This is a genomic window from Rhodococcus sp. KRD175 (assembly GCF_017168275.1).
GTDB classification, from domain to species: Bacteria; Actinomycetota; Actinomycetes; order Mycobacteriales; family Mycobacteriaceae; genus Rhodococcoides; species Rhodococcoides fascians.
This window is the reverse complement of sequence record NZ_JABFAQ010000005.1, coordinates 384746-441615: the sequence shown is the minus strand read 5'-3', so window position 1 is coordinate 441615 and position 56870 is coordinate 384746. Positions and strand designations below refer to the sequence as shown.

The window sequence follows — 56870 nt, the reverse complement described above, 5'->3', positions numbered from 1 at the left end:
CGCACCGGATGGGGCGGGGCCGGACTGAGTGGGGGGAGTGCTCACTTCGCCTTGGCGGTGGTGATTCGGTTGGCGAGCATGGTCTGGAACGGTGCGCGAGCCGACGTCGCGTTCTCGTACTCGAGCAGGGTTTCCAGATCCTCGATGGACAGCGTGCGCAGCCGTGCGCGCAACTGAGCCAGGGCAAGAGTGTCGAAGTCGATCATCTCGACGATCTCGGGCTTCGTCGCAGCTGCTGCGGGCTTCGCCGACGTGTCCTGCACCGGTTCGTCCAGCGGAGGCGTCGAGTACAGGGCAAATCGTCCGTTCGCGGCGATGGGCTCGGCCACCGGTGCGTCGGGAACATCGACGTCATCGGTGACTGCTGCGGAGTCGAACCTCGACGTGGCCGGGAACGCGTCGTCGTCGTCCTCGTCGAAACTCGCCCACGACGGCTGCTCCTCGCGCGGAGTTCCGATCACCGGCAGAGCCGAAATGACCAGATCGCCCTTGATGGCGAGGGCTGTCACCTGCTGCTGAAGCCGCATGCCGCGCGCCAACGCCTCGCTGACGACGGTCATCGGCAACATCAACGCGGAACCGGGAAGCTTGCGGGCCTCTTCCACGACGGTCACGGCGACGCCTGCAGCCACCCGCGCCGCAAAGGGGAGTCGAGTCATGCACACCAGACTGCCCGAAGTCGTCGTCTTTGGGTAGCCGACAGGCCAGGGCCTGCGGAATGACCCGGTTGCTGCGATACACGTATCCTGGGAGGTATGTCTTCGGCCGTTCCTTTGAATCTTGGTATCGCACACTCCGCCGGCTCGCACACGACCGCGCATGCCGGGGGTAAGCGAGTGCTTCTCGCCGAGCCGCGCGGCTACTGCGCGGGCGTGGATCGCGCCGTCGAGACCGTCGAGAAGGCACTCGAACAGCACGGTGCGCCGGTGTACGTGCGCAAGGAGATCGTGCACAACAAGCACGTGGTCGAGACGCTGTCCGATCGCGGTGCGGTGTTCGTCGAGGAGACCGACGAGGTGCCCGAGGGTTCGCTGCTGGTGTTCTCGGCGCACGGTGTCTCGCCTGCGGTGCACACGTCTGCCGCCGAGCGGAACCTGCGGACGATCGACGCGACCTGCCCGCTGGTGACCAAGGTGCACCAGGAAGCCAAGCGGTTCGCCCGAGACGACTACGACATTCTGCTCATCGGCCACGAGGGCCACGAGGAGGTCGAGGGCACCGCAGGTGAGGCACCCGAGCACATCCAGCTCGTGGACGGCCCGGAGTCGGTGGACAGCGTCACGGTGCGCGACGAGAACAAGGTGATCTGGCTTTCGCAGACCACGCTGAGCGTCGACGAGACCATGTTGACGGTCGCGAAGCTGCGTGAACGGTTCCCGACCTTGCAGGATCCGCCGAGCGACGACATCTGCTACGCCACGCAGAACCGTCAGGTCGCGGTGAAGGCGATGGCACCGGAGTGCGATCTGGTGATCGTCGTCGGCTCGAGAAACTCGTCGAACTCGGTGCGCCTGGTCGAGGTCGCCCTCGGTGCCGGCGCACGGGCCAGCTACCTGGTGGACTACGCAAAAGAGATCGATCTGGCGTGGCTCGACGGCGTCGAGACCATCGGCATCACGTCGGGAGCGTCCGTGCCGGAGATCCTGGTTCAGGGCGTCATCGACCTGTTCGCCGAGCACGGATACGCGGACGTGCAGCCCGTCACCACCGCGAACGAGACCCTGGTCTTTTCCTTGCCCCGCGAGCTGCGCCCCGCACGCTGACCGGTCCATGACCGGCCGGTACCGGTGGGGTCAGTCGTCGGCGTGGCGGTCGCGGTACCGAACCTGCGGCACCGGATGCGGAGGAATGTCGTCACGGCGCACGTTCGGCGGCGCGTCGTTCACAACCGGTTCGACTGTGTGCCGAGCGCTGCTGGAGTACGGATCGACGGCGTCCCGCGGCGGCTGAACCCGAGGTGAACGCTCCCGGCGAGGTTCCGTCGAATACGGTGCCTCGGACGGCTGGGGCCGCGACGGGCGCGCTACGCCGGGTGGGGGCGTGCGATCCTGCGGGTACTGGGCGTGGGAGCGGGAGGGCCTCTGGTACTCGGGCTGCGGACTCGCCTGACGTGCGTATCCGGGCGTCGCCCCGGGGGTTGTTGCCGACCGTCGTGGCGCGGCACCGGAGTCGGTTGCGGCGCGAGAGGTTCCTCGGCGGCCCACGTACGGCTCGGGCACGATATCGGTGGCCTCGACCGCGGACACGTCGTCACGGTCCGCCGCAGCTCGACGGCTACGTGCGCGCGACGGACGGTCTTCCTGCGCTCGCCGCTGTGCCCGGGTGAGTGTGTCGTCCTCGGAGGTCGGGCTCCGGCGAGCGGAGTCGCCGGCCTTGGTGCTTCGACGAGGGGCGTCTTCCGACTTCGTGCGACGCCGAGCAGTGTCGGCGGTCTTCGTGCTGCGTCGAACTGCGGGCGCGTGCGTGTTCTGCCGCTTCAGCACGATGCGTACGGCACCGAGGCCGACGGCCACGAGGGTGCCGAGCAGCATTAACGGAAACCGGTTGACCAGCGGAATCGCCACGTTCAGGATGATGTCCTTGAGGCTGGTGCCCGCGTTGTCGGTGAAGTACTGGTACGACAGCGGCACTGCCACGAACAGAATCAACGGGGCTTGGACCATCGCGGTGAACAGTCCGCGGTAGCGGACCAGCAATACCGCCGCGATGCAGCCGAGGATGTAGAGGAACGCGAACGCACCGGTCAGCTCGGTTCCACGCGCGGCGTCGATGAGAAATCCGAGAAAGGTCAGCCCCGCGGCGATCGCAACGGCACCCCACGCTGGTACGCCGGGCAGGGTCGCGAGGATGGATCGGTGATCCAGCGGTACCCCGGATCGGGCACGTTGGGAGGTAGACACCCCTCGAGGTTAGCCGTAGTTCAGCCCACCGCATCGCTGACATGACCGAAGTCGTGCCGGTAGCGGGACGAATCGGACAGCTTGGGACGCTCGTCCACGCGCGCGATCTCCACCGGTTCGGCGTCGAACAGCTCGAGCTCGTGCAGCTTGCGTGCGGTGACACCCACCCTGCTGTCGACCGACCCGACCGTGGAGTTGAAGGACTCCACGGCCTTGCCGAGGTGGGCTCCGAGCTTGTCGAGATGTGTCGAGACGATTCCGATGCGGCCGTACAGTTCGCGGCCCAGCTGGTGGATCCGCGCCGCGTCCTCGGCGATCGACTCCTGCTTCCAGGTGTACGCGACGGTGCGCAGCAGAGCGACCAGAGTGGTCGGGGTGGCAAGAATCACGTTCCGGCCGAAGGCGTACTCCAGCAGGCTCGTATCGGACGTCAACGCGGCGTCGAGAAACGGGTCGCCGGGAACGAACAGGACGACGAACTCCGGCGTCGGCTCGAACGCCTCCCAGTAGGCCTTGTCGGCCAGTTGATCGATGTGGGTGCGCAACTGCTTGGCGTGGCGGCGCAGATGCTTGTCGCGAGCACCGGGTTCTTCGTCCTGCGCGGCGTCGAGGTAGGCCGCGAAGGGCACCTTGGCGTCGACGACGATCTGCCGATCGCCGGCGAGGCGAACGAGCATGTCGGGTCGAAAGCCGTCCTTGCTCACCTGAGTGTCGAAGTCGCAGTGCTTGACCATTCCGGCGAGTTCGACGACCCGTTCGAGCTGGATCTCGCCCCACCGACCTCGGATCTGCGGCGCGCGCAGTGCGGTGACCAGTTGTCCGGTCTGCATGGAGAGCTGCATCGACGCGCGATGCATTCCGGTGACCTGTTCCGACAGGCCCGCGTACGCCCTGATGCGGTGGTGCTCGACTTCTCGCACGTGCTCGGCCAGAGCATCGACGGCGTCGTGCAGTGGCTCCACCAGATGGGACACCTGCTGGCCGATGACCGTCGAATTGCGCCGCGCGGAATCCTCGTTCACCGCGCTCAGCGACTGGCGCAGCAGCGCCTCGTTCTGGCGTAGAGCCGCCAGCTGGGCCTCCGCTCGTACGGCCCGATCACCCACCCGAGAGGCATGCAACAGCCACCCCACCACGCCGCCGATGGCGAGGGCGACGAGCAGGCCGAGCGCGGTGAGAATGTTCATGGTGCCGATGATGCAGCACGCCACCGACAAGTTCGGGCGAGACGAGCTGTGGGTCGATGCTCACGCCCGACAGGCCGACGAGCCTCGAATAGTTTGTCGGTGGTTGCCGATAGCGTCGTCGACATGAGAATCCTGCACACCTCGGACTGGCACATAGGTCGCACCTTTCATGGTGTCGACCTGTTGGCCGATCAGGGCGCAGTGCTCGAGTCCATCGCGGAACTGGTTGCCGCACAGTCGATCGACGTGGTCGTCGTCCCGGGTGACATCTACGACCGCGCCGTGCCGAGCGCAGATGCCGTAGTGGTCTGCAATCGCGGACTCGAAGCGATCAGAGCCGCCGGAGCCGTCATCGTCGCGACGTCGGGTAACCACGATTCACCCGCTCGGTTGGGTGCCGGAGCTGCGTTCGCCTCGGCAGGCGGACTGCATCTGATGACCAAGGTCGGCAGCGTCGCGACCCCGGTGGTCGTCGACGACGAGCACGGATCGGTTGCGTTCTACGGCATTCCGTACCTCGAGCCCGAGACCACCCGAGTCGAACTCGACGTTCCGGCGGCACGGACGCATGCCGAGGTGCTCGATGCTGCCATGGACCTGGTGCGCGCCGACCTCGCAGCGAGAGGCGAAGCAGGGCAACATGTTCGGTCCGTCGTCCTCGCGCATGCGTTCATCGTCGGCGGCGAAGCGACAGGTTCGGAGCGATCGATTTCGTCCGGGGGAATCGAAACCGCACCGGCATCGGCATTCGACGGAGTCGACTACGTGGCCCTGGGTCATCTGCATTCTCCGCAGACACTCACCGAGCGGGTCCGGTACTCCGGCTCCCCGTTGCCGTACTCGTTCGGCGAACGCTCGCACCGTAAGGCCGTGTGGATTCTCGAACTCGACGCCGACGGGCTCGGCAGCGTCGATCGAGTGGACTTGCCGGTGGTTCGCGGTCTCGCCCGCATCGAGGGCACGGTCGAGGAATTGACCACTCACGCAGCCTTTTCCGAATACGAGGACCACTACGTCTCGGCAGTGCTGACCGACGAGGTACGTCCCGTTGATGCAATGCGGTTGCTGCAACAGCGTTTTCGGCACGCGATCCATCTCGAGTGGCGTCGACCCGAAGACGACGGGGGGCTTCGGTATCGCGATCGTGTCCGCGGCCGCAGCGACCTCGAGATCGCGACGTCGTTCCTGACGGACATGCGTAGCGCGCCCACCGCAGCCGAGTCCGCACTCTTCGAGCGCGCACTTGCTTCCGTGCAGCGCGAGGCCGAATCCACGCGCACACCGGCGAGCACCGTCGACCGCGGCGCTGCATGAGGCTGCACTCACTCGAGATCACCGCCTTCGGCCCCTTCGCGGGAACGGAGACGGTCGATTTCGACGCGCTGGGGGCCGACGGGTTGTTTCTGTTGCACGGCCAGACCGGAGCCGGGAAGACGACAGTGCTTGACGCCGTTGCCTTTGCGCTCTACGGCACCGTTCCCGGAGCACGGCGGGAGGGCAAGAGGCTGCTGTCCGACCACGCCGCGACAGGTGCCGTCCCGCAGGTGACCCTCGAAGCAACGCTCGGTGGGCGACGAATCAGGATCGTGCGCAGTCCGGAGTTTCTGCGCCCCAAGCTCAGGACTGCCGGCACCACCAAGCAGCATGCCAAGGCGAGTCTCACGTGGCTCGATGGGCGTGGGCAGAACTTGACGCGGCTCAACGAGATCGGCGACGCGGTCAACGGGTTGCTCGGAATGAGTGCCGATCAGTTCTTTCAAGTGGTGTTGTTGCCGCAGGGCGAGTTCGCGAAGTTTCTGCGAGCAGACAGCGACGAGCGAGGAAACCTACTCGAAAGACTCTTCGACACAGGCAGATTCGGCGACGTGGAGGAATGGTTCGCTGAGCGGCGTCGAGAATTGGCCGCCGGTCTTGCCGACGCCGACCAGGCCATCGACATCATGCTGGGCAGAGTGTCCCAGGCCGCGGGCGTACCCGAGCCGTCCACCGACGACGCCGCGCCCGGTGAGCAGGCCCAGGATCCCCTCGAATGGGCGGCACGGGTTCTGGACGGTGCACGGCAGAACAGAACTCTCGCCCAGGGTCGTGCGGTGCTGGTCGACGCGGCAGCCGGGCGTGCGTCCGCCGCGCTGGCCGAGGCCACCAGCGCCCTGGACCTGCAGCGCCGACGCGCCATCGCCGAAGAGCAACTCGCGCAGTACCGGGACGGCGAAGCCGCCCGAGCAGCGCGCCGCGCGGAACTGGCCGATTCTGCTGCTGCGGGTCCCATCGCCGACGCCGTCGCCGATCTGCGCCTTGCCGCCACCACCGCAGATGCGGCCACCACAGCGCTGACCGCCGGGGAACAGGCACTGCCGACGTCCGCGGAGGGCAGGCGCTTCCACGACGCACTGCAGTGGCCGCCGGTACAGAACGATCCGGCCGACGAGCGAGCAGTGGTTGCCGAGTTCGTGCGAGCATGGACCACCGATGTCGCACGGCTGCAGTCGCTGCTCGGGACAGCCCGTGAGGCCGACCGGCTGGACGCCGAGCTCGCAGAACAGCGCAGACAGCGTGCCGAGACCGTTGCTGCCATCGAACGCACGACGACGAAACAGGCGACACTTCCCGAGACCCTCGCCGCTGTGGAAGCGCGGGTGGCGCGCGCAGCTGCGGCCGCTGCCGAGCTTCCGGGACTGGACGAGCGGTGCGCCCGCGCTCAGGCGGCCGCTGAGTCGGCCCTCGAATTGGTGCGGACCCGAGCCGTTCTCGTCGAGGCAGAACGCGTCAGGGACCGTGCCGCAACCGCGCGCAACAGCGCCTGGGAACACTTGCTCGAGCTGCGAGAACGCCGCATCGACGGCATGGCCGCAGAGCTGGCGGCCCGCCTCGAGTCCGGTGCGCCCTGTGTCGTCTGCGGGTCGGCCGAACACCCGAATCCGGCGGCTGCCGCCACGTCGACGGTCACGAAAGCGCAGGAGGACAAGGCCGCTGCCGCGGAGCGAAAATGCGCTGCCGAGCTGGAACGGTCGATCGCGGCCGTCGCCGACGCCAGTCGTGCGGTCGATCTGCTGCACGACCGGACGGGCGGAGCCTCCGCCGCGGAGCTTGCTCACACCCTCGATGCGGCGACGACTGCCGTCCGAGACGCCCGAGCGAGGGCCGCCGACCTCGACCCGGCGACGACCGAGCTGCGCCGGCTGCGCGCCGAGTCGGATGCGCTGGCGGTCACGCTGCAGGATCTCGTCGCCAGGCGCAGCGCGCTCGACGAACGCATCGCAGCCACCGAGCGATCGGTGGCGCAGATGCGAGCGTCGGTAGCCGAGGAAATTGCCGAAGGCACATCGTTGACCGAGCGAATTGCCCAGTGCGAGAAGCTGATCGACGGCGCCCGCCGCCTGCAGGAAGCGCGAATCGCCTGGCTCGACGCCAGTGAGCAGCACGCCGCGCTGCGCGGCGAACTGGATCGACGGGTATCGGCATCGAACTTCGATTCCGCCGATGCAGCAGCAGATGCCGTTCTCACCGAAGACCGCGTCGAGCAGATCGAGACCGAGCTTCGTCTGGCAGAGGAGCGTCGGGCACACGCCGAACACGTGCTGCTCGAACCCGGCATCGTCGCCCAGAGCGGGCAACCGCCGATCGACCTGGATCCGCTGCGTGCCCGGTTCGCCGAACTGGACGGCGCGGCGAAGGTTGCCGCGGGGGAGGTGGCCGAGTGTCGCCGACGCGCGGACGAGCTCGAGCGGCTGATCGCCGAACTGTTCGTGGCGGCTGCGGCCATCGCGCCGCAACGCGCCGAGTTCGACGAGCTCGCCAACCTGGCGGATGTGGTCGCCGGGCGTGGGCAGAATGCACGCAAGATGTCGCTGCGGTCCTACGTGCTTGCGTCCCGTCTCGAGGACGTCGCCGAGTCGGCATCGGCGCGCTTGCGTCGGATGTCCTCCGGTCGTTACGAATTCGTGCACTCCGACGAGGCCGGCGTCCGCGGAAAGCGGGGTGGGCTCGGTCTCGACATCCGCGACGACTACACCGGTGTGGTGCGTTCGGCCAAGACGTTGTCGGGCGGCGAGGCGTTTCTGGCGTCGCTCTCGCTCGCGCTGGGTCTCGCCGATGTCGTGGCCGCCGAATCCGGCGGGGTCGTTCTCGACACCATGTTCATCGACGAGGGGTTCGGCACGCTGGATGCGGACACGCTGGAATCGGTGATGGCCGTGCTCGACGAATTACGTGCGGGCGGCCGCGTCGTCGGAGTCGTCAGTCACGTCGACGAAATGCGTCAGCGCATTCCGAGCCGCCTCTACGTCAAGCGTGGACGCGCGGGCTCGACATTGCAGGTCGTTGCGTCCTGATCGGGGCTACTTCTTCTCCGGCGCAGCCCTGTCGTCCTCGTCCTCGTCCTCGAGGCCGGCCTGTTCGTCGGTCAGTCCCTCGGGTGCGGGGATCTGATCCTCTAGCTCGTCCTGATCGGGCTCGTTCGATCGCTCGTCGATCTGTTCGGAGACGTAGCGAATCAGCACAGCCGCCACCGCCGCGGCGGGAACGGCGAGGAACGCGCCGATGATCCCGAACAGCGAGCTGCCTCCGGTGACGGCCAGCAGTACGATCGCTGGATGCAGATTCATGCTGCGGCTCTGCAGGATCGGCTGCAGTACGTTGCCTTCGAGTTGCTGCACCGCGAGGATGATCGCGAGCACGATCAACGCGGTCGTCAAGCCGTTGGCCACCAATGCGACGAGCACAGCGAGAGCGCCCGCAACGAACGCACCGACGATGGGGATGAAGCCACCGAGGAACGTCAGGGTGGCGAGCACCAATGCCAGCGGGACACCGAGGATCACCAATCCGAGCCCGATGAAGAACGCGTCGATGAAGCTGACGATGGCCTGGGTCCGGATGAAACCGCCCAGCGTCACCCACATGCGGGAGAGGACTTCGCCGAGATGGCGTCCCGCGCGGCCACCGGAGAATCCGTGCAGCCACGGCAGGAACTTCGGGCCGTCCTTGACGAAAAAGAACGACAGCACGAGCACCAGGGCAAGGGTCACGAGGATGGAACCGGCTGCCGAGACGCCGCTGAACACGCCGGTCGCGATGACGTCGCCGCTGTCTTGCAGCCGCGAGACGATGGCCGATACCGCATTGTCGATCTGGTCGTCGCCGATGTTGAGCGGAGGTCCCTTGAGCCAGTCCTGCACCTGACCGATGCCGCCCGACGCCTGATCGACCAACTCGGGAGCCTGTTCGGCCACCGACGGAATGATCAGAGTGATGACCCCGCCGATCACGACGAAGAACACCACGAGCGACACGGACGACGCCAGCGCAGGCGGAAAGCCAAGGCGCATCATCAATTTCGCCGGTGGCCACAGAACCGTGGCCACGATCACCGCGAGTAGAACCGGTAGCAGAATCACCCAGAGATGACCGATCAGCCAACCGAACACCCACGCGCCGGCCGCGATGGAAATCAGGATGAGCGACCATTTCGCCAGCCAGAGGCCACCGGTTCCGATGAGGTCCCCGCGATCTCGTCCGGACTTCGCGGGCTTCGCAGTACTGCCGGGAACTGCCGATTCGGTCACGGTGGGTCCTCACATTCGGCGGGTGGCGGTTCGTGAAGAACCTTAACGTCCCACTCCGACGCGGTGTCGGTCAGAGCGCCTCGTGGGCCAACAGCCACTTCTTCGTCGGCAGTCCCCAACGGAATCCACCGAGCGCACCGCCGATCCGAACCACTCGGTGGCACGGTACGAACAGGGCGGCGGCATTGCGCGCGCACGCCGACGCGGCACCGCGAATCGCCGTCGGCCGTCCGGACAGTTCCGCGAACGCGGAGTACGTCACCGGCGCTCCGGGTTCGACAGTGCGCAGCACGTCCCAGGCGTGCATCAGGAATTCGCCCGATCGTTGTGCGACGTCGATGTCGTCGATGCGGTCGACGTCGCCGCGGTGGTAGGAGTCGACAGCTGCGGTGACGGCACCGAGGTCGGTGGCCGAGCGGACATCGGTGGGTCGCAACGTCGGATGGATCAACACTCGGAGTTCCTCGACATTGGCGGTCCAGCCCGACGCCAGCACGCGCTGATCGGCGTCGACGATCGTGGTGAACGGACCGATAGGGGTGTCCTGCGTTGCGGAGGTGGCCATCATGCCTGCCTTCTTTCCAGTGCGGTGATCCACAGGTGCATCGAGACGTACGAACGCCACGGTGCCCAGCGTTGGGAGTTCTTCAAAGAAATGTCCAGCGCCTGCGCGCCTTGGCGGACAACGAGATCGGTGTCGAGCAGAACGTCGGGGTCGCCCAGCATTCGCATGACGACATAGCGGGCCGTCCACGGCCCGATTCCCTTCAGCGCGAGCAGTTCTCGTTCCAGATCGGGACCCTCCCGCGCGGGGTGCAATGTCACCGTTCCCGACGCGATGGCGTCGGCGACGCGGATGACGGTCTGGACCCGAGCCGCCGGGCCGGTGAGGACCTCGTGGCCGCGTTCGGCGATGACGGCAGCGTCGGGGAACAGCCGTCCGACGCCTCCGTCGCCGAAATCCAGTGGTGCCCCGAGCGCGTCGACGAGCCTGGCGGTGTGGGTCGCCGCAGCCTTCAGCGAGATCTGTTGCCCGATGACGGTGCGCAGCAACATCTCCGCCCCGTCGACGACCCCGAGTGCCCTGATACCCGGATGGGCGTCGACGCTCGGCGCGAGCTGGGGGTCGACGCGTAGGGCCTCGTCGACGGCAAGTGGATCGGCGTCGAGATCGAGCAGGTGTCGGATCCTGGCCACGGCGGGAGCGAGATCGCGCATGTCCTGCAAAGTCAGTGCGGCGCTGACGAATCCGTCCATGATGCGCAGTGCCACCAGTCCGGCAGCGTGCGGTAACTGCAGTGAACGCACGTATTCGCCGTCGTCGGAAAACGATTCGATGCCCTCGACCACATGGCCTCGCAGGAACCACTCGACCCAGCCGCGGTCCAGCGGCGCGCGGTAGGGCAGTTGCAACGTGACGGTGCCACCCGCAGTAGGTACGGCCGAGCGGTGCGCTTCTCGCCGCAGGGTCGTCGGATCGACGGCGAAGACCTCTTTGACGGTGTCGTTGAACTGGCGGACGCTCGAGAAGCCGGCGGCGAAGGCGATGTCGGCCATCGACATGTCCGTGGTCTGGATCAACGTGCGGGCGGTATGCGCGCGATGGGCGCGAGCCAACGCGAGCGGCCCGGCACCCACTTCTGCCGTCAGAACGCGAGTCAGTTGGCGGCTCGAGTAGCCGAGGGTGCTGGCGAGGCCGTCCACGCCCCCGCGCTCGACGGCTCCGTCGGAGATCAGCCGCATCGCACGAGAACTGAGATCCGAGTGGATGTTCCATCGTGGGGAACCGGGGGTGGCGTCGGGCTGGCAACGGCGGCAGGCGCGGTAGCCGGATTGTTGGGCCGCTGCTGCCGTGGCCAAAAACGAGACGTTGCCGGGCTTGGGGGTGCGCGCCGGGCAGGAGGGTCGGCAGTAGATGCCGGTGGTGGAGACGGCGGTGAAGAACTGGCCGTCGAACCGTGCGTCACGTGAGGAGACCGCGCGATAACACCGATCGAAGTCCAGTTCTTGCACCTGCCGTTCGCTGCTCATGCTCCTACTGTGTCAGCGCGATCCCGCCAGTGCTAGCGGAAATCGGACGCGGCTGCGGTCGTGCGCGTTTTGCGTACCTGGAGGGGCGCAAAACGCGCACGACGGCGAAGCCCTAACAGCAGCGAGCTCCCGGATTTCGGTCCGCCTCCGCGTGCCGGTCTTTCCAGTACTGCCGCACGGTCGGTGGCTCCTGGCCCGGGTGGTGCCGGGCCAGATGCGCGACGTAGCGGTCGTAATCGTGATCACCCATCACCGAGGTGATCCACCACCACAGCCCGCGCATCTAGTGCGCCGACCCGGGGCGTCGAACGGTGCCCGCATCGATCAGTTCGTCCCACTCGGCCTGAATCTGCTTCTCGGCGGGGGTGAGGACGAATCCGGCGGGACCGAAGATCTTCGACGGCACCTCCGGCTCCTCGTTGTCCGGCAGATCAGCACCGCGAACGGCTCTGACGCACACGATGACTCCGGCGATGACGACGACCAGGACGAGTACCGCGAAGATGATCGACAGCGTGCCCTGGATGAACGTATTGCGAATGACCGCGTCGATGGCCTCGGGGGTCTTCGCGCTGCCGAAGCTGCTCAGGCCCTGCTCCTTCGCGTCACGGAACTGAGAATGCTGCGTCCAGTAACCGATGGCCGGGGTGGAGGAGAAGATCTTCTGGTACGAGGCCGTCATCGTGACGATGAGGTCCCAGGCAAGTGGAATGCCAGGGATCCACGCCCATTTGTACAGACCTCGTTTGACGACGATCACCATGACCACCGTCAGGGCGATGGCGGCGAGCAACTGATTGGCGATACCGAACAGCGGGAACAGGGTGTTGATGCCGCCGAGCGGGTCGGTGACTCCCATGAGAAGGATTGCGCCCCAGGCTGCGACGACGATCAGCGAGCAGATCCATGCTCCGGGACGCCACGACGGGTCCTTGAACTTCTTGGCCGAGGCTCCGGGCAGGTTGCCGATGCTGTCGGAGAGCATGAAGCGTGCGACGCGGGTGCCGGCATCGACCGTGGTGAGGATGAACAGTGCCTCGAACATGATCGCGAAGTGGTACCAGAACGACTTGAGCGATTCGCCGCCGAACACCTGATGCAGAACCTCGGACATACCGAACGCCAGCGTCGGAGCGCCGCCGGTACGGGAGATGATCGACTCCTCGCCCACATCGGCTGCGGCCTGGCTCAATTCGCCGGCCGAGATGTCTCCGCCGCTCAATCCCAAACCGTTGACGTACTCCGCCGCGGTCTCGGGAGTACCGCCGGTCAGCGTCGCCGGTGCGTTCAGCGCGAAGTAGATGTGCTGATCGAGAACGCAGGCGGTGATGAGCGCCATGATGGCGACGAACGACTCGGTGAGCATGCCGCCGTAGCCGATCATGCGCATCTGCTTCTCCTTCTCGAGCAACTTCGGCGTGGTGCCGGAGGAGATCAGAGCGTGGAAACCCGAAAGCGCGCCGCAGGCGATGGTGATGAACAAGAACGGGAACAGCGATCCTGCGAATGCCGGTCCGTTGCCCTCGGTGGCGAAGGTGGTCATCGCGGGCATCTGAATCTCGGGGCGCGCGATGAGAATGCCGACGGCCAGCAGCGCGATGGTGCCGACCTTCATGAACGTCGAAAGATAGTCGCGCGGGGCGAGCAGCAGCCACACCGGCAGGATGCAGGCCAGCAGACCGTAGCCGATGAGCAGCCAGGCGACCGTCACTTTGGAGAGCGTGAACCAGTCTGTGCCCCATTCAGTTTCGGCGACCCAGCCGCCGGCCACGATAGCGAGCAGCAGCAGCACGACGCCGATGAGCGAGACCTCGGTGACGTTGCCCGGCCGCAGGTAGCGCAGATACACACCCATGAACAGGGCGATGGGGATTGTCAGCGCGATGGAGAACACGCCCCACGGACTTTCGGCGAGCGCGTTGACGACGACGAGAGCAAGAACCGCGATCAGGATGATCATGATGACGAACACCGCGATCAGCGCGGCGGTTCCGCCGATTACTCCGAGTTCGTCACGGGCCATCTGGCCGAGGCTGCGGCCGTTGCGGCGCGTCGAGATCCACAGCACCAGGAAATCCTGGACGGCCCCGGCGAACACGACGCCGATGATGATCCACATGGTGCCGGGCAGGTAGCCCATCTGGGCAGCCAGAACCGGTCCGACGAGGGGGCCCGCTCCCGCGATTGCGGCGAAGTGATGGCCGAACAGCACCCGACGGTCCGTCGGCATGTAGTCCTTGCCGTTCTCCAAGATCTCGGCGGGCGTGGCTCGGTCGTCGCGAGGAAAGACGATCTTGCGTTCGATCAGCCTGGCGTAGAAGCGAAACGCGAAGATGTAGGTACATACCGCGGCGATGACGAACCAGACTGCGTTGGGATTCTCGCCGCGGACGATGGCGATGATCGTCCAGGCGACGCCGCCGAGCATGCCGATCACGACGAGCATCAGACGCTTGATCGGCGTCATGGGATGGGAATCGACGACTCCGACAGGTGGTAGGTCGGGGTCTGTCTTCAGCAATTCGACGTGTGGATCGTCGGCCGCTTTCAGTGACATGTGTGGGGTCTCCATGGTCGCAGGTGTGACTGCGATCACCCTATGCGTGACGCACTTGCACGTCCTCGAATCGACACTTCGCGGTGCGCCCGGCGGTCACTCGTGTGCGCCGAGTGGCGGCAGCCTGGAACCGGATGGTCCTGGGCTGCGTCGTACCGGGTGTCATTACTTCATTCATTCGGGGGGAACACCACATGTCGGGACCGTACGAGCAAACTCATCAGCAGACCTTTCCCGCGGCGCAGCCCTTCGCGCCCGTGCTGCCCGCGTCGAACGCAGGGTGGGCAGTGGTGGCAGTCATCTTCTTCTGGCCACTGGCCATCCCCGCGTTCAATCACGCGTTGAAAGTCCATCCTCTGTGGTCGATGGGCGATGTCCAGGGCGCGCAGTACTCGTCGCAGCGCGCGGCGTTCTTCGGCAAGCTGTCCCTCATCATCTTCGGCGTCTTCATCGTTCTCTACCTGGCGTTCATCGGCTTGGTCGTCTCGAACATGTGACGGGTCGACGGCGGTGTGCTGATCACCCGCGGGTGACCGAAATACCGCCGTCGACGTAGAGCGTGGTTCCGTGGACCATTGCGGCATCGTCCGAGACCAGGAACAGCACACCGTCGGCAATGTTCTGCGGTGACAGCACCGTGCCTGCCGGGGTTCCGGCCGTCATGGCGTCGAGGACCTGGCGTGCATCCTCGTTGCCCGGAGTCAGAGTGGCTCCGGGCGCGAGGGCGTTCACTCGCACACCGCGTGGGCCGAACTCGGCGGCCCAACTGCGAGTGAGCTGCTCGTCGGCGGCTTTGGTGGCGGAGTACATCGCAGCGAACGGACTGCCCATCGTGGCCATCCACGACCCGATGTTCACGATGACTCCCCTGCCGCGCTCGGCCATGGCCGGTGCGAGCTCACCGACGAGCACGTGCGGTGCTCGGACGTTGACGGCGAGCATGGCGTCGAGCTGGTCGTCGGGAAGATCGGCTGTCGCGGTGGCCGGATAGATACCGGCGTTGTTGACGAGAATGTCGACGCGGCCGCCGAGGGCGTCGGTAGTGCGGGCGGCGAACTCACGAAGTTCGTCGTAGCTGCCCGAGAGATCGACGTCGACGAATGCCGCTGTGCCGCCGGCTTCCGAGATGCGGGCCGCCAGGGCTTTGCCGCGCTCGGCGTCGCGGCCGCTGACGACCACCGATGCCCCCTGGGCGGCGAGGGTGAGCGCGATGGCCGCACCGATTCCACTGGTCGATCCGGTGACGACGGCGGTGCGTCCATGGAGTTGTGTGGAACTGGAAGATGTCATGACGCCATGTCTACGGTCGCGGAATCGGGCGGACCAGGCGTCGTTCGACCTAGGTCTGTCATGACCAGGTTGGCGATCGCTCGCGTGGCTACTGTGGATTTCGTGAACAACGACAGGTCGGCGCTGAGCGCGTTTCTGCGTGATCGACGCGACCGCATCACTCCAGCCGAGGCGGGAGTACCGACCTATCCCGGTGCGCGACGGGTCCCGGGCCTGCGGCGAGAAGAGCTCGCAGCGCTGGCCGGAGTGAGTCCGGATTACTACAGCAAGCTCGAACAGGGTCGCCAGGCCAACGTCTCACCCGAGGTGCTGCGGGCAATTGCTCGGGCGTTGAAACTCGACCGGGTGGAGTCCGCGCATCTGCTCGATCTCGCATCTCCGGCTGTGCCGGTCGGCAGCGCCCCGGAGCGACCGGATCCGGGATTACTCCAGGTGATGCGGGCGCTCGATCACGTGCCGGTGTTACTGCTCGGGCGCTCGGGAACCATCCTGGCCAGCAATGCGCTGGTTCGTGCGGTGTTGAGTCTGCAGTCGTCCGCAGAGGATTCGCTGTTCCACTATTTGTTCCGCAATCCCATCGCGCGCGAGCGAATCGTCAATTGGTCGCAGTTCGCGGCGGCCTCGGTTGCGGCACTGCGCCGCGAGCTTGCCCGACGGTCAGGGGATTCGGAGTTGAATGCGCTGATCGACGAATTGCGTTCGTCCGAGCCGTGTTTCGAGCAATGGTGGAGCGATCACGAGGTCGCCGAATTCGCAGGTGCAACCAAGATCATTCAGCATCCGGCGGCGGGCACCCTGCAATTCGGAATCGAGTTTCTGACCTCGCCGAGCGCGCAGGATCAAAGTCTGATCGTCTACACGGTCGAGGAGGATTCCAGTACGGCACACGTCCTGCCGATCCTCGCGAGCTGGGACCCGAATTCGGCGATCACCACGTGACCGGCATGGCAGATCACGCCGTCGAGCAGACGCTGGCCGGGCACTGTCCGAGCTGGCCGTGTTGTCAAAGTAGACTCCATAGACCGTGAGCCTCACCCTCGGAATCGTCGGACTGCCCAACGTCGGCAAGTCCACCCTCTTCAATGCACTGACCAACAACGATGTGCTGGCCGCGAACTATCCGTTCGCGACTATCGAGCCCAACGTCGGCGTGGTCGCGCTGCCGGATCCCCGGCTCGAGAAGCTGGCCGAGGTGTTCGGTTCGGAGAAGCTCGTGCCCGCGCTGGTGTCGTTCGTCGACATCGCCGGCATCGTCAAGGGTGCGTCCGAGGGCGCAGGCCTGGGCAACAAGTTCCTCGCCAACATCCGTGAGGCCGACGCCATCTGTCAGGTCGTTCGCGTCTTCGCCGACGACGACGTGGTCCACGTCGATGGTCGCGTCGACCCGACCGCGGATATCGAGGTCATCGAGACCGAACTCGCGATCGCCGATCTGCAGACTCTCGAGAAGGCGATCCCGCGCCTCGAGAAAGAGGTGCGGATCAAGAAGGACCGCAAGCCGGCGCTCGATGCGGCTCTGGCCGCGCAGGCCGTTCTGAACGACGGCAAGACGCTGTTCTCGGCGAAGGCCAAGCTCGACTTCGAGCTGCTCGGTGAATTCCAGCTGCTCACCACCAAGCCGTTCCTGTACGTCTTCAACGCCGACGAGTCGGTGCTGACCGACGACGCCAAGATCGGTGAACTCGCTCGACTGGTCGCACCTGCCGATGCGGTGTTCCTCGATGCGAAGATCGAGTCGGAATTGCTCGAACTCGACAAGGAGTCGGCAGCCGAGTTGCTCGAATCCGTCGGTCAGACCGAGCCCGGTCTCGACGCGTTGGCGCGCGCCGGCTTCCACACTCTGGGCTTGCAGACCTACCTCACCGCAGGCCCGAAAGAGGCTCGCGCGTGGACAATTCACCAGGGCGACACCGCGCCCCAGGCCGCAGGCGTCATTCACACCGACTTCGAGCGCGGCTTCATCAAGGCCGAAATCGTCTCCTTCGACGACCTCGTCGCCGCAGGTTCGATGGCCTCGGCCAAGGCTGCTGGCAAGGTGCGCATCGAGGGCAAGGACTACGTGATGTCCGACGGCGACGTGGTGGAGTTCCGCTTCAACGTCTGACGGCCGTCGATCCGCAGATCGCCTACGGTCCGGGTGACCAATAGCCGCCACCGTTCGCGCCGTCGGAGACCCAGAACATGTCGAATCCGTCCGGCGAGACCGCAATCCCTCTCGCTGCGGGGTCGCATTCCGACCCTGGCTCCGCATTGCCGTCGACGATCGGTACCGACTGCACCCAATGCGCGCGAGTCGACCCTGCATAGGTGCACTTCAGGAACGTGCCATCGGCGGAGGTTCCGTGATTGTCGACGCCCGGATCGCATGGTCCGTCCACCTCGGGCAGTGAGGCCCAGGGGGCCTCGGTCGCGTCCGCAGTGGTCTCGACCGGAGTCGGTGGCTCCGTAGTGGGAGGAACCGTGAAGAGTGCGGTCGCCGGTAAGGAGTACGGAACAAGTGTTTCGACGGATGCTGGCGTGCTTTGGCGTGAGAGATCCGAAACCGTATACGACAGTAGCGACCGCGAGCAGTTCGATCACTCCGATTGCCAAGCCCGCGATGGCAATTCCACGAACGGAAAGTCATTTGGTGCGAACGCTACAGACATCGGTGTCGGCCAGGTGACAGTTGTCGTCTGCGCGCACGATCGACCGTCGGCTACGCTCCTAAGCAGTCGAACAGGAGGACATGGATGGGCCTGGAATACCTCGAGTCGTTGGTGCATCGAACCGCCACAGCGGGGGAGCCTTTCGAGCGTGGAGCCGACGAGTCGGAACTCGGATACCTGTCCGCATTGGCCGCGAGGCCCGGCACGAAGTCGATCTGCGAGGTCGGGTTCAATGCGGGCTTCTCGAGTTGGGCGTTCCTCGAGGCTTCTCCCGACGTGACCGTCGTATCCTTCGATCTGGCCGCATACGCGTACAGCGATGCCGCGAAAGCCCATGTCGACGAACACTTCCCGGGCCGACACACCCTGATCCAGGGAGATTCGCACACCAACATCAAGGCTTATGCCGAGCAACACCCGGACGCGCGCTTCGATGTAATCTTCATCGACGGTGACCATTCTGTGGAAGGTGCCCGCGCAGACCTCGACGATCTTCGTGCGCTCGCCACCCCGGAATCGGTCGTCATCATGGACGACATCACGCCGTGGCTCTGGTTCGGCGAAGGTCCGACGCAGGCCTGGCAAGAGGCAGTCGACGCGGGTCGAATCCTGCACACCAACTACTTTCGCGACGGCGAACCCGTCGACGCGGTCACTCCTCCCGCCGCGCGTGCCTGGGCCGAGGGTCGTTACCCCTTCTGAAAACGGACGGGGTGTCGACCACTGTTCATCGTCGACTGTCGGACACGGCCTGCCGAACCATGTCGGCGGCGGCGTCGGGTGTCGCTGCGAATTGAACGTTGTCGAACCGGTGTCGGTAGGCGTCGTAGATGCCGGATACTTTCCTGTTCGCGTTGTCCATCGCCACGACGCGCTTGCCCATCATCGCGGCCAATACGGCCGCATGCAGCCGATCGGTGAGCACGACGGGCGCGAGATTCAGAATGCGCTGCGCCACACGGAGGTTGAGCTTCGCTGTCTGCTCGTACGAGCGAACGAGAGCGGGGTACAGCAAACGATTTGCTTTGGGGAAGTTGTATGCGATTCGGGTCGGCAGCGTCACCACCGTCGAAATCGCCAGATCCCTTCCGTGCAGACCCCAGTCGTATTGGACGGACGACGCGTCGACGTTCACCGAAGCATGACCGAGGCTTTCGGAATCGTCGCGCACGAGTTTCACGACGTCCACTGCAGAGCCTTCGGCGCTGTGCGCGATCTCGGCACCGAACGCCATGTCCGGGCAGTATTCGACGCGGTTGTTCGGGAAATGGGCGAGCGCCAGCTCGTACGAACGCTGTTCACGCAGCATGAGGGTGGTCTGAATGTTGTGCGTAGAGGGCCGCGGTCCTGTGCATGGCGTCGGCGTCGGAGTAGTCGATGCTTTGGGGAAGGCACACGATCTTGTTGCGAGGAAACCGCGAAACGATTCCTTCACGAAATTTCTGGTCCATCGGCCAGCGGTCACCGAAATTTCCTCCGCCCTGCAGAAACAGGGTCCCATCACCGACTCGTTGTTCGAGCAGATCGTTGTTGTGGGTGAACGGATCGGACACGTAGTCGACGTGCACGTTCAACTGCTTCAGGTACTCGACCTCACCGGCGTAGATGAGCGAGTCACCGGCATTTGAAGTGATTCGGAAAGTCCAAGTGAGCCACCCGATCTCCGGGTTTGGCATGTTGCCGCAGGACGGCCATGGTCTCTTCGCGTATCGCGTCGACAATCTCGTATGTCATCGGGGACTCCGTCGCAGGCCGCGGCCGAGCGCGGCCACTCGAATCCGCAGTGCGCCGTAGTGGATTCCGATGTAGTGGGCCCACAGACCGCTGGGCATCGGTCGTAGTACCTTCGGCAACCACGGATTGCGAATTGTCGCGAGATACAAGATCGCCGCAGTGTGCGCGGGAATCCGGGCAAGGGACGACGGATGAGGGCAGCCCGCAGCACGGTGCTTGGTCGACAGTTGGTACGACGTGCGTCCGTACGCGCGGCCTTGCAAGAACGATCGACGAACCGTAGTTCTGATGCGGTAGGCGACCGACGCATCCGCGGCATGTCCGAGAGTGAATCCTGCTTGCTGAAGCCTCCACGAGTAGTCGACGTCTTCGGCACCGCCCACGAGGTCTTCGTCGAAGCCTCCGACCTCGTCGAAGACTCGCCTCCACAGCGCGAAATTGCTTCCCGGGGCATACGGCAGGTAGGCGGTGGGAAACAGGGTGCCGTTCGGCGGGTTGTCTCGCCACGCCGTCACCTCGGGCGGATTGAGGGAATCGTGTTCGATTGCGCCGCCCACGGCGTCGTAGCTGTCGAGTGCGCGCACCATGGCAGTCAGCCACGTCGGAGAAGCGACGTCGTCGTGGTCGACGAAGGCGATGATGTCGCCCCGCGCGGCTTCCACGCCGACGTTGCGGGCGTAGGAGACGCCACGCTTCGCGGAGGCGTCGACGATGCGCATCGACAGAGGTAGAGGCAATTCTTCGAGATGTGAGCGGAGGCCGTCGGTCGAGCCGTTGTCGCTGACGATGAGCTCGACATCGCCTGTGTAGTCCTGCGCAGCGAGCGCGTGGAGCTGCTCGTTCAGTTCGGGCAAACCGTTGTACACGGGGAGGACGATGGAAACCAGACTGATACGCACGTTGTGACCCTACAACGAAATCCGGGTGCTGTTTGGTTAGGCATCCCAACCGTAGGAGTGGGGATCACGCAACTCGAAGGGTTGTGTGGCACCGCCATTTACACACACAGTCCGACTGTCACCTCGGACCGATGTGGCTACGACTTTCCGCGCAGTCTCTTCTCCAACGGCGTCGGAAACGACGGGACCACCGCGGTACCGTCGAGCAGGGCGGTGATCCGACCGGCCTCTGCTGCAACCTCTTTCGATACCGCAGACCCGACGTCCTCGAGTAATTCCGTGACGACCGAACCGGTGGAATCCACGGCCCATCCGCCGACGATGCGTCCCTCCCACCAGATGGTCGGACCGATATTTCCGAAGGTATCGAACAGTGGGGCCTTGTGTTCGCCGAGATACCAATGTCGGTGCTTCCACCCCATCGGCGTGGGGTCCAGGGCGGGAAGCAGCATCGCCCGAGGCGGGGAATCCTGGAACACTGTGTCGGTCAACATGATTCCGTCACCCTCGGCCAGTTCGACGGCCACGGTGTCGAGTTCGGCGACCGCCCCACGGGTCTGCGTCTTGTTCCATCCTGTCCACCATTGCAGGTCGTCCAAGGTCGCCGGTCCGAACACGTCGAGCCAGCGCCGGGCCACGTCGGCTCGGGCGGAAGTCTCGTCCAACTCGGGAATCCCGTTGGGCCACCACTGATCGATCGGTGCCCAGGCATGTCGGCGCGACGTCCACGCGCCGCGCGGCTCGACCCGCACCAGCTTCCCCTCCGCGGCCATCATCACCAAGACTTCGGAGGTGACATAGCGTTTGACGTCGTACACCTTGTCCGTGGTCGGCAGCAGAGCGGTCTTGAGTCCGGGTACTGCTGCGGACAGCTCCGCCCCGGTCGCCGTGCCCATCGAGCGCAAGACGGAATCGGTCTCGGCTTCGGTTGCTGCGAGCCAGGATTCGACGTCGTCGATCACCGGTTCGGTCGGCAGCGTCGACACCTGCTTGATCAACCGGGTTCGCATCGTGCGGGCAACTCCGAGGCTGGCGGCAGCGTGGATCATCGGAACGTCGTCGTGCGCGACGACGAACATCGTGCGACGCATCGCCATCAAGCGAACCAAGCTACGGCGTTCGTACATCGCGTCACGAACGTCCGACAATCCCAGCGAGCGGGCGCGTGCCAGCACGGAAAGATACACCGTAGCCGGATCGGTGGCATGCAGCGCGAGCAACGACGACACCACGGATTCGGCGCTCGGGGCGTCGGACAAGTGCTGCGCGACGAGCCGCTGTCGCCGCTGGGCGTCGGTGATCTTCACGGGCTCAGTGTGACTGCTCGCGGGGAGCAGGACCGACGAAACCGGTGAGAAGCGCGTCGGCGATATCGGCCATTCCGTGCGCGCGGGCATCGTCGGCGGCTCCGACGTGGTCGTACTCGACGCGCTCGAACGACACCGTCCAGCTGCCTGTGCCGTGATCGTCGAGCACTGCGTATCGGGCGTGTGGAGACCCCGATTCCATGACGTGGGGGTAGGGCTGATCGTCGTCGTATGCGGGCGCGCCGACGCTGCCCGGATTGACTACGAGCGTGCCGCTGGGGAGAGTCCAGTGGCGTTGCAGGTGGGTGTGGCCGCAGGCGATGACAGATCGGTCCGTGAAACCTGCTGCCCTTTCGATGATTTCGACCTCGGTTGCCTCGCGAGAGCCGTGAGGGTACACCGAGTGCAGGAAGTACTGCTGATCATCGGTGGGTGTTCCGTGTACTGCGAGGATTCCGTTGCCCAGCTCCAGCGAGAACGGGAGCGAACCCAGCCAACGTCGATGCTCGTCGTCGAGTCGATCGTGGGCATGCCGATCCCAACTGCCCATGGAATCGGGCTCCTGCTCGAGGAGGTAGCGATCATGATTGCCGGCGATGGTGGGGAAACCCAGTGCCATCAATCGATCCGCAGTTCGGCGCGGATGCAGTCCGCCGGAGAGCAGATCGCCGAGGTTCACCACGGAGTCGACGCATTGCCGTTCGATGTCTTCGAGGACGGCGTCGAGCGCCGCGATGTTGCCGTGAATATCGGCAATGAGAGCTACTCGCACAAGCACAGGATCGCAGCGTGGGCATTCGACTGCAACACGGCAACCCTCGTCGAGCGTTGGAGACTTCGCCCTCGGATCTCCGTCTCCGATGGGTGATTTCTCCATAGACCCCTGCCTGATGGGTCCCTAGTGTGGTCCAAGTCACTTCCGTTCGATGGAAAGCCGAGCCCATGCCTGCAGTCACGACGAAGCCCGAGATCGAAACCAGGGTGGTCAAGAAGGTCGCTCGACGCATCATTCCGTTCCTCGGGGTGGCCTACTTCGTCAACTATCTCGATCGCACCAACATCGGTCTCGCCAAGCTGACCATGAGCGACGAGCTGGGGCTGACCGAGACGATGTTCGGATTGGCGTCCGGGCTGTTCTTCATCGGCTATTTGCTGTTCGAGGTGCCGAGCAACCTGGCCCTGCACAAGTTCGGCGCGCGCCGCTGGATTGCACGCATCATGGTCTCGTGGGGAATCGTGGCCGCCGCCATGGCATTCGTACCCACAGCGGGCTGGCTATACGGACTCCGCATCGTTCTCGGCATCGCCGAAGCGGGCTTCTTCCCCGGTGTTCTGCTGTACATGACGATGTGGTTCCCTCGCGCGTACCGAGTTCGACTGATGGGCCTGTTCATGCTGGCACTGCCGGTCTCCTCGGCACTGGGTGCGCCTCTGTCGAGTGCCATCATTCAGTACTGGGACGGACTGTTCGGACTCTCCGGTTGGCGCGTGATGTTCTTGTTCGAGGGCCTGCCCGCAATCGTTCTCGGTGTGATCACCTGGTTCTACCTGACCGATCGGCCGTCACAGGCCACATGGCTGGACGACGACGAGAAGAATTGGCTGACAGCGGAATTGGAGTCCGAGGGGTCGTCGAAGAGCGCGCACGTCACCGGCTCGGTCAAGCGGGCTCTCACCGACGCACGGGTATGGATGCTCGGACTGGTGTACTTCGGGATCACCTACGGCCTGTATTCGCTGAGCTTCTTCCTACCCAGCATCGTCGCCGGTTTCAAGAAGACGTTCGATACCAACTTCTCCCTCGTGACAACTGGGCTGATCGTCGCGGTTCCGTTCGCGGTGGGTGCCCTCGCCATGGTGTTGTGGAGCAGGCATTCGGACCGGACGGGTGAGCGCACCTGGCATGTCGCGATCCCCACGTTGATCGGCGCGGTCTCCATACCATTTGCGCTGTACATGGATTCGCCGTTCACCACGATGATCGCCGTGACGGTCAACGCAGTCGGAGTGTTCTGCGCGCTGCCGGTGTTCTGGTACCTGCCCAGTGCATTCCTCACCGGCGCAGGCGCGGCCGCGGGCATCGCGATCATCAATTCGGTGGGCAACCTGTCCGGCTTCGGCGCGCCGTACGTGACGGGCTGGCTACTCGACGCCACCGGGAACGCGAAGGCGGGTTTGTGGGTCGTAGGCGGCGTCATGATGGTGGCCGTCGGGTTGGTGCTGGCGCTGCACCGTCGCACGGTGGACGACAGCACCAGCAGTGATATGGGGGCACCGGTCTCGCACTGACGACCGAGGGGATCCGGGACGGCAACTCGTCTCGACGCCGAGCGAATCGGCTATCGATCCGCGACCCGTCGCCCGTCGACCCGGATCGTGGGGAGCCACGTCGCCAAGGTGCGCCCGAGGGTGGCGACCATGCGGGTTCCGAAGACACACAAGGTGCGTTCCCACGGGTGGCCGAAGGTCCCCTCGGTGAATTCGTCGCGGGCGAAGATGTAGTAGTCGCCGTCCGGATAGACGGGTACCCGCCACTCGCCGTTCTCGGCCGCATCGGCGTGCGCTTGGGCATCGAAGCTGTAGCAGGGGTGTTGCCAGTCCAGGACCACAAACGTGGGGTCATCCGCAAATTCGGTGACGAAGCAGCGCAGGGCTTCCGCATTGACTGCGTCGACTCTCGCAGACCATGAGGCCATCGTGCGTACGGTGTCTGCGTCGAGGTCGAATGTCATCGACGGGGCAGGCTCAGCAATGGCCGGCCACGAGTCAGGTGTGGTCCCGGGCCGAAACTCGAACTTTTTGTCGAACAGCGACCAATGCTCCGATGTCACGCTTCGGTCGAGTTCGGTCCACCCGATGGGCAACGCAGAGCGGAAGTCCATGGTCAGCTTGCTAGTCATAGGTCCATCGTCCCAGGGCTTGGGAGGCTGCGATCTCAGGGTGCGAATACCTTGCCCGGGTTCAGGATTCCGTGCGGATCGAGTGCTTTTTTCACTGCGCGGTGCATGTCCAGCACAACTGGGTCCAGCTCCTGTGCCAGTCCGTCCATCTTGAGCAGTCCCACGCCGTGTTCGCCGGTGACAGTGCCTCCGAGTTCCAGTGCAGCGTCGATGATCTCGGCGAAGGCAGCCTGCGCGCGCTCGCGCGCCGGGATGTCGTCGTGCGGGGTGATGAGCAACGGATGCAGGTTTCCGTCGCCCGCATGGGCGATGTTGGCGATCGTCGTCTCGTATCGCAGTCCGATCTGTTCGATACGCGACAGCATCTCGGGCACATGCTTCTTCGGCACACAGACGTCCTCGGTCAATACCGGTCCGAGTCGCTCCATCGCGGGATACGCCAACCGCCGAGCAGAGAACAGGGCGTCGGCCTCCTCCTGATCGGTCGATACCGCAGACCAGGTGGCTCCGGCCTCGTCGAAGCACGTCAGCATCTTCTCGGCCTGCTGGTCTCCGATGAGCCCCGGATCGTCGATCCGCCCGAGCAACACCACATTTGCCTCGACGGACAACCCCATGTTCTTCCAGGCGTCGACAGCGATGAGGCACTGCTTGTCGATCAGCTCGAGCGCGGACGGCGTCAATCCGGCGGCGGCCACTGCGGCCACGGCACGTCCGGCATCGACGATGCTGTCGAAGTAACCAGCAACGGTCCGCTGCGGGTCCTGCAGCGGTCGCAGCTTGAGGGTCACCTCGGTGATGATGCCGAGGGTGCCCTCCGATCCGACCATCAGACCCGCAAGGTCGTAGCCGGCAACGCCTTTCGCGGTCTTACGCCCGAGTCGTACCAATTCTCCGGTACCGGTGACGATCTGCATTCCCATGACGTAGTCGCGGGTGACGCCGTATTTGACGCAGCACAGCCCACCGGCGTTGGTGGCCACGTTGCCGCCGATCGTCGACCACGGCGCACTGGCTGGATCCGGCGGATACCACAGGCCCTGCTCTGCGACGGCTGCTCTCAGGTGATCGTTGACGACTCCGGGTTCGACGACGGCATAACGCTCGAGTGCGTCGATCTCCTTGATTGTGTCCATCCCGTCGAGTGCGAGCACGACGCAGCCTTCGGTGGCGTTGGCTCCGCCGGACAAACCGGTACCCGCCCCGCGGGTGACGATCGGCGTTCCGTGGGCAAGACAGGCTCGAACGACGGTCTGCACCTCCTCGGCGGTCCGGGGCCGCACGACGGCAACGGGCAGCGAATACGGGGCCCACTCCGCCTCGTCGTGCTGGTAGGAGGCGATGACGTCCGGGTCGACCACTATGCGATCGGTGGGCAAGGCCTCGGACAGTTGTTCGACGAGCGTCATGTTCTCGACTCTAGCTGTGAGCTGGGTCTCCGCCAATGTAGGTTCTCTCTATGTCCGCGGAGAAGTCATGGATGGAACTTCTGCTTGACGACGCGTCGATCGATCGTCTCGAGGAGCACCGGAAGGCATTTCCAGGTGCCGAGGCGCACGCAGCTCTGCGGCTACGCGCCCTGCTGGATCAGCGACGTCAACGCAGCACGGAGTTGGCGGCACTCAACGACATCGCCGTGCGACTGACGACGGTGCGAGACAACCGTGCTCTTCTCCAAGAGGTCGTCGACCAGGCACGCAGGCTTCTCGGCGTCGACCTCGCCTACATGGGGTCCGTACAGGGAGACGAGTTCGTCATCGACGTCACCAGCGGAGCCCTGACTCCTAGGCTCGTCGGTCTTCGGCTCGAACAGGACGCAGGGCTCGTCGGACTCATCGTGCGCAGTGCGTCGCCGTCGTGGACCCCCGACTACCAGAGCGAGCCGGCGTTCCAGCACATCACCGGTGCGGACAGCGCGGCCCGCTCGGAGAACATGCGCGGTCTGCTCGGCGTGCCGTTGCGGGTGGGCGATCGAGTGATCGGCGCACTGTTTGCATGCAAGCGCCAGGAACGCGACTTCGCAGACAGTGAGATCGCCCTGCTCTCGGCACTGGCGGCGCACGCGGCCATCGCCATCGAGAACGTACGGACCATCGACCGACTCGAGACGCTGAATGCCGAATTATCCGAACGCACAGCCGAACTCGAACAGACACTGCAGTGGGACCGAACGTTGACCCAGGTGGTCCTGCGCGGCGGCGGCGTACGAACACTGGTGCGCGAGATTGCTGTATTGACCGAGCGTCCGGCGTACTTCGTTCCGGATGCCGCTGCGGTTCCCGCGGCACTGGCGGTCCACTCGGCGGAGGTCGACGAACTGCTACGCATGTGTGGCGACGGCAAGGACACCGTGTCGACGCCGTCGATGACGGCTCATCGGGTGGCAGCAGCCGGTCAATTCCTCGGCGCGCTGATCTCGATCGGAACGGACGATGCCAGGACGCGTCTGCTGCTCGATCGAGCCGCGCCTGCAGTGGCCCTGTCACTCGCCGAGGAGCGGGCCGCCGCCGATTCCGCGCGGCGCGCCCAAGATGCGTTCCTGGTGGACCTGCTCTCGCACCCGGCGTCCACTCCGGATGCCGAACGGCGACAACTCCATTTGGCCGGACTTGCCCCCGACACGTCTTACTGTGTAGCCGTCGTGCAGGGTGCGTCGAGAACGAAGCTCGGCCGATTTCCGGCAGGATCTGTTGTCGCGGAGCAAGGTTCGAGCCTGATCGTGGTGGTGCCCGCGCACGATTCGGCGACGGTCACACCGATGTTCCTCGCCGGCACCACCGTCGGAATCTCTGAGCCGAGCACCGGACCCGAGGCGCTGGCAAAGGGCTATCGGGAAGCTCGGCAGACCGTCGACGTGTTGGTCACCCTCGGCCGCGAGGGGGAAGCATGTTCGGCGCGGGGGCTGGGAATCTATCGAATTCTGCTCAGCCACTTGGCGCGTGAACATCTCGACGAACTCACGCAGGAAAAGTTGGGTCCGCTGTTGGCCGAGCAGAACAAGCGCGGGGTTCCGCTGATGGAGACACTCTCGACCTATCTGGCGCGTGGACGCCATCATTCGGCAACCGCGTCGGCTCTCGGGGTGCATGTCAACACGCTCTATCAACGACTCGACGCGATCGACCGCCTGATCGGAACGCACTGGCGCGACCCGGACAATGCTCTCGATCTTCAGGTCCTGATGCGGCTGCGCAGATCGGCCGACCTGCTGGGTCTGTGACGTCGATCGGGCTCTTCGGATCGGGGCCAGGCTGGGCGCAAGCGGCTAGAGCCCGGGCTGGGAAGCGATCAGATCTCGATTCCCGTTGCCTCGACCACATTCGCCCACAATGCATCTCGCACCCGCGCGGAATCTCCGCGCCAGGAGGGATAGTGCGTCGGCCGCGGCGCTCGGTCGTGCCAGAATGTGCCGGTGCTGGTCAACGCGGGATCGGCGGCCACGAGCCAGACGATGGTGTCGGCACCGTCGTCGGCGCTGCGCAGAATGGGCTTCATCACCGAATCGAACAGTGGCATAGAGCCGGTGACGCCCGGCGTGGACGCCCAGCCCGGGTGCATGCTGTGCACCACCGGATCGTCCTCGAGCGAAAAGCGCTCGGCCAGTTGCTCGGCCACCACCACCTGCATTCGTTTCGTTCTGGCGTACGCCGTCATGCCGGAGTACTTGCCGTTCTCGTACTCGAAGTCCGGGTTCTGCAGCGGCACCGCATACATGCCGCCGCTCGATACGAACACCACCCGCGATCCGGCGTCGAACAATTCTCTCAGTCCCACCGTCAGCGCGACCGGTCCGAGAACGTGCGTGGCGAAAGCGGATTCGTGACCCTGCGCGGAGAGTCGTCGTGAATCGGGCATCACCCCGGCGCAATGTACGAGTGCATGCACCGATGTCAGTTCGGACGCCAACGCCGCGATCAGGGCCGCCACCGAATCGAGATCGCTGACATCGCACTCACGCACCACGAGAGAGGCGTCGGGCACTTCGGTTCGGATGGCACCAGCGGCGGCGTCGAGTCGCTCGGCCGATCGTCCGACCAGGTGCACCCGCGCTCCGAGGCGGGCGAGCTGCTTCGCGGTAGCTGCTCCCAACCCCGAGGATGCGCCGGTCACCACCATGTCGATGGGGGAGGCGAACGGTAACGGATCGGCGGCCCAGAATCGCCGACGCACCGTGGCACCGATTCGGGAGTAGCCGGGAACGACGGCTCTGTCGAGAATCGTGTCCACCGTGCGGCTCAGCAATGACATGCTGCGGCAGTACCCCGGGGAGTCGGGATGTATGCGCGTCGGCAGCGACTGCTCGATGCCATGATGAGTCCATGGCGCACACCACGGTCTCAGACGTCACCCGCGACATCCTCGCGGAACTGCCCGCCCATCGACGCGAGACGTTCGAGCTCCGCCTCGAACAGTGGTTTCCCGATCTGCACGACGCCGTCACGGCTGTCTACCCCGAGCCTGATGCAGTGGCTGCCACGCTCGTGGAGATCGCCGCCCGTGCGTACGCGGAACGGTCCGAGGATCTGCACAGACTCGATCAGCGTCGACTGCTCGAACCCGATTGGTTTCAGCAGCCGGACATGTTCGGCTACGCCTGCTATGTGGACCGTTACGGCGAGACGCTGCGCGGAGTCGGTGAACGACTGGATCATCTGACCGATCTGGGTGTCACCTACCTGCATCTGATGCCGTTGCTTCGACCGCGGCCGGGCGACAACGACGGCGGCTACGCAGTGATGGACTATCGCGCGGTGCGAGAAGATCTGGGCACCAACGAGGATCTGCGTACTCTCGCCGAGACTTTGCGCGGACGTGGTATCAGCATGGTGGTCGACCTGGTCCTCAATCACGTTGCTCGCGAACATGAATGGGCTGTCAAGGCGCGAGCCGGCGATCCCGTGTACCGCGACTATTTCTTGATCTACCCCGATCGGACGACCCCGAATTCCTACGAGCGCACCCTCCCCGAGGTATTTCCGGACTTCGCGCCGGGCAGCTTCACGTTCGACGACGAACTCGGCGAGTGGGTGTGGACCACGTTCAACGAGTGGCAGTGGGATCTGAACTGGGCCAATCCGGCTGTGCTGGAGGAGTTCGCGAGCATCGTGCTGCACCTGGCCAATCTCGGGGTGGAAGTGCTCCGCCTCGATGCGATCGCATTTCTGTGGAAGCGGCTCGGCACCAATTGCCAGAACCAGCCCGAAGTGCATGCGATCACCCAGGCTCTCCGAGCGACCGCTCGCCTTGCCGCTCCGGCAACGCTCTTCAAGGCCGAAGCAATCGTCGGCCCACGCGATCTGTTGCCGTATCTGGGGCAGGGCAGACACACCGGGCGAGTATCGGACATCGCTTACCACAACTCGCTGATGGTGCAGGTCTGGTCGATGTTGGCCACGGGCAGTACGGCTTTGGCGCGTCACGCCCTGGCGTCGTTACCGCCCACACCACCGAGTGGCACCTGGGTGACCTACGTGCGATGCCACGACGACATCGGCTGGGCCATCGACGACGGTGACGCGGCGTCGCTCGGACTGTCGGGTGCAGGCCATCGGCATTTTCTGGCCGACTGGTACTCCGGCGAGTTCGACGGTTCCTGGGCCGAAGGGCTTGTGTTCCAGTACAATCCGGACACCGGGGATCGCCGGATCAGTGGAACCGCAGCCGCGCTCACCGGTCTGGGCCCGGCCCGCCTGGATCCCGACGGCGCGTTCGGGCGAATCTTTCTGTCGCACGCCATCATTGCCGGATGGGGCGGCATTCCCGTCGTGTGGAGCGGTGACGAGCTCGGCTCCCCGGGAGACCCGAACTGGGCAGACGAACCAGCTCATGCCGAGGACAACAGGTGGGTGCATCGACCCCGCGTCACCGACGCCGACCGCGCCGGCCGATTCCAGCAGGGGAGCGACGCCCAACGAGTGTTCGACGGCATCGCTCGCATCGCGAAGGTGCGCTCCGGTCTACCGATGTTGCACGCCGAGGCACCGGTCGACGTCCAGACCGAATCCGACGACGGCCTGCTCGTGGTGCGCAGACGTCATCCCAGCGGCACCCTGGTGGGGCTCTACAACGTCACATCTCAGCACCGCCCGTTCCCCCATGCGCAGTTGATCGAGCTCGGCATCCCGGCCCCCACCGAGGTGCTCTCGCAGCACGACCTGGCGGTCGACGACAACGGATCGGTATGGCTGCCGCCGTACGCGGCCTGGTGGATCGTCGACAGCCCGTCGCGCTAGAGGACGCATTACCGTGACCGAGCTGTTACCCTCCCCGGGACGGTGGGGCTGGATACGAACAAGGGGACAATCTCGATGCGCGGTCGGTTACGAAGTACGGTGCTCGCTCTGGTAGCGGTCATGGTCGCCACGATGGCAACGGTGCTGATGGGGACCGGTGTGGCGAAAGCCGACTCCGAGCTGGTCTACGTCTACTCGCCGTCGATGGACAAGAACATCCCGATCAAGGTGCTCCGAGCTGCCGGTGGCGGCCCCGCACCCACGCTGTATCTGCTCGACGGACTGCGTGCGCCCGAGGACAACAGCGGTTGGCTCATCGAAACCGACGTCGAGAGCTTCTTCGCCGACAAGCACGTCAACGTGGTCATTCCGTTCGGCGGCGGCGGAACCTTCTACTCCGACTGGCAGCGCGACGACCCCAAGCTCGGACGGGTGAAGTGGGAAACGTTCCTCACCCAGGAATTGCCGCCCTTCATGGCCGATCGTTTCGGTAGCGACAACGTCAACAACGCCGTGGCCGGCCTGTCGATGAGCGGCACCTCGGCATTGAACCTGGCGGCTCACCGGCCGGACTTCTACAAGGCGGTGGCGTCGTTCAGTGGCTACCCGACGGCCAGCAGCCCCGGATTCGCTCAGGGCATCTCGGTCGCCGTCGGCGAGATGGGCGGCAACGCGCGCAACATGTGGGGCACCTGGCCGTCGGCAGACTGGATCCGCAACGATCCGTCGCTCAATGTCGGCGCGTTGCGCAACACGGCAGTCTTCGTCTCTTCGGGTAGCGGCTCACCGGCGACGGACCCGGTGTTCAACCCGGCCAGCAGCCGCTTCGACCCCGTCAAGTTCGCGCAGATGGTGCCGCTCGAAACCGCCGCAGGCATGAGCAGCCGAGCATTCGTTCCGTTGTTGCAGGCCGCAGGTGGTCGACCCAACGTCAAGATCACCGGCACCGGCGTGCACTGGTGGAACCACTGGCAGCAGCATCTGCACGAGGCGTGGTTCGAGACCATTGCCCCGGCAGTCGGCGGTTGATCGACAGCGAGTAATCGATAGTCCGACCCGGGTGATTCTCGCTACGATTCCGACATGAATGCACCCGTCATCGCCGTGGACTACACGGTTCTCGACTGTCCCGATCCGGCAGCGCTCGCCCGGTTCTACAGCACGATCCTCGGCTGGGAACCGGTGCGCGACGACGGAGACTGGGTGGTCGTCCACGGTCCGGGCGAACTGCGGTTGGCCTTCCAGAAGGCCCCCGACTTCACCCCGGTCGACTGGCCGAACGACGGCATCAAGATTCACCTCGATTTCGTCGTCGACGAGATGGAACAGGCCCGCGACTTCGTCGTCGATGCCGGAGCGACATTGATCGACGACGCGCACGAGTCGTTCTGGGTGTACCGAGACCCGGTCGGCCACATCTTCTGTCTCTGCAAGCGAGACTGATCTGCGTTACGCGACCTGCGCGGCCGGCAGAGCTCGGCGGAGCCGATGATCCTCTTGCTCGCCGAGCCAGCGGGCGAGAACCTGGCATCCAGTGAGGCCGTCTGCGTACGGCTCCGACGCGTAGGCGATGTGCCGACCGCCACCCGAGTTGGTCCACACCCATCGTCTCCAGCCGAGCGACGTGGGCAGGTACCCGGACACCTCGGTGGCCGCGGTGCGGAGGCGTCGAACATCCTTCGCCCACTGGGCCGGTCGTAGGCGAGTACGGGTCGCGTTCTGAAAGCTGTTGCTGCGCACGAGTAGCCAGAGCTCGCGCAACCAGGTCTTAGGCGTGCGGAACGACATCCAGCGCGTCAGGTCGGCGATGTCGCGAACGAGGCTGTCGTCGCTGGCGTTGCAGATCATGTCCGACGCGAGAGCTATCCAGTGGGTGGGAATCGACTCCGGCAGAGCCGGCCCGGTTCCGGCAACCCCGCGGCCGGTGCAGCCGGGCACCGCACCGGTCGGCTGCTGGGGATCCGAGACCAGACCGGCCGCGACGATGCGGCTGCCGTCGACGATTCCGTCCTGAACGAGGCCCAGTACTTCGCGAACGACCGTGGCTCCCTGCGAATATCCGATCAGAGCGAGAGGCCCAGTGGTGTTCTCGATCGCTCGGCGCAGGCGACGAACTCCGAGTTCGGTGCTGTGCCGGTAGCTCAGTCCCCCGAACGCCACCGGCCCGTACGACGCCGGGTAGCCCACCCAGCGGCCGACGAAGCGATCGTCGAGTGCGCCGACGACACACGACAGGAGACCGGTGACGCGGGTCCGATGGTCGGCCGGACGCGATTCGCCGGTGCCACCGACCGCGAGTACGGTTACCTGCTCCTGGTTCATGGTTACCGAGTGTGGCCGACGAACCTGAGCCGAACGCCCGACAAATGCTGAGAACTGTCTGGCATTGACTCGTTCAACTCAGCGCGGCACGTACGTCGTCGAGGCCATCGCGCAGAAGTATCTCGTAGCGATCCGGATCCGGTACGGCCGCTCGGTTGGACGTCACGCTGATCGCGACGGTGTCGCCGATACCGTGCACGCCGTGCGTGAGGCTCATGGCAGGGGAGAGGGCAGGGAACCCTGCCGTGAATCGAACGGGCCCGCCGCCGAGCGTGAGGTCCGCTGTACCGCGCGAAACACTGGATACGACCGTGTTGCCCGTGACGGTCGGCGGCACCGCAGTCGGATCGAACTGTGCGACTCCCCACGCCGCCAGGAATGCCGGGACATGGCGTTCTGTCTCGTTCTGAGATGCGCGGGCTGTCAACGACACCGGGTGACCTGCTCGCGCTCTGCGCTCGGCCAGGTCTGCGGCCACGAGTCGGCTGCGAGTCCGCAGGTCCGGTTCAGCGGGAAACAAGCCGACGCCGACGTTGCCGAAGTTGTTGCGTGCGCCCACTGCAGCCGTCCGTGCGACGGTGACCTCGGCTGCGAGATCGGCCGAAGCATCGTCCGAATCGCCGAGAAACCGTTGGAGTGCAACGGAAATGGCGGTCAGGGCAGTGACGGTGATCGAGGTGTCGGCGAACTGCAGAGCCGACTTGGGCAGCACGATCGTTCGTAGATCCGTCCGGTCCGTAGGCGCAACGTCGAGAGTCGTCAACGCGCGAGAACGTGCAGGAGGAGGGACCGAACCCGACGCGGTGTGTTCCTCCAATCGCAGTGCGTCTCCTCGCGCCCGAATGCCGGCGCGAGCCATGCGCATTACTCGCACAGGCAGAGTCAGGGCGGCGACGGCGGCGGTCAGGGGTGCGGGTGGCGCAGTCGCTGTAACGGGCCGAGAGGGCACCTGTTGTGTACCGAACAGCTCGCGAGCAGTGCGGGCGGCCAGAGTTCCGTCCGCGGCTGCGTGCGACAGTTGCAGAACAGCAACAAGACTCGGCCCGTCGCACGCAGGAGCTCCCGAAACGTTCGGATACAGGTGCAGATGCCAGACCGTGTGTCGCGGGTCGACCTGATGCTCGAACGACGACGCGACGGCGTCGAGACACTCCTGCCACGTCCGGGGTTCGGGGTGAACGCTGATCGTGTCCGTGGCGGGGTCCATCGCAGTCCAGTGTGGACGCTCGAGACCGAACGGTACCTCTGTGATTCGCAGACTCAGCACCTCGACGGCTGCACTGCGAACGCGCAGCCGCCGCACCGTGGACTCCAGTGGTTCGCGCGCTCCCTCGAAGCAATACAGCAGAAACTGGTCACTGGGGACCTTCGACGCCATCCAGTACGCCTGCGCATCGACCGGGTGAAGACGCGCCGCGCCCGACAACAGAGGTTCGGCGGACGCACAGGGCACACCAGAAGCTTAAGGCGTGCATCGGCGATCGACGGTCTCGAAACAGACCGGTTTCGTTCTGTGAGCTGTCACGACGTTCGGCCCAGGACTTCTGCATCGGCCTCGGCGTTTTCGGCGTGAATCGACGCTAGCCTGATCCAATGCACCACCGCGTCCCGATTTCACGACGCCCGCGCCGCCGCGGGCGGGTGTCGTGACACCGCGGGTCGCGTCGGGATATCGAGCAGGGCTTCGCTTTTCGACCAACGCGGCAGCATCGGCCGACTACGCCACCGATATCTCCTACACCGAATACGGGTCGTCCGCCTGCACCCTCGGAACAGCCGCGGACAACACCGTCTTTCTCGCCCCGGCATATACCGTCGACGGCGTCGGAGTTCTGCAGTCCTCCGATTTCGGACAATTCTGGCGAGCATCGGTGCCGGACGGCACGGTGAACACCGGCCGCCGAGCGCACATGTACTTCGACGATGCCGACGACCGGCTGTTTCTCACCGCCGGTCGCGTCGACTCGACACCGACGCGCATGTTTCGATCGGGCTTCGACCTCGGAATCAGCGACGACCGAGGTCGAACGTGGCGCTTCCGGAGAGTGGCATCCAAGGCCAGGACAGGTGCCAAGGTATTCGCCGGACCGCGGGTGTCCGCACCGGACGCGTCGTCTCCGTCCTCTGCTCGCGTGACGTACCTGTCCGCTCCCACACCGTTCGCCCTCCGCGTGCGACCTCTGATCAACGCCACCCGCCAGGTGATCTGGCGTTCGTACGACGGCGGGACCAAATGGGAGGTAGCCGGCGGGTTCGACATCGACCCGAAAAACATTCCGGGACTTCCCAGTACGGATTACGTCGCATTCGGCACCGGTGTCGTCGGCCCGGACGGCACGGTCTACATCGGCGGCCGATACGGCCGTCGTTTCGCGGTCGCGGTCAGCCGCGACGAGGGTTTGACCTGGGATGTCCGCGTAGTCCCCGGATCGGCGCTCGCCAAATATCACAACCCGTTGCACCTTCTGCTGCTCGCTTCCCGGTACCTACTGCCAGAGTCGGTCGCTGTCGACTGCGACGGCGCCCTGTACGCCCTGTGGCCGGACCGGGACGGATTGCTGCACGCTTCGTGGTCTTCCGACGGCGCGAACAGCTGGTCGAGGCCCGTCGTGGTGTCCGCTCCTGGAGTGCGAGGTGCGCGGTTCGGTGCGATCACCGCCACCGGATCGGGGCGCGTCGGAATTTCGTATTACGGGCGTGAGGCCGGCCGCGCGTTCCACGGGTTCATCGCGCAGAGTCGCGACTTCCGCACTGCAGGACCGGTTTTCGTCGGTGGAAAGTACAACGAACCCGATGCTCCGCTGTTTCCGTACGGGTTCCGTCGAGGTTTCCCCGGCTCCGTTTTCAGGCGATCTCTCGACGAGATGGTGCGGGTCCGGTTCGCGCCCAACGGAGATCTCGTGACCGGAGCGGTCATGCAGATGCGCGGGCGGAACCGCTTGCGTCCCTGGGCCGCACGCGCGCGGCGCACCGAGATGCAGGCGGTTCTGGGTCGGCTCGGCCGCATCGAACGTTCCTGATGCAGCGAAAAGCCGTGCAGCGCAGAGCTGCACGGCTTTTCGATCGTTCGATTGGACCTGAGTCAGGCGACGTTCACCAGGCCGACCGTCGGGAAGAAGAAGCAACTCTTGTCCGAGCCGTCGATTGCCTTGTGGTTCACGGTGCCGAACACCGCGGCCAGAACGGTTCCCGATCCGGTTTGCACGGGGACAGCGCGTGCACCGGCAGCGGGCAACGCATTGAGTGCGTTGATCACGAGGGGCCGGGCCAAGTCCTTGAACTCCGCCGGAATTCCGGAGTTGTCGAGGATCGACTGGGCCATGGTGGTGACCAGGCCGCCGAAGTCTGCGAAGCCGCCCTGCAGGGTGTTGACGTTGAACCACGCCACCTGCATGCCGGACTTGTCGGCCGAGTCGTTGACGATGCCGGCCGGAACGAATGCGAACATCGTCTCGCCCCTGTTCACCGCGTTGAGTTCGGGAACAGGGATAGAGGGCAGGCCGGGCAGAGTGGCGATCGGCGGCACGGTCAGCCGGGGCCACGGTCCGCCGGCACCACCGGCGACGCCCGGCACGATTCCGAGCGGCGCGCCCGGTGTGGCGGCGCAGTTGATCGCAGCGGTCGGGTAGAAGAACGGCGTGATGCCGAAGTCGGTGAGAGCCTTGTTGGCCGCGTCGAGGGCCGCGAAGGGGTCTGCGGAGGTGTTCTCGGCGACCGGGGTGCGCGAGTCGGCGATGGCATTCGCTGCGGCGAGCGAAGCACCGTCCTGCCCCTGTAATGCGGCGATCGCCCGGGCGAGCGGATCAGCGGGAGCCGGGTCCGCTGCCGCAGTGGCTGGAACGGCGAGCAATGCCGCGCAGGAGAGCGCGAGCGCGCCCGCCAGACGGCTGAGGCGACGAGACATGTGTGACTCCTGTGACTTATGTGGCTGATGTTGCGTGTGCGCTGATATCACCACACATCATCTTGGCGTCACAAGCTCAGCTGTAGACCGTTGTGCAATCGAGACGGACTCGCGCACCCTGCGTCAGCCGACGTCGATGCCGAAATCGCGCACGATGCCCTCCAGGCCGGACGCGTAGCCCTGACCGATTGCGCGAAACTTCCACTCGGCACCGCGGCGGTACAACTCGCCGAAGACCATCGCAGTCTCGGTCGACGCGTCCTCGCTCAGATCGAAGCGCGCGAGTTCGCGGCCGTCGGACTTGTCGACCACGCGAATGAAGGCGTTGACGACCTGACCGAAGTTCTGTCCCAGCGCGTCCGCGTTGTGAATCGAGACCGGGAATGCAATGGAATCCACCTCGGGTGTCAGCGCTGCAAGGTCCACGTCGATGCTCTCGTCGTCTCCTTCGCCCTCGCCGGTGCGGTTGTCTCCGGTGTGCTCGATCGCGCCGTCAGGGGAGCGCAGGTTGTTGTAGAAGACGAAGTAGTTGTCGTTGAGCGCCTTCTTGTCGGTACCGAGGCCGATCGCGCTCGCGTCGAGGTCGAAGTCTCCGCCGGTGGTGGAGCGAACGTCCCAGCCCAGTCCGACGGTGACCGCGGTCAAGTTCGGTGCTTCCTTCGTCAGGGAGACATTTCCGCCCTTGGCGAGTGTTACGCCCATGTCCAACCACTCCTTCACGCGTCGTTCGTGCTTCGTCCTCCCCACCCTATTCATGACTGCGGGTGCGGTGCTCGAGTTGCATGTGTGAACGACGAGCCACGCGGGTGGGGTGTGAGCAGTGGGGCTGGCGGTGCACATGTGTTTGTGATGGGATACGACAAAACATCAGAAAATAGCAGTGACGGCGCGTTTCGTTACGTAGGCGCGCCGTGGCAATCGAACGGCATGGGAGATTTTGTGCAGGTTTCGCGACGTGAACTGTTCAAGTACGCCGCGGCCGGCTCCGCAGCCGCCGTCGGCCTGGCCGCGTGGGGTTCGGCCACCGCTCACGCCGACGCGGGGCTGGGAACGCTCGTCGACTACGCGGGTGGGGTGCCGTCGGCGTCGGCCATCAAGAGCGCAGGCCATCTCGGAGCTGTCCGCTACGTCTCGGATCGGCGTCCCGACGCGACCTGGATGGTCGGCAAGCCGATGACCGCGTCGGAGGCGCAGTCCCTCACCGAGGCCGGCTTGGAGGTGGTCTCCAACTACCAGTTCGGTAAGGGTGCCACCGCGGATTGGCGAGGCGGGTACGTTGCGGGCGTCAAGCATGCGAAACGTGGACTCGAGCTCCATCTGGCGGCCGGTGGCCCGTCCGATCGGCCGATCTACGCATCGATCGACGACAACCCGACAGCCGTCGAGTTCGCCACCCTCATCGCGCCGTACATCCTGGGCTGGCAGTCGGTGATCGGAGCGGAGAACACCGGTATCTACGCAAATGCTCCGACCATCGAATTGGCGTCCGTCGCAGGGCTGGGCCAGTGGTATTGGCAGCACAATTGGGGGACCCCGAAGGGGTTCGTACATCCCGAAGCGCACATTCACCAGATTCGTATCGACAAGGACACGGTGGGTGGAGTGAAAGTGGATATCAACAATGTCTTGAAGTCCGATTACGGCCAGTGGTCGAAATCCGGTGCCGACATCATCTGAATACCATCCGTGTAATTCGGTGGTCTTTTCCCCGGCCGATAAGCACGAAAACAATTCGCCCCCGGCTTCGAGGAAGCCGGGGGCGAATTGCTGTGGTCTCGTGAGCTACGGAACGTAGACCGTGCCGATCGTCGGCAGGAAGTTGCAGCTGCGCGGCGGCGCTGCGGCGTCTTCCTTGGACTGAGTGGTGATCGATCCGGACACCACGGACAGCACGCGACCGGGACCGGTGTCAGCGATGGCCGACAACGTCGCGGGGCCGTCGGCGTTGATCTTGGCTGCGCCGGTCAGGTCCTGGGTTCCCGATCGGCGGTTGTCGATGTTGAGCCACGTCACGGTGAGCGGAGCGGACTGCTGCGCGGCGAGAGGCGCGGTACCGAGGGCGGTGAACACGAAACCGGCCTGGCCTGCAGCCGGTCCGGGGGGCGGCAACGTGGCCGGTCCGGGAACGGCCAAGGCGGTTCCGACGGAATCTGCGGTGTCGGAGATGCAGCCCTTGCCCAGGGTCGGGTACAGGAACTGTGCGATGACGGGGCCGTCGGAGGGCAGCTCGGGCCCGCCGCCGCCGGATCCGTCCAGGAAGGTGATGACCGATTCCAGCAGCGACTTGACCTGGTCCGGAAGCTGCGCGGATTCGAGAAGGGCGCGAGCCTGGCCGAGGAGATCTGCTGCGGGAGCGGCACCCACATCGGCCGGTCCTGCAGCTGCACCGACGATGGCAGGCGCGAAGGACGCGAGTGCCTCGATGTCGGAGAGGTTGGGCAGGGGTTCACCGGGAGCGGGCAGGAACTGGGCGATCAGCGCTGCGGGATCGGCCGGAGCAGCCGGCAGATCTGCCGGAGCCATGGGCACCAGAGGCTGAGCGGATGCGCTGGTCGGCACAACGAGTGCGGCGGCTGCGGCCACAGCCAGAGCTGTGACGACGCGACGCGTTCCGCGAGTACGAAGCACGGTGATATTCCCCATTCTGATCATGACGCAGGTCCACGGCGACAGCCGGTGCCCGAGGGGTCACTCTATGTAGAGCGATCCCGGATGTACAGCCGTAGTAGGTCCAGTCCTCCCCGGCTGAACTCTATCGAGGATTCTATGGGCCACGCGCTGCGAATTCTCCGCAGAATCGAACAATAGCGTGTTGCACGAGTGACCAGTGTGAAAGGTGATGTAAATGTTACGAGCCGATCGGCACGGTTAGGGTGGGTATCGATCGCCCTATAAGCTCGGCTGTCGATAAACGGCATCGATACCGAACGGAACCACACGCACCGTGAACCGACTTGTTCGGCTGGCCCCCGTTCTGCTGGCAGTTTCGGTGATCAGCCGATTCGTGTGGGCGTTCGTCACCCCCAACGGTATGAACCTCGTCGACCTGCACGTCTACGTCGAAGGCTCCGCTGCACTGCTCGGCGACAACCTGTACGACTACACGTACTCGGTGCAGACCCCGGACTTCCCACTGCCGTTCACGTACCCACCGTTCGCCGCCCTCGTGTTCTTCCCGCTGCACTATCTGCCGTTCACGGTGGTCGGCATCGTCTGGCAGGCCGCGACGATGATCGCGCTGTTCGCAGTGGTCCGGCTGGCCCTGTCGATGGTTCTCGGCGACGACCGGGCCGCCGAGAACCGCTGGGTGAGAATCGCCATGTTGTGGACCGCGCTGGGGCTGTGGTCCGAGCCCGTGCGCACCACCCTCGACTACGGCCAGGTCAATGTGTTCCTGGTACTGCTGGCGCTACTCGCGGTACGCAGCTCGCGCTGGTGGGTGGCGGGCGGACTCGTGGGGTTCGCCGCGGGCATCAAGCTGACCCCGGCCATCACGGGCCTGTACTTCCTCGCCACTCGGCGGTGGAAAGCTGCAGCATTCTCGGCGGTGGCATTCGCGCTCAGTGTCGCGGTCAGCTACGCGGTGCTGGGGCGTCAGGCGGCCACGTACTTCACCACGTTGCTCGGCGATGCCGACCGCATCGGACCCGTCGGCTCGGTCTGGAATCAGTCTCTGCGTGGAGCTCTGAGCCGGATCGTGGGCGAGGACGTCGGCCAGGGACCGCTGTGGATCGCCGCCGCAGTGATCGCCGTGGGCCTCGCTGTGCTGGCATGGCGAGCACTCGATCGCCGCGACTACCTGGGAACCCTGGTCATCGTCCAACTCCTGGGCTTGTTGGTGTCGCCGATTTCGTGGTCGCACCACTGGATCTGGGTGATTCCGATGGTGATCTGGCTGCTGCACGGGCCGTTGCGCGATATCGCCGGAGCCAAGATCGTTGCCGGCTACTGGCTGGTGACGGTCACGGTGGGGGTGCCCTGGTTGCTGAGCTTCTTCCAGGAATCGATCTGGACCATTCCCCGTCCCGGGCTCGAGGCCTGGGCCGGTGCCGTCGACGTGATCGGATCGGCCCTGTTCCTCGGCTGGGTCGTCTACGCAGGACGTGTCAGGCAGGCGCGGTCAGCGCATCGATCCGACGCGCCAGATCCACGTCCTTCTGCGTGAGACCGCCGGCGCTGTGCGTGGACAGCGTGAACGTGAGCGTCCGCCACCTGATGTCGATGTCGGGGTGATGGTCCGCTTCCTCCGCAGCGTCGGCCACGCGGTTCACCACCTCGATCGCGGCGGGAAACGACGTCAGCTCGACGGTGCGAGTCAGAGATTTCTCCGCCACCGTCCAGTGGGTGAGCTGTGCGTCCTCGATATCGCGGTCGGTCAGCAATTCGGTCATAGAAAGATGGTGGCATGTCCGGTACCCCTACCGCTGTGGTTGTCGCGGCCGCGTTGATCGACGACGGACGTCTGCTGCTCGCGCAACGAACTCGTCCGCCGGAGTTGGCCGGTCGGTGGGAGCTGCCCGGCGGCAAGGTCGAGCCGGGGGAGTCCGAGGACGTCGCACTGGCGCGCGAACTGCGCGAGGAACTGGGGGTCGAGTGTTCGATCGGTGCCGCGCTCAGCGGAGATGTCGAGCTTTCCGGTGGCATGGTGTTGCGGGCCTACCGAGCCTCGATCGTCTCGGGAACCCCTGCGCCGCTGGAGCATTCGGCTCTACGGTGGGTCGATGCCGCGACGCTGCCGACGGTGGATCTGGTCGACGCGGACCGACTCTGGCTGCCGGACCTACAGGAAATTCTGCTCACTTCGCCCGAGCGGTCTTCAGACCTTTCTTGAGGTCTTTCTTGGTCGCGCCCGCGGATTCCAACTTCTTCATTCGCATGATCACGACGGGGCATTTGATGCAACGAACTTTCTTGCGGCAGCATTTTTTCTTGGGCTTCATCCCCGAGACATCTGCGGCCTTTATCTTGCCCATGGGCACCAAGACTAATGGGTGGCGCAGGTCACAGACCTGAGGGTGGCGCGGGGCACTGCCGGACTACGGGTAAACTCGATCAGTCGCGAGAACCTCGCGGTGCAGCGCGCTTCTCTAGCGACATAAGCCCGCTAGCGAACAAGAGCCCGCATTCGACTCCAGGAGAATTTTTCGCGTGAGCGCCCCAAGCAGTGCAGACAACATCGACAGCACCACTACTTTTCGCAACGTCGCCATCGTTGCACACGTCGACCATGGCAAGACCACCCTGGTCGACGCCATGCTTCGGCAGTCCGGCGCGTTCGAGGAACGTGCCGAAGCGATCGACCGCGTCATGGACTCGGGTGACCTCGAAAAAGAAAAAGGCATCACGATCCTGGCCAAGAACACGGCCGTTCACAAGCGCAATGCCGACGGCACCATCACCGTCATCAACGTGATCGACACCCCCGGCCACGCCGACTTCGGCGGAGAGGTCGAGCGCGGCCTGTCCATGGTCGACGGCGTCGTGCTCCTCGTCGACGCTTCCGAGGGCCCGCTGCCGCAGACCCGCTTCGTGCTGCGCAAGGCGCTCGCCGCGTCGTTGCCGGTGATCCTGGTCGTCAACAAGACCGACCGTCCCGACGCGCGTATCGAAGAGGTCGTCTCGGAGAGCCACGATCTGCTGCTCGACCTCGCGTCCGATCTCGACGACGAAGCGTCCGAGGCAGCCGAGCTCGCCCTCGACCTCCCCGTTCTCTACGCCTCCGGCCGTGAGGGCAAGGCCTCGAAGGTCCAGCCCCAGAACGGACACGCTCCCGACGCCGAGAACCTCGACGAGCTGTTCGAGGTTCTGCTCAGCTACGTCCCCGCGCCCAAGGGCAACGTGGACGCGCCGCTGCAGGCACACGTCACCAACCTCGACGCGTCGGCCTTCCTCGGCCGCCTCGCCCTGGTTCGTATCCACAACGGCCAGCTCTCCAAGGGCCAGACCGTCAGCTGGATGCGTGAGGTCGACGGCGAGCCCGTCGTCCAGAAGGCCAAGATCACCGAGCTGCTCAACACCATCGGCGTCGAGCGCGTTCCCGGCGAGAAGGGTGTCGCAGGAGACATCGTCGCCGTCGCGGGCTTCCCGGACATCATGATCGGCGACACCCTCGCCGATCTGGAGAACCCGGTCGCTCTGCCTCGCATCACCGTCGACCAGCCGGCCATCTCGGTCACCATCGGCACCAACACGAGCCCGCTCGTCGGACGCGTCAGCGGACACAAGCTCACCTCGCGCATGGTCAAGAGCCGCCTCGACCAGGAGCTCATCGGTAACGTCTCGCTCAAGGTCCTCGACATCGGTCGCCCCGATGCCTGGGAGGTCCAGGGTCGTGGAGAGCTCGCGCTCGCCATCCTCGTCGAGCAGATGCGTCGTGAAGGCTTCGAGCTCACCGTCGGCAAGCCCCAGGTGGTCACCCAGCAGGTCGACGGCAAGCTGCACGAGCCCTTCGAAGAGCTGATGGTCGACACACCGGAGGAATACCTCGGTGCAGTGACGCAGCTGCTCGCCGCACGCAAGGGCAAGATGGTCCAGATGACGAACCACGGCGCAGGCTGGGTTCGCATGGAATTCATCGTTCCCTCGCGTGGCCTGATCGGTTTCCGCACCGAGTTCCTCACGGACACTCGCGGCACCGGCATCGCCAACGCCGTCTTCCACGGTTACGCGCCGTGGGCCGGCGAGATCCGCGCCCGCCACACCGGCTCGCTCGTCTCGGACCGTCACGGCACCGTGACCCCGTTCGCGATGATCCAGCTGGCCGACCGCGGCACGTTCTTCGTCGAGCCGGGCGCAGACACGTACGAGGGCATGGTCGTGGGCATCAACCCGCGTCAGGAAGACCTCGACATCAACGTCACTCGCGAGAAGAAGCTGACCAACATGCGTCAGTCCTCCGCCGACGTCATGGAGACCCTGGCCAAGCCGAAGAAGCTGGACCTGGAAATGGCCATGGAGTTCTGTGCAGGCGACGAGTGCGTCGAGGTGACCCCCGAGGTCGTCCGCGTCCGCAAGGTGCACCTCGATTCCAACGAGCGCGCCCGTGAGCGTTCGCGCAGCAAGACGCGCGACAAGGCTGCTCTGTAAGACAGATCCTGTACGGCAGAAGCGACGTGTCACCATCGTGGGACGTCGCTTCTGCCGTACCTGTAGCCGATCACGAAGGAGATCCTCGTTGCGTAACGTACTGATGCCGGTGGTTCTGGCCTCCGCCACTGCCCTGGTACTCACCGCATGCACCGCGGATCCACCGCCACCGATCGAGAGCGTCGAAACTCCGGTCACCACGACGACCGTGCCGTCGAAGACCGGCGACCCCGTTGTCGTGGCGATCGACGACGTGGGCATCGGGTTCAACCCACACCTGCTGGCCGACCAGTCGCCCGCCACCGCCGCGGTCAGTTCGCTCGTGCTGCCCAGCCCGTTCCGTCCCACCCTGAACCCCGACACCGGCGTGACCACGTGGGAGCCGGACCTGTCGCTGTTGATCTCCGCCGAAGTGACCTCTCAGTCTCCGTTCACCATCCGGTACCAGCTACGCAACGAGGCCCAGTGGTCCGACAGCGCACCGATCGCGGCCGAGGACTTCCGGTACCTCTGGCAGCAGATGATCACGCAGCCGGGCGTCGTCGATCCGGCCGGCTACGCACTGATCAGCGATGTTGCCTCTTCGGGCGGCGGCAAGACCGTCGACGTCACCCTCGAGTCGCCGTATCCGGCGTGGCAGCGATTGTTCGCCGACCTCGTGCCCTCCCACTTGCTCAAGGATTCGCCCGGCGGCTTCGAGGGTGGCCTCACCGACAACGTGCCGGTCTCCGGTTCGCGGTTCAACATCAAGACCGTCGACCAGGGCCGGGACGAGATTCTGCTGGAACGCAACGATCGATTCTGGGACCAACCCGCCTCGCCCGACCAGATCCTGATTCGGCGCGGAGGCACCCCCGCACAGTTGGCCGATTCGTTGCGGTCGAGTGATGCGCAGATCGCACAGGTTCGGGGTGGGTCTGCGACGCGCGCTCAACTCTCGGCAATTCCCGGGGTCCGCACCGACACGATTCACCAATCGCGAGTGTTGTCGATGACCGTGAACGGCCGGGCACCGAACATGTCGGAGTCGCTTGTGCGGCAGGGGATCATGGGTCTGCTGGACCCGAACCTGCTGGCCACGGTCGGGGCCGGCGGAGGGGCGACGGATCGCCGAGCAGCGGCCCAGTTGTCGTCGCCGTCGGACCCCGGGTACACCGCGACCGCACCCGCCCCGATCGGCAGAACCGCGGCCCTCGACCTGCTTCGCCGCGCCGGCTTCGTTCCGACACCCGACGCGATCGTGACCTCGACGCCGAGCGCGGGCGCATCCACGACCTCTGCTGCGCCGCCGACCACCAGCGCGCCGACCACGAGCGCGCCGGCTCCCGGAGTACCCCGACTCGCAGACGCCGGCGGTACCGCGCTGCGATTCGTCATCGGTGCCGTCGAGAACGACGACATCGCACTGGCCGTGGCCGGGACCGCCGCGGACGAGCTCGTCAGTGCGGGTATCGACGCGACCGTCACTCCGCTGCCCGCGGACGAGTTGTACTCGACGGCGCTGACCGACGGCGGCGTCGACGCCGTGGTCGGGTGGACCAGTGCGGGCGTGGACCCGGCAACGGCCCTGGCCTCGCGCTTCGGCTGTGTTGCCGAGCCGGCTCCGGGGAGCAGCGGCAGCGTGGACGCCCCGCGCAATCTGTCCGGTCTGTGTGTTCCGGAATTACAGCCGACGATCGACCGCGCCCTGATAACCGACGCCGATGCGACGATCGTTGCCGAGGAGATCGAGCCCAAGCTGTGGTCTCTGGCGTCGACGCTGCCGATCATGCAGGACCAGTCCGTGGTGGCTGCGGTGCCTGGTATCACCGGCGTCTCGTTGACCGGGCCGGTGGAGGTCGGCATCTTCGCCGATGCCGCGAAGTGGATCCGGACGGTCCGGTGAACACCGTGCGCTTGCCTCGGGTGATCATCTTCGACGTGAACGAGACCCTGTCCGACATGGCTCCCATGGCGGCGCGATTCGCCGACGTCGGAGCGCCGGAACACCTGTTCCCGACGTGGTTCGCAGGAGTGCTGCGGGACGGGTTCGCGCTCGCGGTCGCAGGTACCGCTCGGCCGTTCGCCGAGGTCGGTTCCGGTGTGCTCGAGGCGTTGCTGTCCGATGCCGCGATCGATCGCCAGTTGGACGATGCAGTGGACCACATCATGGCCGGTTTCGCCGAGCTCGAGGTGCATCCCGATGTGGTAGCCGGAGTGAATGTGCTTGCAGCGCTTGGCATTCGGATGATCACCCTCAGTAACGGGTCCGCGTCGCTCGCGCAGTCTCTGCTCGAACGAGCCGGCGTGCGGAGTGCTTTCGAGTTGTTGCTGTCGGTCGAGGACGCCGGACGGTGGAAGCCGCACGCCGATGCCTACCGCTACGCGTTGGAGCAGTGCGGTGTCGAACCAGGCGACGCGATGCTGGTGGCCGTGCACCCCTGGGATATCGACGGTGCGCACCGGGCAGGCCTGTCGACGGCGTGGCTCGATCGCGAGAACCGTCCTTATCCCGACCATTTCGTGCCTGCCGATGTGACAGCGCAGTCGTTACCGGATGTGGCGCGAATGCTCGGCGAGCGATGAACGGCTGCCCGACCCAGAGACCGAAACAAACGATGACACAGCGAGTAGCGAGCGACGAGGCATGACGGAACAGGTTGTGACAGAGCAGGTTGTGACAGAACAAGCGATGACGCAGCCGCAGCGGTTGCTGCTGGTCCATGCGCACCCGGACGACGAGAGCATCACCACCGGCGGGACCATCGCCCATTACGTGCGCGCGGGCGTCGACGTCACCGTGCTGACGTGCTCGCTCGGTGAAGAGGGTGAGGTGATCGGCGATACGTGGGCCGATCTCGTGGTCGACCGAGCCGATCAGCTCGGTGGCTACCGAATTCTGGAACTGCATCGCGCACTCGCGGCGTTGGGCTGCAACCCTCCCCGCTTTCTCGGTGGTGCCGGCCGCTGGCGAGATTCTGGAATGGCCGGAACCCCGGCTGCTCTCAAACCGCGCGCATTCGTCAACGCAGACCGGCAGGAGGCTCTCGGGGCGCTCGTGTCGGTCATGCGCGAACTCAGGCCTCAGGTCGTCGTCGGCTACGACCCGGAGGGTGGCTACGGCCACCCCGATCATCAGCAGGTCCACTCCCTGGTGACCGAGGCGGTCGAGGTCTGTGGAACCGACGCCCATCCCGCGGCCGGAGCTCCGTGGGAGGTGGCGAAGTTCTACTGGACCGTCACCGGCCGCGATCAACTGGACGCGGGACTCCGGGTGATCGCCGATATCCCCGAGGGGTGGCGCATGCCCCTCGACGGCGAGTTGCCGAGTGTGGCCGAGGACATGATCACCACCAGCATCGATGTCCGCGGTGTGCTCGACGCGAAGACCGACGCGTTGCGTGCGCACGCAACTCAGGTGACGGTTGCGCCCTCGGGTGCCGAGTACGCACTCTCCAACGACATCGTTCAGCCGATCCTGCTCGACGAGCAGTACGTACTCGTGCGGGGCGTGCTCGGCTCCGACGGGGCGGGCAGGGAGAACGACTTGTTCGCGGGCGTACTAGGCTGTGTTCCGAATCACTGATCTCATGACAACAGGGGCGGAACACACATGTACAACTGGGTAGTGCAGGACGCAATCGTCGCGTTCGTCGATTCTCTCAAGCCGCAGTTCGGCGCACAGGCAGATCTGTACCAGTACGTTCTGGGTCAGATCGCCATGGGTGCGAGCAACTTGCTCACCTCGCTGGGCTATCCGCCGGTTTCCTGAGTGCCGGTGCCCGGTTTTTCGAATGCGATGCCCGGTTTTCGAATGCGGTGCACTGAAACGACCCGGGCCAAGGCAGTATTGGGCGCATGATCTCGAAGGCCGCATCCAATACTGTCGCCCTGGTGTCGTGGGCGACGGTCGCAGTACTGGTGTTCGACGGCTTCCTGTCCGGAATCCTGTCGGTCTTCTTTCTCCCGACCTACGTGGGGTCGGTGCAGTTTCCCATCAGCGCGTTGCTCGGGGGCATCGCGAACGTCGCTCTGGTTCTGGCCGCGCGTAAGGTCGCCGAACGGCCGATCTGGGTGGCGTCGCCGCTGCTCGGATGGTTCGTCGCAGTAGTGCTGTGCATGTTCGGCGGCCCCGGCAACGATGTTCTGCTGCTGGCCGACTGGCGCACGATGCTGCTCATCGTGGCCGGTGCCGGGCCGGCCGGTGTGCTGCTGTTCATGTTCCGAATGAAAGCCATCACAGCAAGCGTGCGTGCCGACCCGCATTCCGGAGCACGTCCTCGATCATCGTCGGGGTCAGCAGTCCGGTGAACGTGTTTCGCTGACTGACGTGATAGCTGGCGAACACGGTGATCGTGCCCAGATCGAGCTGCACGCCGTGACCGAATTTTGGTGCAGGCCTGGGTATTTCCCACCCGTTCGCGGCGAGAATCGGTAGCAGCGACTGCCAACCGAACGCCCCGAGCACGAGAATCGACTTCAGTCGCGGACGCAGCAAGCGCAATTCGTCGTCGAGCCAGGGGCGACACCGATCGCGCTCGGCGGGAGTCGGCTTGTTCTGCGGCGGAGCGCAGTGCACGGGGGCTGCAATACGAACTCCGTTGAGCGTCAGCCCGTCGCCGATGTGCGTCGCGGTCGGTTGGCTGGCGAGCCCGACGGCATGCATGGCTCGGTACAGCACGTCTCCGCTGCGGTCCCCGGTGAACATCCGTCCGGTGCGATTGCCGCCGTGGGCGGCCGGGGCGAGCCCGACGATCAACATCGACGCATCGGCCGGGCCGAAACTGGGAACGGCTCGCCCCCAATACGTTTCGTTGGCGAACGCGGCGCGCTTCTCGGCAGCGACCTGTTCGCGCCACCGCACCAGCCGTGGGCAGGCGCGACACTGGGACACCGCCAGGTCGAGCTGCGCGATGGTCTGCGGGCGCTCCTTCTTCATCGGCTCCTTCTTCATCGGCTCCTTCTTTATCGGCTACGTCCTTATCGGCTACGTTTTCACGTGCCGCGTCGAAGCCAGATGTCTCCGGCACCCGGTGTGACGGCGTCGATCATGGCCCACGCGTTCTCGATGGGTATGTCGACCACCTCGTAGTGCCCGACGCCCGCCGGTGTCGCTGCCACGACGGTGGCCACGCCGGCGCGACGTTGGAAGAACGTCTGCCGCACCGTCCAACCGATGATGCCGCCGGCTTCGAGGCTGTGCCGGGTGCGGTCGAGCGATCCGTGCTGGGTGATCAGCCAGCCGGGCAGGACGGCGTGCCCGAGGCCGCGGTAGCGGTCGTGAGCGAGTCCGACGGCGGCCACGAACAGCACGGCCACGGCGATCCACGCGAGGATCGGGATCGGTGCGCCGAGAGACTGCGCAATTCCCAGTCCGGCCGCGACGACGAGCAGCGGTAGAACGGCCCGGGTGTAGCGGCGTCGCCGCGCGGCAGGTCCGTGCTGCAGAAGCGGGCGGTCGGCATTGCCGTGCATGCCTGCGTCGCCGAGCACCGTGGTCATCATGCGCAGCGCCTCGGCCCGCGGAGCCTGGGGGAGCAGTAGCGACGATTCCTTCTTCTCAGCGCTCACTCCGGTCATGATGGCGTCGAGTCGCGCCCCGCCGACCGACCTCAGTAGTAGTGGTTGCGACAGGGAAGTGCCGCGCAGTCTCTTGCGGTCGAGGGTCGACTGACGGGTGCGGAGCAGCCCGTGGCTGACGTGCAGGGTGCGACCCTGGTCGGTGACGGTCAGGTTGCCGTAGGTGATCAGGTAGCGAACGCAGGCGAAGATGCTGGACACCACGAGGAGCGCAATCAGTGCGAGGACGACGAACAGGGCGATGCCGAACCGTTGCGCCGATTCGACGCTGTTCGAGACCACCGAGGTCTCCGCCAATGTCTGTCCGATGCCGTACTGGAACAGCACGCCCACTGCCGCGGCGATGGTGACGATGCCGGTGATGGAGAACGGCGCGAACCGCACCCACGAGAACTGCCAGTGTGCAATCTCGACGCCGGGATCGGCTGCGGCAACGGGCATTCCGTCGCTCGGCGTCGTTCGGCCCGACACTCGCTGCAGCAGTTCGCCGCGAAGCTCCGGCACCAGTGACGTGTCGAGTGCGTTGAGCTCGAAGGCCTCGCCTTTGCCCGCCTGCTGTCCGGTCCCGATGCGGAGAATGGACAGTCCGAGCACCCGGTGCAGTACGTTCGCTTCCACGTCGACGGATCGAATCCTGTTGCGCGGAATGGACAGTACTTTCTTCTGCAACACCCCGGTGCGCAGTTGTACGTGCACCGGCCCGATCCGGTAGCTGGTGGTGAACCAGCGCGCAATCGCGAACACGACGACGACCGCGAGGATGCCCAGACTCCAGTAGTGATTACCGCTCTGACTGCCGACGAAGAACGAGATCAGCAGTACCGGCAGGATCTTGATGCCCTCGTTCACCGGATGCACCAACAACATTCGCTTGTCCAGGCGCAACCACGGCTGCTCCTCTTCGACTGCCAGCAACTCCGCCTGATCGGTCATGTGGCATCTCCGACGGTGCGGCCGGCGATATCGGTCAGTCGCGCGACGGTCTCGTCCGCAACGACCTGATCGAGTGCGGTGATCTTCACCGCGCCCGCCGACGATGCCGTCGTCACGGTGACCGTCGCCAACCCGAGCAGGCGATCGAGTGGTCCGCGCTCGGTGTCGACGGTCTGCACCCGCGAGATGGGGGCGATGCGTCGTTCCTGGCTGAGCCAACCGGTGCGGGTGTACACGGCGGTGTCGCTGATCTCCCAGCGGTGCACGCGGTAGCGCCACTGCGGCACGATCGCGAGGTGCAGTGCGGTCAGCACGACCGATGCGACGAGGACGGTGACGTGCAGCCAGGACGTCCGGTTCGAGTCGACGAAAAACCAGACGATCTGAGCGATGAACACCGGTAGCCACAGCAGTCCGGCGCTCAGTGTCCAGAGCAGACGCGCACGGGGAGAAGGCTGCCACTGTGGGTCTGTCATCGTTGTCACGGTACAAACCTAGCGCTGCCCCGTCGTGCGCGTTGTGCGCCCTTCCGGGTACGCAAAACGCGCACAAGGGCCGCAGGCCCACCCGCGGGTGGCACGTGCGTACCAAGAAGGCGCATGATCGACTGGTGACTTCGCAGCCTGATACCGCTCCAGCCGCCTCCGCCATGCGCCGCGTCCTGCGTCGCGCCCGCGACGGGGTGTCGCTGAACGTCGACGAAGCCACGGTCTTGCTGCACGCTCGCGGTGACGACCTGGTGGATCTGATGGCGTCGGCGTCCCGGGTTCGCGATGCCGGGTTGGAGTCGGCGGGCCGTCCGAAGACCGTGTCGTATTCGCGCAAGGTGTTCGTACCCATCACGCGGTTGTGCCGCGACAAGTGCCACTACTGCACGTTCGTCACGGTGCCGGGCAAGCTCAATGCCGCCGGGCACGGGATGTTCATGGATCCCGACGAGATCATCGACGTCGCCCGCAAGGGTGCCGAGTTGGGCTGCAAGGAGGCGCTGTTCACGCTCGGCGACCGACCGGAGGAGCGGTGGCCCGAGGCCAAGGCGTGGTTGGACTCCCGTGGCTACGACTCGACTCTGGACTACGTGCGCGCGATGTCGATCAGGGTGCTCGAGGAGACCGGCCTACTGCCGCACCTCAATCCCGGAGTGATGTCATGGCAGGAACTCTCGCGCCTCAAGCCGGTGGCCCCCTCGATGGGCATGATGCTCGAGACCACCTCGCGTCGGCTGTTCGAGGAGAAGGGGCAGGCGCATTACGGCAGTCCCGACAAAGATCCCGAGGTGCGGCTGCGCACACTGACCGACGCGGGCCGGCTCAACATTCCCTTCACGACGGGCATCCTCGTCGGCATCGGTGAGACGTTGCGGGACAGGGCCGAGTCCATCATGGCAATTCGTAAGGTGCACAAGTCTTTCGGTCATGTGCAAGAGATCATCGTGCAGAACTTCCTGGCCAAATCCGATACCGCGATGCGGTCCGTGCCCGACGCCGGTCTCGAAGAATTCCTGGCGACCATCGCGGTGACGCGCATGGTGATCGGTCCGTCGATGCGAATTCAGGCCCCGCCGAACCTCGTCGCAGCGGAGGAGACCGCCGCGTTGCTCGGCGCAGGCGTCGACGATTGGGGCGGTGTCTCGCCGCTGACTCCCGACCACGTCAATCCCGAGCGGCCCTGGCCGAACCTCGACACTCTCGCCGAGTTGTCGGCGGCCGCCGGTTACACGCTCGTGGAACGTACTGCCGCGCAGCCGCAGTACGTGTTGGCCGGTGCACCGTGGATCGACCCGCGAATCTCGGCACACGTGCGGGCAGTGGCCGACCCGGAGACCGGGATGGCACGCGAGGGCGTCAACCCGACCGGTCTGCCGTGGCAGGAGCCGGACGAGGAATGGGAGTCCTCGGGACGGGTGGATCTGAACACCGAGATCGACACCGAGGGCCGTAACACCGAGACGCGCTCGGATCTGGCGAATGCGTTCGGCGACTGGGATTCCATTCGTGAGCAGGTGCGCGATCTGGCCGGTCTCGAACGAGTCGACCGCGACCTGGTGTCGGCATTGACGGCAGCGGAGAAGGACCCGGCCGGTCTGTCGGACGAGCAGTACCTGGCACTGGCGACGGCCGAGGGCCCCGGCATGGACGCCGTTGCCGCGCTCGCCGACGATCTGCGTAAGCAGGTCAACGGGGACACCGTCACCTACGTGGTGAACCGGAACATCAACTTCACCAACATCTGCTACACCGGATGCCGTTTCTGCGCGTTCGCGCAGCGCAAGGGCGACGCCGACGCGTTCACGCTGTCCACCGCCGAAGTCGCCGACCGTGCGTGGGAAGCGCACGTCGTCGGGGCCACCGAGGTGTGCATGCAGGGCGGCATCGACCCCGAACTGCCGGTGACGGGATACGCCGATCTGGTCCGTGCGGTCAAGGCGAAAGTGCCGTCGATGCACGTGCACGCGTTCTCGCCGATGGAGATCGTCAACGGGGCCTCCCGCGGCGGCCAGTCGATCCGCGAGTGGCTCACCGAGCTGCGGGCCGCCGGCCTGGACTCGATTCCGGGTACCGCCGCAGAGATTCTCGACGACGAGGTGCGGTGGGTGCTCACCAAGGGCAAGCTGCCCGCAGCCGAATGGATCGAAGTGATCACCACCGCGCACGAGGTGGGCCTGCGATCGAGCTCGACGATGATGTACGGGCACGTCGACAATCCGTCGCACTGGGTCGGGCATCTGAACGTGCTCAAGAAGATCCAGGACAAGACGGGCGGGTTTACCGAGTTCGTGCCGCTGCCGTTCGTGCACCAGTCGTCGCCGCTGTATCTGGCGGGTGCCTCGCGGCCCGGCCCGACCAATCGGGACAACCGCGCGGTGCATGCTCTGGCCAGGATCATGCTGCACGGCCGTATCGACAACATTCAGACGTCATGGGTGAAATTGGGAATCACGGGTACACAGGCGATGCTGAACGGGGGCGCGAACGATCTGGGCGGGACCCTGATGGAAGAGACGATCTCGCGGATGGCGGGTTCGCAGAACGGTTCGGAGAAGACCGTCGCGGAACTGCACGAGATCGCCGACGGCATCGGACGACCGGTTCGTCAGCGCACCACCACGTACGGCCCGGCACCGGCGGTGTCGGTCGCCGGCCTGATCTGACCTTCAGGTCTTTACCCGAAACGGAGTTTGCCCGACATGGACGACCGTCGAGTCGCCGCGGTACTGAGCAGTGCCGTCGCCATCATTCATCCCGTGCTCGACATCCTGGCTACGCGTGACCCGATCGGACTGAAGGGACGGACGTTCCGCGAGTCCTCCGCGGACGATTCGACCCTCGACAACGTCATCGACTTCCTGGCCAAGGCGTTCGACACCACCGACTTCCCGGGCACCGCCGGCTGGGAGAAGCTCGACAGCGATGCTCGTTCGCAGTGGTGGGTCAATCGCATCGGAGCTCTCAACACTGTCGCGGTGGCCTTCCCCGGCGTCTTCGGCATCCTGGTCAACCGTCTGCCGATCCAGGATCTGCTCGGGTTCGCCAACCAGGCGATGGTGCTCGTCGCCGTGGCTCGCGAATCCGGAGTGACCGACCGCGAGACGCATGTGGCGCTGCTCGGGTCGGTGCTGTGCAAGCGTGATCTGACGTCCTTGGCCGACAGTGCTCCTGCGAAGAAGGAAGAATCGCCGAAATCCGGACCGTTCGCACTGCTGCGCGGAATGTGGCAGATCGCCAACGTGCTGCGCGACGTGGCAGGCGAGTTGGAGAAGCGCCCGCATCCACGCGGGTTCTATCGGGTACTCGGAGCCATCCCGCTCGTCGGTGGCGTCGCCGGATATCTCGGTGAGCGGGGCGCGCTGTCGCGCGCTGCCAAGCAGGGACGCAAGTGGCTCGCCGCCCACAAGACGGCGTCGGCTTCGGTGACCCAGCCCGCGAAGCAGCTCCGGCGATAGCAGGCCGGAGCAGGTGAGGTCACCCTGGTCGGATTGTCCCAGGTTCGGACCGCGATACTAGGATGCTGAGGGCGCGAGAGCGCCCACGATCTATACAAGGAGGGGAGAGCAGCAGTGACCTACTCGATTGCAGAACCGTGCGTAGATGTACTGGACAAAGCGTGCATCGAAGAGTGCCCGGTGGATTGCATCTACGAGGGTAACCGAATGCTGTACATCCACCCCGACGAATGCGTCGACTGCGGAGCCTGCGAACCCGTGTGCCCCGTCGAGGCCATCTTCTACGAAGACGACGTGCCCGAGCAGTGGAGTGCATACGTCAGCGCCAACGTCGATTTCTTCGACGATCTCGGATCTCCCGGTGGCGCAGCGAAACTCGGCAAGACCGACTACGACCCGCCGTTCATCAAGGCTCTGCCTCCCATGGGCGAGAACTGACGCCTTGGCACGTAGAGCGGTGGCAGCGACGCTGCCCGACTTTCCGTGGGACTCGCTGACCGCTGCCAAGGAGAAGGCGTCGGCGCACCCGGACGGCATCGTGAATCTGTCCGTCGGCACGCCCGTCGACCCGGTCGCCGAGGTGATTCGGGTCGCGTTGAACTCGGTGGCCGACGAGCCCGGTTACCCGACGACCGTCGGTACCGCCGCGCTGCGGGAGGCCGCGGTGGCGTCGCTCGAACGTCGCTACTCGATCACCGGTATCTCGACCGACGCGGTGCTTCCGGCCATCGGCACCAAGGAAATGATCGCCTGGTTGCCGAGTCTGCTGGGTCTGGGTGCCGATGATCTTGTCGTCATCCCCGAATTGGCGTATCCCACATACGAAGTGGGTGCGCTGCTCGCCGGTGCACGAATTCTTCGTGCAGACGGACTGAATCGTCTCGGCCCCGAACGCGCCTCGCTGATCTTCGTCAACTCGCCGTCCAATCCGACCGGCAAGGTGCTCGGTATCGACCACCTTCGCAAGGTCGTGGATTGGGCACGAGAGCGCGACGCTATCGTCGTCTCCGACGAATGCTACCTGGGTCTGACCTGGGAAGCCGACGCCGTCTCGGTGCTCGACCCGCGCGTCTGCGACGGCGATCACACCAACCTCCTTGCTGTGCACTCACTTTCGAAGACGTCGAATCTGGCCAGCTACCGCGCCGGTTTCGTCACCGGCGACGCGGCCCTGATCGCCGAGTTGCTCGAGGTCCGCAAGCACGCAGGCATGATGGTGCCGCTGCCCATTCAGGCCGCCATGACCGCAGCTCTGGCCGACGACGAGCACGAGAACATCCAGCGAGAGCGATACCGCGCTCGCCGAACGGTACTGAAGGGGGCCGTCGAAGCAGCCGGCTTCCGCGTCGACCACTCGCAGGCCGGGTTGTACCTGTGGGCCACCCGCGACGAGCCGTGCCGCGACACCGTGGACTGGCTCGCCGAACGCGGCATCCTCGCCGCACCGGGAGAGTTCTACGGACCGAACGGTGGCAAACACGTCCGCATCGCACTGACCGCCACGGACGAGCGCATCGAGGCAGCGGCTACTCGCCTGCGCGGTTAGCCGAGCTTCCTGATACGCTGAGTGTTGTGGTGCCGCTCAGTGTCGTAGTGCGCTGAGTGTCCACTATTTCCCTCCGCTGACGGGATCCCGGTTCTCGAAGTGAATTGTGGACACTGAGCTTAGTTGGCTTCGGCCCCGCTGACGCCGCTGAAGCGTGTGAGCTCGAGGTGCGCTGAGTGTCCACTATTCGGCCCGATCGACGGGATCCGGGCTGTTGCGAATTGGGCCTTGTTGATTTTGCTGCGTGTTGTGCTGTAGCGGGTGGTGGTGGGCTGGGAGAATGTGGTGGTGGCCAAAGGGTATCGCCCGGTGGATCGGGATCAGCAG

At 65.2% G+C, this 56870-nt stretch carries 54 protein-coding genes (1 of these 54 cut by a window edge); 26 read left to right on the top strand and 28 right to left on the bottom strand.

Translation table 11 applies throughout. The annotated features are described in order from the left end of the window. Together xseA and J1M81_RS10215 are read right to left on the bottom strand one after the other, a co-directional pair. A protein-coding gene (gene xseA / locus J1M81_RS10220) for an exodeoxyribonuclease VII large subunit (RefSeq protein WP_027498132.1) crosses the window boundary here: on the bottom strand, nt 1–45 show its beginning. 1218 nt of this gene lie to the left of the window's left edge; only the first 45 of its 1263 coding nucleotides appear in the window; its start codon is at nt 43–45; the stop codon falls past the left edge of the window. Further along, complete coding sequence (locus J1M81_RS10215; RefSeq protein WP_032375425.1) at nt 42–659, bottom strand: lipid droplet-associated protein; 618 nt, start codon at nt 657–659, stop codon at nt 42–44. The genes xseA and J1M81_RS10215 overlap by 4 nt, the downstream gene beginning before the upstream one ends. Nucleotides 660–755: 96 nt before the next feature. On the opposite strand from J1M81_RS10215, the gene J1M81_RS10210 reads away from it, so the two are divergent. Beyond that, nucleotides 756–1763 (top strand): 4-hydroxy-3-methylbut-2-enyl diphosphate reductase, encoded by a 1008-nt coding sequence (locus J1M81_RS10210; protein WP_206498003.1) that lies wholly within the window; start codon nt 756–758, stop codon nt 1761–1763. A gap of 30 nt (nt 1764–1793) precedes the next feature. Here the strand turns inward: J1M81_RS10210 and J1M81_RS10205 are convergent, their stop codons facing one another. After that, nucleotides 1794–2900 carry a DUF6542 domain-containing protein gene (locus J1M81_RS10205; RefSeq protein ID WP_027498129.1) on the bottom strand — a complete coding sequence of 369 codons (1107 nt, stop codon included), beginning with the start codon at nt 2898–2900 and terminating at the stop codon, nt 1794–1796. Nucleotides 2901–2920: 20 nt separating this feature from the next. After that, complete coding sequence (locus J1M81_RS10200; protein ID WP_206498002.1) at nt 2921–4087, bottom strand: DNA recombination protein RmuC; 1167 nt, start codon at nt 4085–4087, stop codon at nt 2921–2923. Between the two features lie 123 nt (nt 4088–4210). Here J1M81_RS10200 and J1M81_RS10195 point away from each other — a divergent pair, with 123 nt between their 5' ends. Together J1M81_RS10195 and J1M81_RS10190 are read left to right on the top strand one after the other, a co-directional pair. After that, entirely contained in the window at nt 4211–5401 is a 1191-nt protein-coding gene (locus J1M81_RS10195) for an exonuclease SbcCD subunit D (RefSeq protein ID WP_032375527.1), read from the top strand. Then, nucleotides 5398–8418, top strand: coding sequence for an AAA family ATPase (locus J1M81_RS10190; RefSeq protein ID WP_206498001.1), 3021 nt, complete (start codon nt 5398–5400; stop codon nt 8416–8418). The genes J1M81_RS10195 and J1M81_RS10190 overlap by 4 nt, the downstream gene beginning before the upstream one ends. Nucleotides 8419–8424: 6 nt before the next feature. Here J1M81_RS10190 and J1M81_RS10185 read toward each other — a convergent pair whose 3' ends face one another. From J1M81_RS10185 to J1M81_RS10165, 5 genes are all read right to left on the bottom strand, one after another. Continuing rightward, nucleotides 8425–9651, bottom strand: coding sequence for an AI-2E family transporter (locus tag J1M81_RS10185; RefSeq protein ID WP_206498000.1), 1227 nt, complete (start codon nt 9649–9651; stop codon nt 8425–8427). A gap of 70 nt (nt 9652–9721) precedes the next feature. Then, on the bottom strand, nt 9722–10216 hold the full coding sequence (locus J1M81_RS10180; protein WP_204879500.1) for a methylated-DNA--[protein]-cysteine S-methyltransferase: 495 nt from the start codon (nt 10214–10216) through the stop codon (nt 9722–9724). Next, nucleotides 10216–11682 (bottom strand): AlkA N-terminal domain-containing protein, encoded by a 1467-nt coding sequence (locus tag J1M81_RS10175; protein WP_206497999.1) that lies wholly within the window; start codon nt 11680–11682, stop codon nt 10216–10218. The genes J1M81_RS10180 and J1M81_RS10175 overlap by 1 nt, the downstream gene beginning before the upstream one ends. Before the next feature lie 112 nt (nt 11683–11794). Further along, nucleotides 11795–11965 carry a YbdD/YjiX family protein gene (locus J1M81_RS10170; RefSeq protein WP_072692145.1) on the bottom strand — a complete coding sequence of 57 codons (171 nt, stop codon included), beginning with the start codon at nt 11963–11965 and terminating at the stop codon, nt 11795–11797. Beyond that, nucleotides 11966–14239 (bottom strand): carbon starvation CstA family protein, encoded by a 2274-nt coding sequence (locus J1M81_RS10165; protein WP_206497998.1) that lies wholly within the window; start codon nt 14237–14239, stop codon nt 11966–11968. Between the two features lie 194 nt (nt 14240–14433). Between J1M81_RS10165 and J1M81_RS10160 the strand changes: the two genes are divergently transcribed. Beyond that, the gene (locus J1M81_RS10160) at nt 14434–14736 is read left to right on the top strand and encodes a CD225/dispanin family protein (protein WP_052057009.1); all 303 of its coding nucleotides are present in this window, start codon (nt 14434–14436) and stop codon (nt 14734–14736) included. A gap of 22 nt (nt 14737–14758) precedes the next feature. Here the strand turns inward: J1M81_RS10160 and J1M81_RS10155 are convergent, their stop codons facing one another. Next, nucleotides 14759–15529: an SDR family NAD(P)-dependent oxidoreductase gene (locus J1M81_RS10155; RefSeq protein ID WP_032400246.1), complete on the bottom strand. Its 771-nt coding sequence runs from the start codon at nt 15527–15529 to the stop codon at nt 14759–14761. Between the two features lie 102 nt (nt 15530–15631). Here J1M81_RS10155 and J1M81_RS10150 point away from each other — a divergent pair, with 102 nt between their 5' ends. Both J1M81_RS10150 and ychF read left to right on the top strand, forming a co-directional pair. Beyond that, a complete protein-coding gene (locus tag J1M81_RS10150) occupies nt 15632–16468 on the top strand; it encodes a helix-turn-helix transcriptional regulator (RefSeq protein WP_032400270.1) in 837 nt (278 codons plus the stop codon). 85 nt (nt 16469–16553) lie between these two features. After that, the gene (gene ychF / locus J1M81_RS10145; RefSeq protein WP_027498119.1) at nt 16554–17633 is read left to right on the top strand and encodes a redox-regulated ATPase YchF; all 1080 of its coding nucleotides are present in this window, start codon (nt 16554–16556) and stop codon (nt 17631–17633) included. A 22-nt stretch (nt 17634–17655) separates the two neighbouring features. Here ychF and J1M81_RS10140 read toward each other — a convergent pair whose 3' ends face one another. Next, nucleotides 17656–17907 carry a hypothetical protein gene (locus J1M81_RS10140; protein ID WP_032400247.1) on the bottom strand — a complete coding sequence of 84 codons (252 nt, stop codon included), beginning with the start codon at nt 17905–17907 and terminating at the stop codon, nt 17656–17658. Between the two features lie 354 nt (nt 17908–18261). On the opposite strand from J1M81_RS10140, the gene J1M81_RS10135 reads away from it, so the two are divergent. After that, complete coding sequence (locus J1M81_RS10135; protein WP_032400248.1) at nt 18262–18879, top strand: class I SAM-dependent methyltransferase; 618 nt, start codon at nt 18262–18264, stop codon at nt 18877–18879. Nucleotides 18880–18904: 25 nt separating this feature from the next. On the opposite strand, the gene J1M81_RS26640 is transcribed toward J1M81_RS10135, so the two are convergent. From J1M81_RS26640 to J1M81_RS10115, 5 genes are all read right to left on the bottom strand, one after another. Continuing rightward, nucleotides 18905–19486, bottom strand: a complete 582-nt coding sequence (locus J1M81_RS26640; protein ID WP_257885975.1) for a polysaccharide pyruvyl transferase family protein — start codon at nt 19484–19486, stop codon at nt 18905–18907. Continuing rightward, nucleotides 19476–19853: a polysaccharide pyruvyl transferase family protein gene (locus tag J1M81_RS26635; protein ID WP_257885974.1), complete on the bottom strand. Its 378-nt coding sequence runs from the start codon at nt 19851–19853 to the stop codon at nt 19476–19478. Before J1M81_RS26635 ends, J1M81_RS26640 begins: the two co-directional genes overlap by 11 nt. A 54-nt stretch (nt 19854–19907) precedes the next feature. Further along, the gene (locus J1M81_RS10125; protein ID WP_045840718.1) at nt 19908–20810 is read right to left on the bottom strand and encodes a glycosyltransferase family 2 protein; all 903 of its coding nucleotides are present in this window, start codon (nt 20808–20810) and stop codon (nt 19908–19910) included. Between the two features lie 137 nt (nt 20811–20947). Continuing rightward, on the bottom strand, nt 20948–22117 hold the full coding sequence (locus J1M81_RS10120; RefSeq protein ID WP_032369670.1) for a winged helix DNA-binding domain-containing protein: 1170 nt from the start codon (nt 22115–22117) through the stop codon (nt 20948–20950). A 4-nt stretch (nt 22118–22121) separates the two neighbouring features. Next, a complete protein-coding gene (locus J1M81_RS10115) occupies nt 22122–22889 on the bottom strand; it encodes a metallophosphoesterase (protein ID WP_032407297.1) in 768 nt (255 codons plus the stop codon). Nucleotides 22890–23059: 170 nt separating this feature from the next. Between J1M81_RS10115 and J1M81_RS10110 the strand changes: the two genes are divergently transcribed. Next, entirely contained in the window at nt 23060–24406 is a 1347-nt protein-coding gene (locus tag J1M81_RS10110; RefSeq protein ID WP_206497997.1) for an MFS transporter, read from the top strand. A gap of 50 nt (nt 24407–24456) precedes the next feature. On the opposite strand, the gene J1M81_RS10105 is transcribed toward J1M81_RS10110, so the two are convergent. Continuing rightward, nucleotides 24457–25017, bottom strand: a complete 561-nt coding sequence (locus J1M81_RS10105) for a DUF2716 domain-containing protein (RefSeq protein WP_206497996.1) — start codon at nt 25015–25017, stop codon at nt 24457–24459. A gap of 35 nt (nt 25018–25052) precedes the next feature. After that, nucleotides 25053–26426 carry an FAD-binding oxidoreductase gene (locus tag J1M81_RS10100; protein WP_206497995.1) on the bottom strand — a complete coding sequence of 458 codons (1374 nt, stop codon included), beginning with the start codon at nt 26424–26426 and terminating at the stop codon, nt 25053–25055. 71 nt (nt 26427–26497) lie between these two features. Between J1M81_RS10100 and J1M81_RS10095 the strand changes: the two genes are divergently transcribed. After that, nucleotides 26498–28237 carry a GAF domain-containing protein gene (locus J1M81_RS10095; protein WP_206497994.1) on the top strand — a complete coding sequence of 580 codons (1740 nt, stop codon included), beginning with the start codon at nt 26498–26500 and terminating at the stop codon, nt 28235–28237. Nucleotides 28238–28305: 68 nt separating this feature from the next. On the opposite strand, the gene J1M81_RS10090 is transcribed toward J1M81_RS10095, so the two are convergent. Continuing rightward, entirely contained in the window at nt 28306–29265 is a 960-nt protein-coding gene (locus tag J1M81_RS10090) for an SDR family NAD(P)-dependent oxidoreductase (protein WP_206497993.1), read from the bottom strand. Between the two features lie 71 nt (nt 29266–29336). Here J1M81_RS10090 and J1M81_RS10085 point away from each other — a divergent pair, with 71 nt between their 5' ends. The 3 genes from J1M81_RS10085 to J1M81_RS10075 all read left to right on the top strand — a co-directional run bounded on the left by J1M81_RS10085 (nt 29337) and on the right by J1M81_RS10075 (nt 32693). Beyond that, nucleotides 29337–31250 (top strand): alpha-amylase family protein, encoded by a 1914-nt coding sequence (locus J1M81_RS10085; RefSeq protein ID WP_206497992.1) that lies wholly within the window; start codon nt 29337–29339, stop codon nt 31248–31250. 75 nt (nt 31251–31325) lie between these two features. Continuing rightward, entirely contained in the window at nt 31326–32279 is a 954-nt protein-coding gene (locus J1M81_RS10080) for an alpha/beta hydrolase family protein (RefSeq protein ID WP_032369664.1), read from the top strand. Between the two features lie 54 nt (nt 32280–32333). Next, nucleotides 32334–32693: a VOC family protein gene (locus J1M81_RS10075; RefSeq protein WP_027498102.1), complete on the top strand. Its 360-nt coding sequence runs from the start codon at nt 32334–32336 to the stop codon at nt 32691–32693. Nucleotides 32694–32699: 6 nt separating this feature from the next. On the opposite strand, the gene J1M81_RS10070 is transcribed toward J1M81_RS10075, so the two are convergent. Both J1M81_RS10070 and J1M81_RS26805 read right to left on the bottom strand, forming a co-directional pair. Next, nucleotides 32700–33572 carry a PE-PPE domain-containing protein gene (locus J1M81_RS10070; protein ID WP_206497991.1) on the bottom strand — a complete coding sequence of 291 codons (873 nt, stop codon included), beginning with the start codon at nt 33570–33572 and terminating at the stop codon, nt 32700–32702. 73 nt (nt 33573–33645) lie between these two features. Then, entirely contained in the window at nt 33646–35025 is a 1380-nt protein-coding gene (locus tag J1M81_RS26805) for a WS/DGAT domain-containing protein (RefSeq protein ID WP_206497990.1), read from the bottom strand. Between the two features lie 193 nt (nt 35026–35218). On the opposite strand from J1M81_RS26805, the gene J1M81_RS10060 reads away from it, so the two are divergent. After that, entirely contained in the window at nt 35219–36592 is a 1374-nt protein-coding gene (locus J1M81_RS10060; RefSeq protein ID WP_206497989.1) for a sialidase family protein, read from the top strand. 62 nt (nt 36593–36654) lie between these two features. On the opposite strand, the gene J1M81_RS10055 is transcribed toward J1M81_RS10060, so the two are convergent. Then, on the bottom strand, nt 36655–37476 hold the full coding sequence (locus J1M81_RS10055) for a hypothetical protein (RefSeq protein WP_206497988.1): 822 nt from the start codon (nt 37474–37476) through the stop codon (nt 36655–36657). A gap of 123 nt (nt 37477–37599) precedes the next feature. Further along, nucleotides 37600–38178 (bottom strand): TerD family protein, encoded by a 579-nt coding sequence (locus J1M81_RS10050; protein WP_032365486.1) that lies wholly within the window; start codon nt 38176–38178, stop codon nt 37600–37602. Between the two features lie 225 nt (nt 38179–38403). Here J1M81_RS10050 and J1M81_RS10045 point away from each other — a divergent pair, with 225 nt between their 5' ends. Then, nucleotides 38404–39153 (top strand): DUF1906 domain-containing protein, encoded by a 750-nt coding sequence (locus J1M81_RS10045; RefSeq protein WP_032407288.1) that lies wholly within the window; start codon nt 38404–38406, stop codon nt 39151–39153. A 105-nt stretch (nt 39154–39258) separates the two neighbouring features. On the opposite strand, the gene J1M81_RS10040 is transcribed toward J1M81_RS10045, so the two are convergent. Beyond that, nucleotides 39259–40119 carry a hypothetical protein gene (locus tag J1M81_RS10040; protein WP_052060737.1) on the bottom strand — a complete coding sequence of 287 codons (861 nt, stop codon included), beginning with the start codon at nt 40117–40119 and terminating at the stop codon, nt 39259–39261. 301 nt (nt 40120–40420) lie between these two features. Here J1M81_RS10040 and J1M81_RS10035 point away from each other — a divergent pair, with 301 nt between their 5' ends. After that, the gene (locus J1M81_RS10035; protein WP_206497987.1) at nt 40421–41641 is read left to right on the top strand and encodes a mannosyltransferase; all 1221 of its coding nucleotides are present in this window, start codon (nt 40421–40423) and stop codon (nt 41639–41641) included. On the opposite strand, the gene J1M81_RS10030 is transcribed toward J1M81_RS10035, so the two are convergent. Next, entirely contained in the window at nt 41583–41867 is a 285-nt protein-coding gene (locus J1M81_RS10030) for a 4a-hydroxytetrahydrobiopterin dehydratase (protein ID WP_032375449.1), read from the bottom strand. The two genes, J1M81_RS10035 and J1M81_RS10030, sit on opposite strands and share 59 nt — an antisense overlap. A 14-nt stretch (nt 41868–41881) precedes the next feature. On the opposite strand from J1M81_RS10030, the gene J1M81_RS10025 reads away from it, so the two are divergent. The 7 genes from J1M81_RS10025 to J1M81_RS09995 all read left to right on the top strand — a co-directional run bounded on the left by J1M81_RS10025 (nt 41882) and on the right by J1M81_RS09995 (nt 48852). Then, entirely contained in the window at nt 41882–42307 is a 426-nt protein-coding gene (locus J1M81_RS10025) for a (deoxy)nucleoside triphosphate pyrophosphohydrolase (RefSeq protein WP_032375450.1), read from the top strand. Nucleotides 42308–42624: 317 nt separating this feature from the next. Beyond that, a complete protein-coding gene (typA, locus tag J1M81_RS10020; protein ID WP_032365354.1) occupies nt 42625–44562 on the top strand; it encodes a translational GTPase TypA in 1938 nt (645 codons plus the stop codon). A gap of 103 nt (nt 44563–44665) precedes the next feature. Then, a complete protein-coding gene (locus tag J1M81_RS10015; RefSeq protein WP_032375451.1) occupies nt 44666–46447 on the top strand; it encodes an ABC transporter family substrate-binding protein in 1782 nt (593 codons plus the stop codon). Continuing rightward, the gene (locus J1M81_RS10010; protein ID WP_032375536.1) at nt 46444–47127 is read left to right on the top strand and encodes a haloacid dehalogenase type II; all 684 of its coding nucleotides are present in this window, start codon (nt 46444–46446) and stop codon (nt 47125–47127) included. Before J1M81_RS10015 ends, J1M81_RS10010 begins: the two co-directional genes overlap by 4 nt. A gap of 106 nt (nt 47128–47233) precedes the next feature. Beyond that, entirely contained in the window at nt 47234–48127 is an 894-nt protein-coding gene (gene mshB, locus J1M81_RS10005) for an N-acetyl-1-D-myo-inositol-2-amino-2-deoxy-alpha-D-glucopyranoside deacetylase (RefSeq protein ID WP_032375537.1), read from the top strand. Between the two features lie 27 nt (nt 48128–48154). Then, complete coding sequence (locus J1M81_RS10000; RefSeq protein ID WP_008714214.1) at nt 48155–48313, top strand: hypothetical protein; 159 nt, start codon at nt 48155–48157, stop codon at nt 48311–48313. Between the two features lie 86 nt (nt 48314–48399). After that, nucleotides 48400–48852, top strand: coding sequence for a hypothetical protein (locus tag J1M81_RS09995; protein WP_206497986.1), 453 nt, complete (start codon nt 48400–48402; stop codon nt 48850–48852). Here J1M81_RS09995 and J1M81_RS09990 read toward each other — a convergent pair. The 3 genes from J1M81_RS09990 to J1M81_RS09980 are packed head-to-tail and all read right to left on the bottom strand — an operon-like array spanning nt 48779 to nt 51530. After that, complete coding sequence (locus tag J1M81_RS09990; RefSeq protein WP_241257835.1) at nt 48779–49495, bottom strand: uracil-DNA glycosylase; 717 nt, start codon at nt 49493–49495, stop codon at nt 48779–48781. The two genes, J1M81_RS09995 and J1M81_RS09990, sit on opposite strands and share 74 nt — an antisense overlap. 41 nt (nt 49496–49536) lie before the next feature. Beyond that, nucleotides 49537–51054: a PH domain-containing protein gene (locus J1M81_RS09985; RefSeq protein WP_032375452.1), complete on the bottom strand. Its 1518-nt coding sequence runs from the start codon at nt 51052–51054 to the stop codon at nt 49537–49539. After that, a complete protein-coding gene (locus J1M81_RS09980; protein WP_032400263.1) occupies nt 51051–51530 on the bottom strand; it encodes a PH domain-containing protein in 480 nt (159 codons plus the stop codon). Before J1M81_RS09980 ends, J1M81_RS09985 begins: the two co-directional genes overlap by 4 nt. Before the next feature lie 134 nt (nt 51531–51664). Between J1M81_RS09980 and J1M81_RS09975 the strand changes: the two genes are divergently transcribed. From J1M81_RS09975 to dapC, 4 genes are all read left to right on the top strand, one after another. Further along, on the top strand, nt 51665–54205 hold the full coding sequence (locus tag J1M81_RS09975) for a bifunctional FO biosynthesis protein CofGH (RefSeq protein ID WP_268987766.1): 2541 nt from the start codon (nt 51665–51667) through the stop codon (nt 54203–54205). 36 nt (nt 54206–54241) lie between these two features. Then, a complete protein-coding gene (locus tag J1M81_RS09970; protein WP_032390335.1) occupies nt 54242–54997 on the top strand; it encodes a hypothetical protein in 756 nt (251 codons plus the stop codon). A gap of 114 nt (nt 54998–55111) precedes the next feature. Beyond that, nucleotides 55112–55435: a ferredoxin gene (gene fdxA, locus J1M81_RS09965; protein WP_027498080.1), complete on the top strand. Its 324-nt coding sequence runs from the start codon at nt 55112–55114 to the stop codon at nt 55433–55435. 4 nt (nt 55436–55439) lie between these two features. Continuing rightward, nucleotides 55440–56543: a succinyldiaminopimelate transaminase gene (dapC, locus tag J1M81_RS09960; RefSeq protein WP_206497985.1), complete on the top strand. Its 1104-nt coding sequence runs from the start codon at nt 55440–55442 to the stop codon at nt 56541–56543. Nucleotides 56544–56870 lie beyond the last annotated feature (327 nt).

Excerpts from the sequence above, each read along its gene's own strand:
- J1M81_RS10175 (WP_206497999.1), bottom strand. The coding sequence starts at position 11,682 with ATGAGCAGCGAACGGCAGGTGCAAGAACTGGACTTCGATCGGTGTTAT.
- J1M81_RS10110 (WP_206497997.1), top strand. The coding sequence starts at position 23,060 with ATGCCTGCAGTCACGACGAAGCCCGAGATCGAAACCAGGGTGGTCAAG.
- J1M81_RS10135 (WP_032400248.1), top strand. The coding sequence starts at position 18,262 with ATGGGCCTGGAATACCTCGAGTCGTTGGTGCATCGAACCGCCACAGCG.
- J1M81_RS09970 (WP_032390335.1), top strand. The coding sequence starts at position 54,242 with ATGGACGACCGTCGAGTCGCCGCGGTACTGAGCAGTGCCGTCGCCATC.
- J1M81_RS09985 (WP_032375452.1), bottom strand. The coding sequence starts at position 51,054 with ATGACCGATCAGGCGGAGTTGCTGGCAGTCGAAGAGGAGCAGCCGTGG.
- J1M81_RS10040 (WP_052060737.1), bottom strand. The coding sequence starts at position 40,119 with ATGGGGAATATCACCGTGCTTCGTACTCGCGGAACGCGTCGCGTCGTC.
- J1M81_RS10200 (WP_206498002.1), bottom strand. The coding sequence starts at position 4,087 with ATGAACATTCTCACCGCGCTCGGCCTGCTCGTCGCCCTCGCCATCGGC.
- J1M81_RS10075 (WP_027498102.1), top strand. The coding sequence starts at position 32,334 with ATGAATGCACCCGTCATCGCCGTGGACTACACGGTTCTCGACTGTCCC.
- J1M81_RS10190 (WP_206498001.1), top strand. The coding sequence starts at position 5,398 with ATGAGGCTGCACTCACTCGAGATCACCGCCTTCGGCCCCTTCGCGGGA.
- J1M81_RS10160 (WP_052057009.1), top strand. The coding sequence starts at position 14,434 with ATGTCGGGACCGTACGAGCAAACTCATCAGCAGACCTTTCCCGCGGCG.
- J1M81_RS10155 (WP_032400246.1), bottom strand. The coding sequence starts at position 15,529 with ATGACATCTTCCAGTTCCACACAACTCCATGGACGCACCGCCGTCGTC.
- J1M81_RS10210 (WP_206498003.1), top strand. The coding sequence starts at position 756 with ATGTCTTCGGCCGTTCCTTTGAATCTTGGTATCGCACACTCCGCCGGC.
- J1M81_RS10000 (WP_008714214.1), top strand. The coding sequence starts at position 48,155 with ATGTACAACTGGGTAGTGCAGGACGCAATCGTCGCGTTCGTCGATTCT.
- J1M81_RS10170 (WP_072692145.1), bottom strand. The coding sequence starts at position 11,965 with ATGCGCGGGCTGTGGTGGTGGATCACCTCGGTGATGGGTGATCACGAT.
- J1M81_RS10080 (WP_032369664.1), top strand. The coding sequence starts at position 31,326 with ATGCGCGGTCGGTTACGAAGTACGGTGCTCGCTCTGGTAGCGGTCATG.
- J1M81_RS10045 (WP_032407288.1), top strand. The coding sequence starts at position 38,404 with ATGGGAGATTTTGTGCAGGTTTCGCGACGTGAACTGTTCAAGTACGCC.
- J1M81_RS10100 (WP_206497995.1), bottom strand. The coding sequence starts at position 26,426 with ATGACGCTCGTCGAACAACTGTCCGAGGCCTTGCCCACCGATCGCATA.
- J1M81_RS26635 (WP_257885974.1), bottom strand. The coding sequence starts at position 19,853 with ATGCCAAACCCGGAGATCGGGTGGCTCACTTGGACTTTCCGAATCACT.
- J1M81_RS10025 (WP_032375450.1), top strand. The coding sequence starts at position 41,882 with ATGTCCGGTACCCCTACCGCTGTGGTTGTCGCGGCCGCGTTGATCGAC.
- J1M81_RS10215 (WP_032375425.1), bottom strand. The coding sequence starts at position 659 with ATGACTCGACTCCCCTTTGCGGCGCGGGTGGCTGCAGGCGTCGCCGTG.
- J1M81_RS10165 (WP_206497998.1), bottom strand. The coding sequence starts at position 14,239 with ATGTCACTGAAAGCGGCCGACGATCCACACGTCGAATTGCTGAAGACA.
- J1M81_RS10095 (WP_206497994.1), top strand. The coding sequence starts at position 26,498 with ATGGAACTTCTGCTTGACGACGCGTCGATCGATCGTCTCGAGGAGCAC.
- J1M81_RS10015 (WP_032375451.1), top strand. The coding sequence starts at position 44,666 with ATGCCGGTGGTTCTGGCCTCCGCCACTGCCCTGGTACTCACCGCATGC.
- J1M81_RS26640 (WP_257885975.1), bottom strand. The coding sequence starts at position 19,486 with ATGCTGCGTGAACAGCGTTCGTACGAGCTGGCGCTCGCCCATTTCCCG.
- J1M81_RS10180 (WP_204879500.1), bottom strand. The coding sequence starts at position 10,216 with ATGGCCACCTCCGCAACGCAGGACACCCCTATCGGTCCGTTCACCACG.
- J1M81_RS10070 (WP_206497991.1), bottom strand. The coding sequence starts at position 33,572 with ATGAACCAGGAGCAGGTAACCGTACTCGCGGTCGGTGGCACCGGCGAA.
- J1M81_RS10030 (WP_032375449.1), bottom strand. The coding sequence starts at position 41,867 with ATGACCGAATTGCTGACCGACCGCGATATCGAGGACGCACAGCTCACC.
- J1M81_RS10050 (WP_032365486.1), bottom strand. The coding sequence starts at position 38,178 with ATGGGCGTAACACTCGCCAAGGGCGGAAATGTCTCCCTGACGAAGGAA.
- J1M81_RS10105 (WP_206497996.1), bottom strand. The coding sequence starts at position 25,017 with ATGACTAGCAAGCTGACCATGGACTTCCGCTCTGCGTTGCCCATCGGG.
- mshB (WP_032375537.1), top strand. The coding sequence starts at position 47,234 with ATGACGCAGCCGCAGCGGTTGCTGCTGGTCCATGCGCACCCGGACGAC.
- J1M81_RS10195 (WP_032375527.1), top strand. The coding sequence starts at position 4,211 with ATGAGAATCCTGCACACCTCGGACTGGCACATAGGTCGCACCTTTCAT.
- J1M81_RS10085 (WP_206497992.1), top strand. The coding sequence starts at position 29,337 with ATGGCGCACACCACGGTCTCAGACGTCACCCGCGACATCCTCGCGGAA.
- J1M81_RS09995 (WP_206497986.1), top strand. The coding sequence starts at position 48,400 with ATGATCTCGAAGGCCGCATCCAATACTGTCGCCCTGGTGTCGTGGGCG.
- J1M81_RS09980 (WP_032400263.1), bottom strand. The coding sequence starts at position 51,530 with ATGACAGACCCACAGTGGCAGCCTTCTCCCCGTGCGCGTCTGCTCTGG.
- J1M81_RS10090 (WP_206497993.1), bottom strand. The coding sequence starts at position 29,265 with ATGTCATTGCTGAGCCGCACGGTGGACACGATTCTCGACAGAGCCGTC.
- J1M81_RS09990 (WP_241257835.1), bottom strand. The coding sequence starts at position 49,495 with ATGAAGAAGGAGCCGATGAAGAAGGAGCGCCCGCAGACCATCGCGCAG.
- J1M81_RS10055 (WP_206497988.1), bottom strand. The coding sequence starts at position 37,476 with ATGTCTCGTCGCCTCAGCCGTCTGGCGGGCGCGCTCGCGCTCTCCTGC.